The 57451-nt window shown below is 70.6% G+C and carries 49 protein-coding genes, 1 tRNA gene and 2 pseudogenes (1 of these 52 running past the window's edge); 36 read left to right on the top strand and 16 right to left on the bottom strand.

Annotated features, from left to right (window positions below):
• Positions 1 to 63, top strand: the 3' portion of a protein-coding gene (locus tag AC1DPN_RS14215) for a TerC family protein (RefSeq protein ID WP_477085413.1). 942 nt of this gene lie to the left of the window's left edge; 63 of the gene's 1005 nt are visible here — the last part of the coding sequence; its start codon lies off the left edge, out of view; the stop codon is at positions 61 to 63.
• Between the two features lie 9 nt (positions 64 to 72).
• Positions 73 to 1221 carry a TerC family protein gene (locus AC1DPN_RS14220; protein WP_477085414.1) on the top strand — a complete coding sequence of 383 codons (1149 nt, stop codon included), beginning with the start codon at positions 73 to 75 and terminating at the stop codon, positions 1219 to 1221.
• Here AC1DPN_RS14220 and AC1DPN_RS14225 read toward each other — a convergent pair.
• Positions 1144 to 1422: pseudogene (locus AC1DPN_RS14225) on the bottom strand (YciI family protein); the annotation flags it as partial. The gene AC1DPN_RS14220 and the pseudogene AC1DPN_RS14225 sit on opposite strands and share 78 nt — an antisense overlap.
• Between AC1DPN_RS14225 and AC1DPN_RS14230 the strand changes: the two are divergent.
• Genes AC1DPN_RS14230 through AC1DPN_RS14240 form a run of 3 tightly spaced genes read left to right on the top strand, consistent with a single transcriptional unit; the run spans position 1373 to position 4717 of the window.
• Complete coding sequence (locus AC1DPN_RS14230) at positions 1373 to 2536, top strand: acyl-CoA dehydrogenase family protein (RefSeq protein WP_477085415.1); 1164 nt, start codon at positions 1373 to 1375, stop codon at positions 2534 to 2536. The pseudogene AC1DPN_RS14225 and the gene AC1DPN_RS14230 overlap by 50 nt on opposite strands.
• A gap of 7 nt (positions 2537 to 2543) precedes the next feature.
• Positions 2544 to 3035, top strand: coding sequence for a GNAT family N-acetyltransferase (locus AC1DPN_RS14235; protein WP_477085473.1), 492 nt, complete (start codon positions 2544 to 2546; stop codon positions 3033 to 3035).
• 29 nt (positions 3036 to 3064) lie between these two features.
• Positions 3065 to 4717 carry an AMP-binding protein gene (locus AC1DPN_RS14240; protein ID WP_477085416.1) on the top strand — a complete coding sequence of 551 codons (1653 nt, stop codon included), beginning with the start codon at positions 3065 to 3067 and terminating at the stop codon, positions 4715 to 4717.
• Between the two features lies 1 nt (position 4718).
• Here AC1DPN_RS14240 and AC1DPN_RS14245 read toward each other — a convergent pair whose 3' ends face one another.
• Positions 4719 to 5354 carry an MBL fold metallo-hydrolase gene (locus AC1DPN_RS14245; protein WP_477085417.1) on the bottom strand — a complete coding sequence of 212 codons (636 nt, stop codon included), beginning with the start codon at positions 5352 to 5354 and terminating at the stop codon, positions 4719 to 4721.
• Positions 5351 to 7171: a glycoside hydrolase family 15 protein gene (locus tag AC1DPN_RS14250; protein ID WP_477085418.1), complete on the bottom strand. Its 1821-nt coding sequence runs from the start codon at positions 7169 to 7171 to the stop codon at positions 5351 to 5353. Before AC1DPN_RS14250 ends, AC1DPN_RS14245 begins: the two co-directional genes overlap by 4 nt.
• A 109-nt stretch (positions 7172 to 7280) precedes the next feature.
• Between AC1DPN_RS14250 and uvrA the strand changes: the two genes are divergently transcribed.
• Positions 7281 to 10142 (top strand): excinuclease ABC subunit UvrA, encoded by a 2862-nt coding sequence (uvrA, locus tag AC1DPN_RS14255; RefSeq protein WP_477085419.1) that lies wholly within the window; start codon positions 7281 to 7283, stop codon positions 10140 to 10142.
• Positions 10143 to 10218: 76 nt separating this feature from the next.
• Here uvrA and AC1DPN_RS14260 read toward each other — a convergent pair whose 3' ends face one another.
• Entirely contained in the window at positions 10219 to 10725 is a 507-nt protein-coding gene (locus tag AC1DPN_RS14260) for an OsmC family protein (RefSeq protein ID WP_477085420.1), read from the bottom strand.
• Between the two features lie 73 nt (positions 10726 to 10798).
• Here AC1DPN_RS14260 and uvrC point away from each other — a divergent pair, with 73 nt between their 5' ends.
• The 9 genes from uvrC (at position 10799) to AC1DPN_RS14305 (ending at position 19949) form a co-directional block, all read left to right on the top strand.
• Positions 10799 to 12859 (top strand): excinuclease ABC subunit UvrC, encoded by a 2061-nt coding sequence (gene uvrC / locus AC1DPN_RS14265; protein ID WP_477085421.1) that lies wholly within the window; start codon positions 10799 to 10801, stop codon positions 12857 to 12859.
• Positions 12856 to 13800, top strand: coding sequence for an RNase adapter RapZ (rapZ, locus tag AC1DPN_RS14270; protein WP_477085422.1), 945 nt, complete (start codon positions 12856 to 12858; stop codon positions 13798 to 13800). Before uvrC ends, rapZ begins: the two co-directional genes overlap by 4 nt.
• A complete protein-coding gene (locus AC1DPN_RS14275) occupies positions 13797 to 14777 on the top strand; it encodes a gluconeogenesis factor YvcK family protein (protein ID WP_477085423.1) in 981 nt (326 codons plus the stop codon). The genes rapZ and AC1DPN_RS14275 overlap by 4 nt, the downstream gene beginning before the upstream one ends.
• 48 nt (positions 14778 to 14825) lie before the next feature.
• The gene (gene whiA, locus AC1DPN_RS14280) at positions 14826 to 15806 is read left to right on the top strand and encodes a DNA-binding protein WhiA (protein WP_477039003.1); all 981 of its coding nucleotides are present in this window, start codon (positions 14826 to 14828) and stop codon (positions 15804 to 15806) included.
• A gap of 227 nt (positions 15807 to 16033) precedes the next feature.
• Positions 16034 to 17038, top strand: coding sequence for a type I glyceraldehyde-3-phosphate dehydrogenase (gap, locus tag AC1DPN_RS14285; protein ID WP_477085424.1), 1005 nt, complete (start codon positions 16034 to 16036; stop codon positions 17036 to 17038).
• A gap of 130 nt (positions 17039 to 17168) precedes the next feature.
• The gene (locus AC1DPN_RS14290; RefSeq protein ID WP_477085425.1) at positions 17169 to 18368 is read left to right on the top strand and encodes a phosphoglycerate kinase; all 1200 of its coding nucleotides are present in this window, start codon (positions 17169 to 17171) and stop codon (positions 18366 to 18368) included.
• A 3-nt stretch (positions 18369 to 18371) separates the two neighbouring features.
• The gene (tpiA, locus tag AC1DPN_RS14295) at positions 18372 to 19166 is read left to right on the top strand and encodes a triose-phosphate isomerase (RefSeq protein ID WP_477085426.1); all 795 of its coding nucleotides are present in this window, start codon (positions 18372 to 18374) and stop codon (positions 19164 to 19166) included.
• 182 nt (positions 19167 to 19348) lie between these two features.
• On the top strand, positions 19349 to 19591 hold the full coding sequence (gene secG, locus AC1DPN_RS14300; RefSeq protein WP_477085427.1) for a preprotein translocase subunit SecG: 243 nt from the start codon (positions 19349 to 19351) through the stop codon (positions 19589 to 19591).
• A 10-nt stretch (positions 19592 to 19601) separates the two neighbouring features.
• Positions 19602 to 19949, top strand: coding sequence for an RNA polymerase-binding protein RbpA (locus AC1DPN_RS14305; protein ID WP_034608687.1), 348 nt, complete (start codon positions 19602 to 19604; stop codon positions 19947 to 19949).
• Between the two features lie 57 nt (positions 19950 to 20006).
• On the opposite strand, the gene AC1DPN_RS14310 is transcribed toward AC1DPN_RS14305, so the two are convergent.
• From AC1DPN_RS14310 to tkt, 6 genes are all read right to left on the bottom strand, one after another.
• Positions 20007 to 20771 (bottom strand): DUF899 family protein, encoded by a 765-nt coding sequence (locus tag AC1DPN_RS14310; RefSeq protein ID WP_477085428.1) that lies wholly within the window; start codon positions 20769 to 20771, stop codon positions 20007 to 20009.
• A 105-nt stretch (positions 20772 to 20876) separates the two neighbouring features.
• Entirely contained in the window at positions 20877 to 22322 is a 1446-nt protein-coding gene (gene pgl / locus AC1DPN_RS14315) for a 6-phosphogluconolactonase (RefSeq protein WP_477085429.1), read from the bottom strand.
• Positions 22319 to 23236 (bottom strand): glucose-6-phosphate dehydrogenase assembly protein OpcA, encoded by a 918-nt coding sequence (locus AC1DPN_RS14320; RefSeq protein WP_477085430.1) that lies wholly within the window; start codon positions 23234 to 23236, stop codon positions 22319 to 22321. Before AC1DPN_RS14320 ends, pgl begins: the two co-directional genes overlap by 4 nt.
• Positions 23233 to 24774, bottom strand: a complete 1542-nt coding sequence (zwf, locus tag AC1DPN_RS14325; protein ID WP_477085431.1) for a glucose-6-phosphate dehydrogenase — start codon at positions 24772 to 24774, stop codon at positions 23233 to 23235. The genes AC1DPN_RS14320 and zwf overlap by 4 nt, the downstream gene beginning before the upstream one ends.
• Positions 24771 to 25907: a transaldolase gene (tal, locus tag AC1DPN_RS14330; RefSeq protein WP_477085432.1), complete on the bottom strand. Its 1137-nt coding sequence runs from the start codon at positions 25905 to 25907 to the stop codon at positions 24771 to 24773. The genes zwf and tal overlap by 4 nt, the downstream gene beginning before the upstream one ends.
• Before the next feature lie 66 nt (positions 25908 to 25973).
• Positions 25974 to 28139, bottom strand: coding sequence for a transketolase (gene tkt, locus AC1DPN_RS14335; RefSeq protein WP_477085433.1), 2166 nt, complete (start codon positions 28137 to 28139; stop codon positions 25974 to 25976).
• A 392-nt stretch (positions 28140 to 28531) separates the two neighbouring features.
• Between tkt and AC1DPN_RS14340 the strand changes: the two genes are divergently transcribed.
• The 14 genes from AC1DPN_RS14340 (at position 28532) to AC1DPN_RS14405 (ending at position 40694) form a co-directional block, all read left to right on the top strand.
• Positions 28532 to 29458: a heme o synthase gene (locus AC1DPN_RS14340; protein ID WP_477085474.1), complete on the top strand. Its 927-nt coding sequence runs from the start codon at positions 28532 to 28534 to the stop codon at positions 29456 to 29458.
• A 5-nt stretch (positions 29459 to 29463) separates the two neighbouring features.
• Positions 29464 to 30402 carry a site-specific tyrosine recombinase XerD gene (locus AC1DPN_RS14345; RefSeq protein ID WP_477085434.1) on the top strand — a complete coding sequence of 313 codons (939 nt, stop codon included), beginning with the start codon at positions 29464 to 29466 and terminating at the stop codon, positions 30400 to 30402.
• A gap of 115 nt (positions 30403 to 30517) precedes the next feature.
• A complete protein-coding gene (locus AC1DPN_RS14350; protein ID WP_477085475.1) occupies positions 30518 to 31333 on the top strand; it encodes a ParA family protein in 816 nt (271 codons plus the stop codon).
• Positions 31317 to 32219, top strand: coding sequence for a segregation and condensation protein A (locus tag AC1DPN_RS14355; protein WP_477085476.1), 903 nt, complete (start codon positions 31317 to 31319; stop codon positions 32217 to 32219). The genes AC1DPN_RS14350 and AC1DPN_RS14355 overlap by 17 nt, the downstream gene beginning before the upstream one ends.
• Complete coding sequence (gene scpB, locus AC1DPN_RS14360) at positions 32216 to 32869, top strand: SMC-Scp complex subunit ScpB (RefSeq protein ID WP_477085435.1); 654 nt, start codon at positions 32216 to 32218, stop codon at positions 32867 to 32869. The genes AC1DPN_RS14355 and scpB overlap by 4 nt, the downstream gene beginning before the upstream one ends.
• Entirely contained in the window at positions 32866 to 34170 is a 1305-nt protein-coding gene (locus AC1DPN_RS14365) for a pseudouridine synthase (RefSeq protein ID WP_477085436.1), read from the top strand. Before scpB ends, AC1DPN_RS14365 begins: the two co-directional genes overlap by 4 nt.
• Positions 34167 to 35276, top strand: coding sequence for a prephenate dehydrogenase (locus tag AC1DPN_RS14370; RefSeq protein ID WP_477085437.1), 1110 nt, complete (start codon positions 34167 to 34169; stop codon positions 35274 to 35276). Before AC1DPN_RS14365 ends, AC1DPN_RS14370 begins: the two co-directional genes overlap by 4 nt.
• Positions 35258 to 35983: a (d)CMP kinase gene (cmk, locus tag AC1DPN_RS14375; RefSeq protein ID WP_477085438.1), complete on the top strand. Its 726-nt coding sequence runs from the start codon at positions 35258 to 35260 to the stop codon at positions 35981 to 35983. Before AC1DPN_RS14370 ends, cmk begins: the two co-directional genes overlap by 19 nt.
• On the top strand, positions 35980 to 36669 hold the full coding sequence (locus tag AC1DPN_RS14380) for a lysophospholipid acyltransferase family protein (protein ID WP_477085439.1): 690 nt from the start codon (positions 35980 to 35982) through the stop codon (positions 36667 to 36669). Before cmk ends, AC1DPN_RS14380 begins: the two co-directional genes overlap by 4 nt.
• A gap of 9 nt (positions 36670 to 36678) precedes the next feature.
• Positions 36679 to 37482, top strand: coding sequence for a class I SAM-dependent methyltransferase (locus tag AC1DPN_RS14385; RefSeq protein ID WP_477085440.1), 804 nt, complete (start codon positions 36679 to 36681; stop codon positions 37480 to 37482).
• Between the two features lie 43 nt (positions 37483 to 37525).
• Entirely contained in the window at positions 37526 to 39001 is a 1476-nt protein-coding gene (gene der, locus AC1DPN_RS14390; protein WP_477085441.1) for a ribosome biogenesis GTPase Der, read from the top strand.
• Positions 38998 to 40041 carry a hypothetical protein gene (locus AC1DPN_RS14395; protein WP_477085442.1) on the top strand — a complete coding sequence of 348 codons (1044 nt, stop codon included), beginning with the start codon at positions 38998 to 39000 and terminating at the stop codon, positions 40039 to 40041. The genes der and AC1DPN_RS14395 overlap by 4 nt, the downstream gene beginning before the upstream one ends.
• 27 nt (positions 40042 to 40068) lie before the next feature.
• Positions 40069 to 40142 (top strand) — tRNA-Pro (locus tag AC1DPN_RS14400).
• Positions 40143 to 40520: 378 nt separating this feature from the next.
• The gene (locus AC1DPN_RS14405) at positions 40521 to 40694 is read left to right on the top strand and encodes a hypothetical protein (protein ID WP_477085443.1); all 174 of its coding nucleotides are present in this window, start codon (positions 40521 to 40523) and stop codon (positions 40692 to 40694) included.
• Between the two features lie 287 nt (positions 40695 to 40981).
• Here AC1DPN_RS14405 and AC1DPN_RS14410 read toward each other — a convergent pair whose 3' ends face one another.
• A complete protein-coding gene (locus AC1DPN_RS14410; protein WP_477085444.1) occupies positions 40982 to 42040 on the bottom strand; it encodes a LacI family DNA-binding transcriptional regulator in 1059 nt (352 codons plus the stop codon).
• 199 nt (positions 42041 to 42239) lie between these two features.
• On the opposite strand from AC1DPN_RS14410, the gene AC1DPN_RS14415 reads away from it, so the two are divergent.
• From AC1DPN_RS14415 to AC1DPN_RS14430, 4 genes are all read left to right on the top strand, one after another.
• The gene (locus tag AC1DPN_RS14415) at positions 42240 to 48053 is read left to right on the top strand and encodes an Ig-like domain-containing protein (protein WP_477085445.1); all 5814 of its coding nucleotides are present in this window, start codon (positions 42240 to 42242) and stop codon (positions 48051 to 48053) included.
• A 732-nt stretch (positions 48054 to 48785) separates the two neighbouring features.
• Positions 48786 to 49088 (top strand): sensor histidine kinase, encoded by a 303-nt coding sequence (locus AC1DPN_RS14420; protein ID WP_477085446.1) that lies wholly within the window; start codon positions 48786 to 48788, stop codon positions 49086 to 49088.
• 162 nt (positions 49089 to 49250) lie between these two features.
• Positions 49251 to 49424 (top strand): hypothetical protein, encoded by a 174-nt coding sequence (locus tag AC1DPN_RS14425; RefSeq protein ID WP_477085447.1) that lies wholly within the window; start codon positions 49251 to 49253, stop codon positions 49422 to 49424.
• Positions 49425 to 49437: 13 nt separating this feature from the next.
• The gene (locus AC1DPN_RS14430; RefSeq protein ID WP_477085448.1) at positions 49438 to 50208 is read left to right on the top strand and encodes a hypothetical protein; all 771 of its coding nucleotides are present in this window, start codon (positions 49438 to 49440) and stop codon (positions 50206 to 50208) included.
• A 514-nt stretch (positions 50209 to 50722) separates the two neighbouring features.
• Here the strand turns inward: AC1DPN_RS14430 and AC1DPN_RS14435 are convergent.
• Positions 50723 to 51463, bottom strand: a complete 741-nt coding sequence (locus tag AC1DPN_RS14435; RefSeq protein ID WP_477085449.1) for a LuxR C-terminal-related transcriptional regulator — start codon at positions 51461 to 51463, stop codon at positions 50723 to 50725.
• On the bottom strand, positions 51460 to 53298 hold the full coding sequence (locus AC1DPN_RS14440) for a sensor histidine kinase (protein ID WP_477085450.1): 1839 nt from the start codon (positions 53296 to 53298) through the stop codon (positions 51460 to 51462). The genes AC1DPN_RS14435 and AC1DPN_RS14440 overlap by 4 nt, the downstream gene beginning before the upstream one ends.
• 97 nt (positions 53299 to 53395) lie before the next feature.
• Between AC1DPN_RS14440 and AC1DPN_RS14445 the strand changes: the two genes are divergently transcribed.
• Positions 53396 to 53692 (top strand): hypothetical protein, encoded by a 297-nt coding sequence (locus AC1DPN_RS14445; protein ID WP_477085451.1) that lies wholly within the window; start codon positions 53396 to 53398, stop codon positions 53690 to 53692.
• A gap of 197 nt (positions 53693 to 53889) precedes the next feature.
• Positions 53890 to 54156 (top strand): annotated as a pseudogene (locus AC1DPN_RS14450) (PIG-L family deacetylase); the annotation flags it as partial.
• Positions 54157 to 54243: 87 nt separating this feature from the next.
• On the opposite strand, the gene AC1DPN_RS14455 reads toward AC1DPN_RS14450, so the two are convergent.
• The gene (locus AC1DPN_RS14455) at positions 54244 to 54846 is read right to left on the bottom strand and encodes a TetR/AcrR family transcriptional regulator (protein ID WP_477085452.1); all 603 of its coding nucleotides are present in this window, start codon (positions 54844 to 54846) and stop codon (positions 54244 to 54246) included.
• 95 nt (positions 54847 to 54941) lie between these two features.
• Between AC1DPN_RS14455 and AC1DPN_RS14460 the strand changes: the two genes are divergently transcribed.
• Positions 54942 to 56105 carry an epoxide hydrolase family protein gene (locus tag AC1DPN_RS14460; RefSeq protein WP_477085453.1) on the top strand — a complete coding sequence of 388 codons (1164 nt, stop codon included), beginning with the start codon at positions 54942 to 54944 and terminating at the stop codon, positions 56103 to 56105.
• 146 nt (positions 56106 to 56251) lie between these two features.
• Here AC1DPN_RS14460 and AC1DPN_RS14465 read toward each other — a convergent pair whose 3' ends face one another.
• Positions 56252 to 56575, bottom strand: a complete 324-nt coding sequence (locus tag AC1DPN_RS14465; RefSeq protein ID WP_477085454.1) for a hypothetical protein — start codon at positions 56573 to 56575, stop codon at positions 56252 to 56254.
• Positions 56576 to 56777: 202 nt separating this feature from the next.
• Positions 56778 to 57056 (bottom strand): GlsB/YeaQ/YmgE family stress response membrane protein, encoded by a 279-nt coding sequence (locus AC1DPN_RS14470; protein ID WP_477085455.1) that lies wholly within the window; start codon positions 57054 to 57056, stop codon positions 56778 to 56780.
• Between the last annotated feature and the right edge of the window lie 395 nt (positions 57057 to 57451).

Raw genomic sequence — 57451 nt, forward strand, 5'->3', positions numbered from 1 at the left:
ACTGTCGCGAGCCTGATCAAGACCCGGAACGACGTGCGCGCCGTTCCCTCGAACGAGAGCTGACAGCAACACGTGGACGTCACACCCCTGATCTGGGCGGTCTCGCTCGGCCTCGTCGGCGCGCTGCTCGTCGTCGACGTCGCCGTCGTCGCCCGGCGACCGCACATCCCGACCGCCGCCGAGTGCGTCCGGTACCTCGCGTTCTACATCGGCCTCGCGCTGGCCTTCGGGCTGTTTGTGTGGGCCTGGTCGGGCGCCGACTACGCCGGTCAGTTCTACGCCGGGTGGCTCACCGAGTACTCCCTGTCGGTGGACAACCTGTTCGTGTTCCTGCTGATCATGGGCAAGTTCGCGGTGCCCCGGCAGTACCAGCAGACCGCTCTGCTCGTCGGCATCATCCTGGCGCTGATCTTCCGCGGCGTCTTCATCTGGGCCGGCGGCGCGGTCATCGAGGCGTTCAGCTGGGTCTTCTACCTGTTCGGCGCGTTCCTCGTGTACACGGCCGTGAAGGTGGGGAGCGAGGGTGCGTCGGGCGACGACGAGTTCAAGCCGCCGCTCCTGCTTCGCCTGGTCCAGCGCTGGCTGCCGGCCACCGACCAGTACCACGGCGTGAAGCTGACCATCGTGGAGAACGGTCGCCGTCTGGTGACCCCGATGCTCATCGTCCTCGTCGCGCTGGGCGCCACGGACCTGCTGTTCGCGTTCGACTCCATCCCCGCGATCTTCGGGCTGACCAGCGAGCCGTACCTCGTGCTCATGGCCAACCTGTTCGCACTCATGGGCCTGCGGCAGCTCTACTTCCTGCTGGGCGACCTGCTCAAGCGGCTCGTGTACCTGAACATCGGCCTCGCGTTCCTGCTCGGCTTCATCGGCTTCAAGCTGATCTTCCACGCACTGGCGGAGAACGAGCTGCCCTTCATCAACGGCGGCGAACCGGTGCCGTGGGCCCCCGAGATCCCGACCTGGATGTCCCTGGCGGCGATCGTGATCATCCTGGGCGTGACCACGATCGCGAGCCTGTGGAAGTCCCGTCGGGACGCGGCGAGAGAGACGTCAGGCGCTCCAGGGTCCGAGGACGACGTCCCACTCGCGGACGTCCGTCTCGGCGATGACGCCCTCCACGGCGAAGGGGTCGGCGGCGAGGAGCGCGTCGAGCTCGGCCCGATCGTCGGTGCTGAAGACGAGCAGCGCACCGGCCACCCCGTCGACGAACGGCCCTGAGCCGAGCAACGAGCTCTGCCCGACGAGGTAGGCACGGTGCGAGGGGCGGACCGCGTCGCGGACGTCGTCCTTGGCCAGGTCGTAGGTGTAGCGGACGGCATAGGTAGGCATGGTCGACATCCTGCCCGACACGGGTGGCACAGTGTCGTTCATGGCACGAACGCTGCAGACCCTCCTGTCCGACGACCTGCTCGAGCGCATCCACGAACGCGCGCCCGGGCACGACCGGGACAACACGTTCCCGCACGACGACCTCGCCGACCTGGTCGCCGTCGGGTACCTGAAGGCCTTCGTGCCCGAGCGGCTGGGCGGCGCCGGACTGTCTCTCGAGGAGGTGGCGCGCGAGCAGGTGCGGCTCGCCGCTGCGGCGCCGGCCACCGCTCTCGCCGTGAACATGCACCTCGTCGTCACGGGACTCGCGGCGCTCCTGGTGGGCAGGGGTGACGATTCCGTGGAGTTCATCCTGCGGGATGCGGCGGCGGGGGAGATCTTCGCGTTCGGCAACTCGGAGGCGGGCAACGACCTCGTGATGTTCGGGTCGCGGACGCGGGCCGAGCGGCAGGACGACGGCGGCTACCGCTACTACGGGACCAAGATCTTCACGTCCCTCTCGCCCGTGTGGACCAGGCTCGCCACCTTCGGCCTCGACGAGTCCGACCTGCAGAACCCACGGCTCGTGCACGGTGTCGTCTCGCGCGCCGACGGGGGAGTCGAGTCGCGCGACGACTGGGACACGATCGGCATGCGGGCGACCCAGTCGGCGACGACCGTGCTGGACGGGGCGTTCGCGCCCGCCGACCAGGTCTACCGCTCGCTTCCGCCAGGCCCGAGCGCGGACCCGTTCGTCTTCGCTCTGTTCGCGGTGTTCGAGATCCTGCTCGGCGCCGTCTACACCGGGATCGGCCGACGGGCGATCGAGCTCGGTGTCGCCGCAGCCCGGCGGCGCACCTCCCTGAAGTACGAAGGGCGGGCGTACGCGCAGGACCCCGACATCAGGTGGCGGATCGCGGACGCGGTGCTCGCGCAGGACGGTGCCGAGCTGCAGGTGTTCGCGCTCGCGCGGGACGTCGACGAGCAGGTCGACCACGGCGCACGCTGGTTCGCTCAGCTGGTCGGGCTCAAGGTCCGGGCGACCGAGTCGGCCCGGGTGGTCGTCGACCACGCGATCCGGGTCTCGGGTGGCGGCACGTACTTCAGCGGCAACGAGCTGGGCCGGCTGTACCGCGACGTGCTGGCGGGAATCTTCCACCCATCCGACGACGAGTCGGCGCACGCGACCGTGGCGACGTCGGTGCTCGGAGCGCCGGAGGTCTGACGTGGAGATGCCCGACTCGCTCGACCTACCGGTCGGGCGCCTGCGCGCACTGGAGCCGTCGGACTGGCGGTTGGACCACGCCTTGTCGCGCGTTCCTGACGTGCCGAGGTGGACGTACTACCCGGCTGACGTCAGCGAGCGTGAGGCTCGGGAGCGCGTCGCGCGGAGCATCGCGCTGTGCACGGACGGACGCGGTGGGCGGTTCGTCGTCGAGGTGGGCGGTCGGATGGTGGGGACGATCGGGTTCTCGCTCCGGGTGGACGGCCCGTACCTGTACTACGCGTTCCTCCCGGAGGGACGCGGCCAGGGCGTGGCGACGGCGGCGGTCGCGGCGCTCACGGGCTGGGCGTTCGCGCACCGCGCCGCGGAGGTGCACGCTCTGACGATGGTGGGCAACGACGCGAGCGAACGGGTCCTGGAACGGGCCGCGTTCGTCCGCGTCGGCATGGACGTCGAGCCCGGCGGTGCCACCGTGAACCGCTGGGTTACGCGTCCGTAACTTACGGATCCGTAGGTTAGGGTGGGCCAGTGACAACCGGGCAGCCTCCGCACGACGTGACCATCCCCGACGAGGCCCTCGGAGCAGCGCTGGACCGAGCCGCCGTCCGATGCCCCGACCGGGTTGCCGTCGACTTCCTCGGCGAGCAGACGACGTACTCCGAGCTGGCGGACGCGGTGGCCCGAGGATCTCAGGTGCTGCTCGACCTGGGCGTCCAGCCGGGGGACCGGGTCGCATTGGCCATCCCGAACTGCACGGCCCACGTCGTCGCGTTCTATGCGGTCCTGCGCATCGGCGGCGTCGTGGTCGAGCACAACCCGACGTACACGCCAGGCGAGCTCGCGCACCAGCTGGCCGACTCCGGTGCGGTCGTCGCGCTCGTCTGGGACAAGACCGTTCCAGCCGTCCTCTCGTCGCTCACGAAGACCAGGCTCCGGGCGGTCATCGCGGTCGATCTCACGTCCGACCTGCCGCGCTCGAGCCGGTGGAAGCTGCGGCTGCCGGTCCAGCGCGCGCGCAAGCTCCGTGCCGCCATGCGGGGTCCGCTCCCGCCGGCGTTCCCGGTGTGGCACCGCCTCGTCGCCAAGGCGGACCCGATCGACCCGTCGCACCCCGCGCCCGCGTCGACCGACCTCGCGCTCCTGCAGTACACGGGCGGGACCACGGGCACCCCGAAGGGCGCGATGCTCACGCACCGCAACCTCGTCGCCAATGCCCTGCAGGGCCAGGCCTGGACCGCGGCCGAGCTCGACACCGAGGTCGTCTACGGGATTCTTCCGTTCTTCCACGCGTTCGGGCTGACGCTCTGCCTGAGCTACGCGATGCGCGTCGGCGCGACGCTCGTCGCGTTCCCGTCGTTCGACCCGGCACTCGTCCTCGCGGCCCAGAAGCGACTGCCCGGCACATTCCTCCCGGCCGTGCCGCCCATGCTCGACCGGCTGGCCGCAGCAGCCAAGCCCGGTGAGCTCGGGTCGTTCCGCTACGCGATCTCCGGTGCGATGGCGTTGCCCCCGGCGACCGCCCAGCGGTGGGAGGACGCGACCGGAGGGCTGGTGATCGAGGGGTACGGGATGACGGAGACGTCGCCGGTCGCGCTCGGCAACCCGCTCACCGACGACCGCCGCCCGGGCACGCTCGGGCTCCCCTTCCCGAGCACGCAGATCCGCGTGGTCGACCCGGCCGACCCGTCGGTCGACGTGCCGCAGGGCGAACGGGGCGAGCTGCTGATCCGCGGGCCCCAGGTGTTCGCCGGCTACTGGCAGCGTCCGGAGGAGACGGCGGAGCAGCTTCTCGACGGCGGCTGGCTGCGCACGGGGGACGTCGTGACGGTCGACGACACGGGGTGGGTCGTGCTCGTGGACCGGCTCAAGGAGCTCATCGTCAGCGGCGGCTTCAAGGTGTACCCGTCGCAGGTCGAGGACGGGCTCCGGTTGATGCCCGGGATCGCTGACGTCGCGGTGGTCGGGGTCCCCGGCGGCGACCTGGGCGAGACGGTCGTCGCGGCCGTCGTGCTGGAACCGGGTGCGACCGGCGTCGACGTCGAGTCGGTGCGGACGTGGTGCGAGCAGTGGGTCGCGCGGTACGCGCTGCCGCGCAGGCTCGTCGTGCTCGACGCGCTCCCGCGTTCACAGGTGGGCAAGGTCCTGCGGCGGCAGGTGCGCGACGTGGTGCTCGCGCTCTAGGTCACCAGCCGCGGGCGCGCCACTCGTCCAGGTGCGGACGCTCGGCGCCGAGCGTGGTCGCACGTCCGTGGCCCGGGTACACCGCGGTGTCGTCGTCGAACCGGTCGAACACGCGGTCCGTGAGGTCCGTCATCAAGGACGCGAACGCGTCGGGCGACCGCGTCGCGCCAGGTCCGCCGGGGAAGAGCGAGTCGCCCGTGAACAGGTGCACCGGGCCCTCTGGTTCGCGGTACGCGATCGCGATGGAGCCTGGCGTGTGCCCCCGCAGCGCGACGACCTCGAGGTTCACGTGCCCGAAGGTGACGACGTCGCCGTGGTGCAGCCTCCGGCTGACGGGTATGTCCGTCGCCTCACGGATGGCGTCGGCATCGTCGGCTCCGGCGAGCGAGGGTGCTCCCGTGACGGCGACGACCGAGGCGAGCGCCCGGTGGTGGTCGGCGTGCCGGTGGGTCGTCACGACGGCGTCGAGGCGTGCCGACCCTGACCCTTCCTGCAGCAGGGCGACCAGGCGCTCGGGCTCGTCGGCGGCGTCGACGAGAAGCTGAGCGCCACCTCGGCGCTCCGTCAGCAGGTAGGCGTTGTTGTCCATCGGCCCCACCGCGAGGGTCCGGATCACCAGCTCGTCGAGCGTGATCACGAGCCGGCCGCCCGTCGTGCGACGGCCAGGTCGTGGCTGTGAACCGCTCGGACGAGTGCGAGGTGGGACAGCGCCTGCGGCATGTTGCCGGCCATCCGGCGGCCGACCGGGTCGTACTGCTCCGCGAGGAGGCCGACGTCGTTCGCGAGGCCCGTCAGGATGTCGAGCACCTCGGTCGACCCGTCGACGTCGCCCACGCGGGCGAGAGCGTCCGCGAGCCAGAACGAGCAGGCCAGGAACGCGTGCTCGTCGCCGGCGACGCCGTCGTCGGTCCTGGCGACCGGATACCGACGAAGGAGGCCCGGGGAGACCTCGAGATCGGCGCGGATCGCGGCGACCGTGCTCCGGATGCGGGGGTCGTCCGAGGGCAGGAACCCGACCTGGGCCATCTGCAGGAGCGCGGCGTCGGTGTGCGTGGCCCCGTACGACTGCACGAACGTCTCCCGGCCGGCGTCCCACGCATGGGCCAGCACGTCGGCGTGGATCGCGTCGCGCTCGGCCCGCCATCGGTCCAGCGGCGCGCTGAGCCCGTAGTTCTCGGCTGCACGGACACCGCGGTCCACGGCGGCCCAGGCCATGACCTTCGAGTGGGTGAAGTGCTGCGGATCGCCGCGGACCTCCCAGATGCCGCGGTCCGGCTCGCGCCAGTGCTCCAGCAGGTTGTCGACGAGCTGTCGTTGCAGGGACCACGAGTCGTCGTCCTCGGCCAGACCGGCATCCCGCGCCAGCTCGAGCGCGCACATCACCTCGCCCAGGACGTCGTTCTGCATCTGCTCGACCGCCGCGTTGCCGACTCTCACCGGCGTGCTGCCGGCGTACCCGGGCAGGTGGTCGAGCACCCGCTCCGGCAACCTTCGACCACCATCGACCCGGTACATGATCTGCAGGTCGTCCGCGTTCCCGGCGACCGCGCGAAGCAGCCACCCGCGCCAGTCCGTGGCCTCCTCGTCGTACCCGTGCTCGAGGAGGGCCTCGAGCGTCATCGCCGCGTCTCGCAGCCAGCAGTAGCGGTAGTCCCAGTTGCGTTCGCCCCCGAAGTCCTCGGGCAAGGACGTGGTCGCGGCCGCCACGATGCCTCCGGTCTGCTGGTCCGTGAGCAGGCGCAGGACCAGCAGCGAACGCACGACGGCTTCCCGGTAGGAGCCCTTGTAGTGGGAGCTGCGTGCCCACAGCCCCCAGGCGATACGCGTCCGGTCCAGACGGTCGGGGATGGACAGCCGAGGTGGCACAGGCAACCAGGAGCGGATCCAGGTGAGGGCGAGCTCGACGTGCTCGCCCTCGTGCAGGGTGAACCTGTCGGCGTGCCGGTGGTCGTGAGCCGCGGGCAGCCGGTTCCCACGCAGCAGGAGCGAGTCAGGTCCGGCGATCGCCCGGATCGTGTCCGCGCCGTCCGGGTCGGTCACGTGGTGCACCCACGGCTCGACCGCTCCGTACCCGAACCGCACGATCCACTCGTGCTCTACCTCGACGCTGCCGCGCGTGCACTCGAGCCGACGGACGATGTCGGAGCGGCCGTCGTTGAGCGGCATGGTCTCGAGCGCGACGGCGGTGCCCATGGGTGTCTCGTACGTCGTCTCCAGCACGAACGAGTCGTCGAGGTAGCGGCGGGTGACGCGCTCGGCGCCCCGGACGGTGAGAAGCCACCGCCCGTTGTCCGGGGTGCCGAGGAGCCGGGCGAAGCACGCGTCCGAGTCGTACGACGGCAGGCACATCCAGTCGATCGATCCGCGCCTGCTCACGAGGACCGCGGTCGAGCCGTCCCCGAGCACCGCGTACTCCTCGATGGGCACGAGCGCAGGGTCGTCGATGACCGTCATGGCGTGAGCATGGCAACCCAGCGGCGGCACGTCGAGCGGTGCACGCATGTGTGTCGGCTCACGTCGAACAGATGTGCGATTGTCAGTGGTCCGACGTAGACTCCCGGGCGTGAACGAACGTCTGGTGGTGCAGGGCGCCCGCGAGCACAACCTCCGCAACGTCGACCTCGATCTCCCGCGCGACAAGCTCATCGTGTTCACCGGGCTGTCGGGGTCGGGCAAGTCGTCGTTGGCGTTCGACACCATCTTCGCGGAGGGTCAGCGGCGCTACGTCGAGTCGCTGTCCGCCTACGCGCGCCAGTTCCTCGGGCAGATGGACAAGCCCGACGTCGACTTCATCGAGGGCCTCTCGCCCGCGGTGTCGATCGACCAGAAGTCGACCAACCGGAACCCGCGGTCGACGGTCGGCACGATCACCGAGGTCTACGACTACCTGCGCCTGCTCTTCGCTCGCGCGGGCACCCAGTACTGCCCGGTGTGCGGCGAGCGCGTGACCGCGCAGACGCCCCAGCAGATCGTCGACCGGCTGCTTGAGCTGCCCGAGGGCACGCGCTACCAGGTGCTCGCGCCGGTCGTCCGCGGTCGTAAGGGTGAGTACGCCGACCTGTTCAAGGAGCTGCAGAGCAAGGGCTTCGCCCGCGCCCGTGTCGACGGCGAGGTCATCCAGCTCACGGAGCCGCCGACGCTCGAGAAGAAGCTCAAGCACGACATCGAGGTGGTCATCGACCGTCTCGTCTCGCGCGAGGGTGTGCAGCGTCGCCTCACCGACTCGGTCGAGACCGCGCTCGGACTCGCAGGTGGCCTGCTCGTCGTCGAGCTCGTCGACGCCGACATCGACGACCTGTCCCGCGAGCGGCGGTTCTCCGAGCACCGCGCGTGCCCGAACGACCACGTGCTCGCGCTCGACGAGATCGAGCCGCGCACGTTCTCCTTCAACGCGCCCTACGGCGCCTGCCCGGAGTGCACCGGCCTCGGCTCCAAGCTCGAGGTGGACCCCGACCTGGTGGTCCCCGACGAGGACCTGTCGCTGGACGACGGCGCGATCGCCCCCTGGGCGCAGATCTCGAGCGAGTACTTCGGCCGGGTGCTGACCGCGCTGGCGTCGGACATGGGCTTCTCGACGTCCGTGCCGTGGCGGGCGCTCCCGCAGCGTGCCCGGGACGCGGTGCTGCACGGCCAGAACCACGAGGTGAAGGTCCGCTACAAGAACCGGTGGGGCCGCGAGCGGCAGTACTCGACCGGGTTCGAGGGCGTGATCACGTTCCTGGAGCGTCGGCACAACGAGACCGACTCGGAGTGGAGCAAGGAGAAGTACGAGGCCTACATGCGCGAGGTCCCGTGCCCCGTGTGCGGCGGCGCCCGTCTCAAGCCCGAGGTGCTCGCGGTCCGCGTCGGCGGTCGGTCGATCGCCGAGGTCTGCGCCCTGCCCATCCGCGAGGCGCGCGCGTTCCTCGACACCCTCGAGCTCGGTGAGCGCGAGCGTGCGATCGCGACGCAGGTGCTCAAGGAGATCCAGGCGCGGCTCGGCTTCCTGCTCGACGTGGGACTCGACTACCTCTCGCTCATGCGCCCGGCCGGCACGCTGTCCGGCGGCGAGGCGCAGCGCATCCGGCTCGCGACGCAGATCGGCTCGGGCCTGGTCGGCGTGCTGTACGTCCTCGACGAGCCGTCGATCGGGCTGCACCAGCGGGACAACCGGCGGCTCATCGAGACGCTCACGCGTCTGCGCGACCTGGGGAACACCCTGATCGTGGTCGAACACGACGAGGACACCATCCGGACCGCCGACTGGATCGTCGACATCGGCCCGGGCGCCGGCGAGCACGGCGGTCGCGTCGTGCACTCCGGCGACCTGGAGGGTCTTCTCGCCTCACCGGAGTCGGTCACGGGTGCGTACCTCTCCGGCCGCCGCACGATCCCGATGCCTCAGGTCCGTCGGCCGATCGACAAGAAGCGCCAGGTCACGGTCGTCGGGGCTCGTGAGCACAACCTGCAGGGGATCGACGTGTCGTTCCCGCTCGGGACGCTGACCGCGGTCACCGGGGTGTCTGGCTCGGGCAAGTCGACGCTCGTGAACCACATCCTCTACACGGTCATGGCGAACGAGCTCAACGGTGCGCGCCAGGTCGCCGGCCGGCACAAGCGGGTGACCGGTCTGGAGCACCTGGACAAGGTCGTGCACGTCGACCAGGGCCCGATCGGACGTACGCCGCGGTCCAACCCGGCGACGTACACGGGCGTCTGGGACCACGTGCGCCGGCTGTTCGCCGAGACCACCGAGGCCAAGGTCCGCGGCTACACGCCCGGCCGGTTCTCGTTCAACGTCAAGGGCGGTCGCTGCGAGGCGTGCTCGGGCGACGGCACGCTCAAGATCGAGATGAACTTCCTGCCGGACGTCTACGTCCCGTGCGAGGTGTGCCACGGCGACCGCTACAACCGCGAGACGCTCGAGGTCCACTTCAAGGGCAAGACCGTGGCGGACGTCCTGGCGATGCCTATCGAGGAGGCGGCAGAGTTCTTCGCGGCGGTGCCCGCGATCTCGCGGCACCTGCGGACCCTCGTCGACGTCGGTCTCGGTTACGTGCGTCTGGGCCAGCCCGCACCGACGCTCTCCGGCGGCGAGGCCCAGCGCGTGAAGCTGGCCGCCGAGCTGCAGCGCCGGTCGACGGGTCGGACCATCTACGTGCTCGACGAGCCGACGACGGGTCTGCACTTCGAGGACATCCGCAAGCTGCTCGGGGTGCTGCAGTCGCTGGTCGACAAGGGCAACTCGGTCATCGTGATCGAGCACAACCTCGACGTCATCAAGAACGCGGACTGGGTCATCGACATGGGCCCCGAGGGTGGCAGCGGTGGCGGTCTGGTGATCGCCGAGGGGACGCCGGAGCAGATCGCCCTGTCGCCGGACTCGCACACGGGCCGCTTCCTCGCCGAGGTGCTCGAGCCGGTCGCGGAGCGCGTCTCAGCCTGAGCCAGTTCGGGTTCGACTCCGGTCCAGATCCCCACAGGGGAACTGTCGCCTCCTCGAGGCCGGGTGGACCTGACGGTCAGGTTCCGACTGTCGTGCGCAGGGGCACGGGTTCGTGGCGTACAGGGAAGTTGACCGAGCGCGAGATGAAGCAGTGCTCGTGCGCCTTGCGGTGCACGTCGGCGAGCAGAGCGTCGGTCACGGGCGACTCGTCGGCAAGAAGTCCGTGCCGCCCGACGACCACCCGCGGACGCAGCACGACCTCCCGGAACTGCCCGGCGCCCGCCGCCTCGATCCGCATGGTCCCGACTGCCTGGTCCTCGTAGCCGACGACGACGACGCCCGCCGCGGACGCCAGGTGCAGGAACCAGAGCATGTGGCACTGCGCCAACGCGCTGACCAGCAGCTCCTCGGGGTTGAACCGCGTGGGGTCCCCGCGGAACGCGGGGTCCGACGAGCCGAGCAGCGGCGGCTTGGACCCGATCTTCACCTCGTGGTCGCGGCTGTACGACGTGTAGCTCGCGGTGCCACTGGCGCCGGCGCCTGTCCAGGTGAGGTCGACCGAGTACGTGTGCAGGGGGCCCATCGCCCCACGGTAGCCGCGCCGAACCCGCCGCGTCCGGTCGGCGGCGTCAGTGGCGCGAACTAGGCTCGAACGCATGGCCGATCCCGCCACCTATCGTCCCGCGCCGGGGGAGATCCCTGACGAGCCCGGGGTCTACCGATTCCGAGACGAGCACGGCCGCGTCATCTACGTCGGCAAGGCCAAGAGCCTGCGCCAGCGGCTGTCGAGCTACTTCCAGGACCTGTCGGGGCTGCACTCGCGCACCCAGACGATGGTCACGACGGCGGCCTCCGTGCAGTGGACCGTCGTCGGCACCGAGGTCGAGGCGCTCGCCCTCGAGTACTCGTGGATCAAGGAGTTCGACCCGCGGTTCAACGTCAAGTACCGCGACGACAAGTCGTACCCGTACCTGGCCGTCACGATGGCCGACGAGTTTCCGCGCGTCCAGGTGATGCGCGGCGCGAAGCGCAAGGGCACCCGCTACTTCGGTCCGTACGCGCACGCGTGGGCGATCCGGGAGACGGTCGACCTGCTGCTACGAGTCTTCCCGGTCAGGACGTGCTCGGCGGGGGTCTTCAAGCGCGCGAAGCAGCAGGGCAGGCCGTGCCTTCTGGGCTACATCGACAAGTGCTCAGCGCCGTGCGTCGGCCGGATTTCGCCGGACGACCACCACGCGCTGGCCCAGGACTTCTGCGACTTCATGGCGGGCGACACCGCCAAGTTCACGCGTCGCCTGACCCAGCGCATGAAGGAGGCGGCGAACGAGCTCGACTACGAGCGTGCCGCGCGCCTCCGGGACGACATCCAGACTCTCGAGCGCGCGACCGAGAAGAACGCGGTCGTCCTCGCGGACGGCACGGACGCCGACATCTTCGCCCTCGCGGGTGACGAGCTCGAGGCTGCGGTGCAGGTGTTCCACGTGCGCGACGGCCGCATCCGTGGCCAGCGCGGCTGGGTCGTCGAGAAGGTCGAGGACGTGACGGATGCGGAGCTCGTCGAGCACCTGCTGCAGCAGATCTACGGCAGCGAGGCCTCGGGCGACGGCGGAGCGGGTTCGTCAGCCGTCCCGCGCGAGGTGCTGGTGCCGGTGCTGCCGCCCGACGTCGAGCAGGTGCAGGCGTGGCTCGGCGGCCTGCGGGGGAGCAAGGTCTCGGTCCGGATCCCGCAGCGCGGCGACAAGCGTGAGCTCGCCGCGACGGTCCTGCGCAACGCTGAGCACTCCCTGGTGCTGCACCGGACCCGACGAGCCGGTGACCTGACCACGCGCAGCCAGGCGCTGCAGGAGATCCAGGAGGCTCTCGACCTCGCCTCGGCACCGCTGCGCATCGAGTGCTACGACGTCTCGCACAACCAGGGCACGTACCAGTCGGCGTCGATGGTGGTGTTCGAGGACGGCCTGGCCCGCAAGAGCGAGTACCGGATGTTCAACATCCGCGGCCCGGAGGGTCAGGGCGCCCGTGACGACACGGCGGCGATGCACGAGGTGATCACGCGGAGGTTCCGGCGGTACCTCGCGGACCGCGCGGACTCCCGCGACCTCGAGCTGGACACGGGCGACGACGAGGACGGCGTGGTGCGGTCGGGGCCGATCGACGAGGCCACGGGCAAGCCCGTGCGGTTCGCGTACCCGCCCAACCTTGTCGTGGTCGACGGCGGTCCGCCCCAGGTGGCCGCGGCCGCTGCCGCGATGGCCGAGCTGGGGATCGACGACGTCGCCCTGTGCGGGCTGGCCAAGCGGCTCGAGGAGGTGTGGCTGCCCGGCGAGGCGTACCCCGTCATCCTGCAGCGCTCCTCGGAGGGGCTCTACCTGCTGCAGCGGGTGCGTGACGAGGCGCACCGGTTCGCGATCACCGCGCACCGCAAGCGGCGCAGCAAGGGCATGACGACGTCGGTGCTCGACGACGTGCCGGGGCTCGGGCCGGCACGCCAGGCGGCGTTGCTGCGGCAGTTCGGCTCGGTCAAGCGGCTGCGGGCGGCCTCGGTCGAGGAGATCGCGTCGGTGCAGGGCATGGGGGAGCGGACGGCGGCAATGGTCGTGGCCGCGTTGAACCCGGCGGGCGAGCAGCCGGCCGGCGAACAGCCGGCGGTCGAGAGACCCGCCGGGCCGGCGGCGTCGGACCAGGTGAGCGCATCGGCTGGCATGCTGGAGACATGAGCGACGAACCTTCGCCGATCACGGTGCCGTCAGGAATTCCCGCCCTCGAGGCCGCGACCGAGGCGCCGCACCTCGTCCAGCCCCAGGTCCTCATCATCACGGGGATGTCCGGCGCGGGGCGTTCCCGCGCCGCGGCGGTGCTGGAGGACCTCGACTGGTACGTGATCGACAACCTGCCGGCGCAGATGCTCACGCACCTCGTCGGCATGCTCACCAGCGGCGCCGCTGGTGCTCGCGCACAGCGGCTCGCCGCGGTCATCGACGTCCGTGGTCGGGAGTTCTTCCGGGACCTGGCGCCCGTGCTCGAGGGTCTGCGCGAGTCGGGCGTCGACAACCGCATCCTGTTCCTCGACGCGTCCGACGAGGTCCTCGTCCGGCGCTTCGAGCAGGTCCGCCGCCCGCACCCGCTTCAGGGTGCCGGCCGGATCCTCGACGGCATCGCGGCAGAGCGCGCCGCGCTGGTCGATCTCCGGGAGCGGGCGGACACGCTCATCGACACCTCGGAGCTCAACGTGCACGACCTGGCGCGGGAGGTCCGTGCGGTCGTCTCCACGGCGGGCGAGGACTTCCTGCAGGTCTCCGTGCTGTCGTTCGGCTTCAAGTACGGGCTGCCGCTCGACGCCGACCACGTCGTCGACGTCCGGTTCCTGGCCAACCCGTACTGGATCACGGAGCTGCGGCACCTGACCGGCCGCGACGCCCCGGTCCGCGACTACGTGCTCGGTCTGCCGGGCGCCGTGACGTTCATCGATCGGTACGTCGACGCGCTGCAGCCCGTGCTCGCGGGGTACCTGAACGAGGAGAAGCGGTACGTGACGATCGCCGTCGGTTGTACAGGCGGGAAGCACCGGTCGGTCGCCATCAGCGAGGCGATCGGCGCCCGTCTGCGGGACCAGGGCCACCACGTGTCCGTCTCCGCACGCGACCTCGGCAAGGAATGAAGGGGTCGCTCGCGTCGAGGAACCCGGCGGTCGTGGCGCTCGGGGGTGGCCACGGCCTGTCGGCCTCGCTGTCCGCGTTGCGCCTGATGACGGACCGGATCACCGCGGTGGTCACGGTGGCCGACGACGGTGGCTCGTCGGGCCGGCTGCGCGAGGAGCTCGGTGTCCTGCCGCCGGGGGACCTGCGGATGGCGTTGGCGGCGCTGTGCGACGACTCCGAGTGGGGCCGGACGTGGCGTGACCTGCTGCAGCACCGGTTCAGCTCGTCGGGGGACCTGGACCAGCACGCCGTCGGCAACCTGCTGATCGTCGCGCTGTGGGAGCAGCTGGGGGACACCGTCCAGGGCCTCGACTGGGTGGGCAGGCTGCTCGGCGCCCGCGGTCGTGTGCTGCCGATGGCCTCCGTCCCGTTGCGGATCGAGGCCGACGTCGTCGACGCCCTCGGCCACCGCTCGCACGTGGTCGGGCAGAGCCAGGTCGCGGTGACCTCGGGCACGATCGAGCAGCTGCGGCTAGACCCCGCGGACCCACCTGCGTGCCCCGAGGCGGTCGAGGCGATCGAGGCCGCCGACTGGATCGTCCTCGGCCCCGGGTCCTGGTACACCTCGGTGCTGCCGCACCTCCTGGTGCCGGGCCTCCGTGAAGCGCTCGGCCGGACCAGGGCGCGCACGATCCTCACGCTCAACCTCGCGTCGGGTGAATCCGGGGAGACGGCCGGGATGCGGGCGGAGCACTATCTCGAGGTCCTGCGCGCGCTCGCGCCCGAGCTGACGGTCGACGCGGTCATCGCGGACCCGACCGCGGTCGAGGACGTCTCTGCGCTGGCCGCGCGTGCCGCCGACCTGGGTGCCCGTCTGCTGCTGCGTCAGGTCAGCCGGGGCGACGGGACGGCACGGCACGACCCGCTCCGGCTGGCCGGTGCGTACTCCGACGTCGTCGAGGGGTACCTCGGTGACGTCGGAACCCGGTCGGTCTAGCTGGCCGGAGCGGTCCCGGACGGCTGTCCCGGATGGCAGGATGCAGCCATGGCGTTGACGGCACAGGTGAAGGACGAGCTCGCGCGTCTGAAGGTGGACAAGACGTCCTCGCGGAAGGCAGAGGTCTCGGCCACCCTGAGGTTCGCCGGAGGCCTGCACATCATCTCGGGTCGGATCGTGATCGAGGCAGAGCTGGACACGGGCATCGCGGCCCGCCGGCTCCGGCAGGCGATCTCCGAGGTCTACGGGCACGAGAGCGAGATCATCGTCGTGTCCGGCGGCGGTCTGCGGCGGGGCAGCCGCTACGTCGTCCGGGTGGTGAAGGACGGCGAGTCGCTGGCACGACAGACGGGCCTGCTGGACAACCGAGGACGGCCCGTGCGCGGTCTGCCGCCCCAGGTCGTCTCGGCCGGCGTCGCCGAGGCCGAGTCGGCCTGGCGGGGCGCGTTCCTCGCGCACGGCTCGCTGACCGAGCCCGGCCGTTCGTCGGCCCTCGAGGTCACCTGCCCCGGCCCGGAGGCCGCGCTCGCGCTCGTCGGCGCCGCCCGTCGGCTCGGCATCGCCGCCAAGGCGCGCGAGGTGCGCGGCGTCGACCGCGTGGTCATCCGTGACGGCGACGCGATCAGCGCGATGCTCGCTCGCCTCGGCGCCCACGAGACCATGCTGCTGTGGGAGGAGCGCCGGGTCCGGCGCGAGGTCCGCGGCACCGCGAACCGGCTGGCCAACTTCGACGACGCGAACCTGCGCCGCTCGGCCCGGGCCGCCGTGGCCGCCGGTGCCCGCGTGGAACGTGCCTTCGAGATCCTGGGCGACGAGCTGCCCGAGCACCTGCGGGAGGCCGGCGAGCTCCGTCTCGCGCACAAGGAGGCGTCGCTCGAGGAGCTAGGCAAGCTCGCGGTCCCGCCGCTGACCAAGGACGCCGTCGCCGGACGGATCCGGCGACTGCTCGCCACCGCGGACAAGAGGGCGTCTGACCTGGGCATCCCCGACACGGAGGCCGGCCTGAGCCCGGATCTGCTCGACCTCTGAGGACCCCAGAAAGGGTCTTTGGTCCCGGTGGACGGTGTCATCGTGACCCTCGTCACGGGTATAGGCTTGGGTTATCCGATCGCCACGCGTTCTACCGAGTTGTGCCAAGGCGAGTTGAGCCAAGGCACGGGCCGGCGGAAAAGTGACGAGCGGAACGCACACCGGCGTGCAGAACCCATCAAAACATGTGTGCGCCGATCTCCTGTCGGCGCTGCCGAGGAGGGCAAGTGACCATCAAGGTCGGCATCAACGGCTTCGGCCGTATCGGGCGCAACTTCTACCGGGCCATCGTGGCGTCCGGGGCGGACATCGAGATCGTCGGGGTCAACGACCTGACGGACAACAAGACCCTCGCGCACCTGCTCAAGTACGACACGGTTCTCGGTCGCTTCCCGCTGAGCGTGAGCTACGACGACGACAACATCATCGTCGACGGCAAGAAGATCCGTGCCCTTGAGGAGCGCGACCCCGCGAACCTGCCGTGGGCCGAGCTGGGCGCCGACATCGTCATCGAGTCGACCGGCTTCTTCACCGACGCCACGAAGGCCAAGGCTCACCTCGCCGCTGGCGCCAAGAAGGTCATCATCTCCGCCCCCGCGAAGAACGAGGACGGCACGTTCGTCGTCGGTGTGAACCACACGGACTACGACGCGGCGACGCAGCACATCATCTCCAACGCGTCCTGCACGACGAACTGCCTGGCCCCGGTGGCCAAGGCGCTGAACGACTCGATCGGCATCGAGCGTGGCCTCATGACCACGATCCACGCCTACACGGGTGACCAGAACCTCCAGGACGGTCCCCACAAGGACCTGCGTCGTGCCCGTGCGGCCGCGCAGAACATCGTCCCGACGTCGACCGGTGCGGCCAAGGCCGTGGCGCTCGTCCTCCCGGAGTTGAAGGGCAAGCTCGACGGCTTCGCGCTGCGCGTCCCGACGATCACCGGCTCGGCCACCGACCTGACCTTCACCGCCTCGCGCGAGGTCACGGTCGAGGAGGTCAACGCCGCGGTCAAGGCCGCCGCCGAGGGCCCGCTCAAGGGCATCCTCGAGTACGTCGAGGACGAGATCGTCTCGAGCGACATCGTCACCAACCCGCACCAGAGCATCTTCGACTCGAAGCTCACCAAGGTGAGCGGCGACCTGGTCAAGATCATCGCCTGGTACGACAACGAGTGGGGCTACTCCAACAGCCTCGTGGCCCTCACCACGTACGTCGGCGAGCGTCTCTGACCTCGTCCATGCGTCACGACGAGCATCACGACTGATCGCCCAGCGTCCGCGTGCGCCCCGGCCCACCGGCCCCGGCGCACGCGGACGCTGTTGTGTCTGAGCCGCCCCACCGCTCGAGCTAGGAGAACAGATGAAGACCATCGAGGACCTCGGAGACCTGCGCGGCAAGCGCGTACTGGTCCGATCCGACTTCAACGTGCCGCTCGACGGCACGACGATCACCGACGACGGCCGCGTCCGCGCCGCCCTCCCGACGCTGACGGCTCTGCTGTCCGCCGGTGCGCGCGTCGTCGTGACGGCCCACCTCGGCCGCCCGAAGGGCGCGCCCGAGGAGAAGTACTCCCTCAAGCCCGTCGCGGAGCGCCTGTCCGAGCTGCTGGGCCAGCCGGTCGCGCTGGCCGACGACGTCGTCGGCGAGTCCGCCAAGGCGACCGTCGCCGCGCTTCAGGACGGCGAGATCGCCCTGCTGGAGAACATCCGCTTCGACGCCCGTGAGACGTCCAAGGTCGACGAGGAGCGCGCCGAGCTGGCGGGCGAGCTCGCCGCGCTGGCCGACGCCTACGTGTCGGACGGCTTCGGCGTCGTGCACCGCAAGCAGGCGTCGGTCTACGACGTCGCGCTCGTGCTCCCGCACGCCGTCGGCAAGCTCGTGCTCAAGGAGGTCGCGTCGCTGCGCAAGGCGACCGACGACCCGGCTCGGCCGTACGTGGTCGTGCTCGGCGGCTCGAAGGTGTCCGACAAGCTCGGCGTCATCGCGAACCTGCTGACCAAGGCGGACCGCTTGCTCATCGGCGGCGGCATGCTCTTCACGTTCCTCGCGGCCAAGGGCTACTCGGTGGGCAACTCGCTCCTCGAGCAGGACCAGATCGAGACGGTCAAGGGCTACCTGGCGCAGGCCGAGGCGGCCGGCGTGGAGATCGTCCTGCCCACGGACATCGTCGTCGCCGACGAGTTCAAGGCCGACTCCCCGGCGCTCGTCGTCGCGGCGGACGCCATCCCGGACGGCAAGATCGGCCTGGACATCGGTCCCGAGTCGAGCGCGCTGTTCGCGAGCAAGATCGTGGACGCCAAGACGGTCGTCTGGAACGGCCCCGCCGGCGTGTTCGAGTTCGAGGCGTTCTCGAGCGGCACCCGTGCGGTCGCACAGGCCCTGGTCGACGCCGGCACCAACGGCGGCTTCACCATCGTCGGCGGTGGCGACTCCGCCGCGGCCGTGCGCACGCTCGGCTTCGACGAGGCCGGGTTCGGACACATCTCGACCGGTGGTGGCGCGAGCCTCGAGTTCCTCGAGGGCAAGACGCTCCCCGGCATCGCGGTTCTGGAGGACTGATTCATGGCGACTCGCATCCCGCTCATGGCGGGCAACTGGAAGATGAACCTGGACCACCACCAGGCCACGCACACCGTGCAGAAGCTCGCCTGGGCGCTGCGCGACGGCAAGCACGACTTCTCCAAGGTCGAGGTGGCCGTCCTGCCGCCGTACACCGACCTGCGCAGCGTGCAGACCCTGGTCGACGCCGACAAGCTCGAGCTCGTCTACGGCGCGCAGGACTGCTCGGCCTACCAGTCGGGCGCCTACACCGGTGAGATCTCGCCGGCCTTCCTGGCCAAGCTCGGCGTCACGTACGTCGCGGTCGGCCACTCGGAGCGTCGTCAGTACCACAACGAGTCGGACGAGCTCATCAACAAGAAGGTGCTCAACGCACTGACCTCGGGCATCGTCCCGATCCTGTGCGTCGGTGAGGTGCTCGAGGTCCGCAAGGCCGGCGAGCACGTGCCGCACACGCTCGCGCAGCTCGACGGCGCCCTGGCCGGCCTGACGGCCGAGCAGGTCAAGACGATCGTCGTCGCCTATGAGCCCGTGTGGGCCATCGGCACCGGCGAGACCGCCACGCCCGAGGACGCGCAGGAGCTGTGCGAGGCCATCCGGTCCCGCATCGCGGAGCTGTACGACGCCGAGACGGCCGACGCGGTCCGCGTCCTGTACGGCGGGTCCGTGAAGTCGTCGAACGTGGCGTCGATCATGGCGAAGCCCGACGTCGACGGTGCACTGGTCGGCGGCGCGAGCCTGGACCCCGACGAGTTCGCCGCGATCGCCCGCTACCAGTCCCACACGGTCGGTCTCTGACGATCTGACGGCTCGTGGCCCCCGCCGGTCCGGACTTCTGGTCCGATTCGTCCGGACGGGGGCCACGGCCCGGGCATGGTGGCTTTGCGGCCGCTCGTCGCCTACCCTGTACCGCGGTCAACCGCAGCGTCGCCGGTCATTTCGCCCGTGACGTGCCCTCCCAGTAAGGAACCGACACCGACGTGGACGCCTTGCGTATCGCACTCGAGGTGCTGCTGGTCCTCACCAGCCTCCTCCTCATCCCGCTCGTCCTGCTGCACAAGGGCAAGGGCGGCGGACTGTCCGACATGTTCGGTGGCGGCATCTCCAGCAGCGCCGGCAGCTCCGGGGTCGCCGAGCGCAACCTGAACCGCATCACGGTCGGCACGGCGCTCCTCTGGACGGTCATCATCGTCCTCCTCGGTCTTCTCGAGCGCACGGTCTGAGGGGTCGGCGATGGCGAGCGGAAGTGCGATCAGGGGGTCGCGAGTCGGAGCCGGTCCCATGGGCGAGGCGGAGCGTGGCGACACCGCTCCCCGGATCTGGGTGTCCTACTGGTGCGCCAACGGGCACGAGACGCGTCCGAGCTTCGCGGAGGAAGCCGCACTCGAGGCTCCGCTGACGTGGGACTGCCCGCGTTGCGGGTTCCCCGCCGGCCAGGACCAGGCGAACCCGCCGTCGCCGTCCAAGAACGAGCCGTACAAGACGCACCTGGCCTACGTGAAGGAGCGGCGTTCCGACGAGGACGGCGCCGCCATCCTCGACGAGGCGCTTGCCGCACTGCGCGCCAAGCGCGGCGGCTGATAGCACCACGACTGACGACGATGGGCCCGGCAATGGCGCCGGGCCCTTCGTCGTTCGTCAGTGATGGTGCTCGTGCCGCCCGAGGGTCGTCTCCGGGGTCGCGCCGGGGCGGGTCCACTGGGGTGTGGGCCGGCCTGTCCCGCCCCAGGTGCCGTTGCCGTCCACATCGATGCGCCAGTACCAGCAGGCGCCGTGACCCTCGGGCCAGCCGTCGGGGGTGTCCTGCCACGCTTCGCCACGGCCGTACGGCGTCATGTCGAGCAGTGCGAAGGAACCGCTGGCCGGCTCGGTGCCTCGACCGGTCGTCTCGTAGGTGAGGAAGACGCGGTCGTCGACGCGCAGGAAGCAGCTGAACATCCCCATGTCGCCGCCGACCGGTGCGGCCACGTCGCGTACCGAGTACCAGGGCTGGGTGTAGCCCATGAACTCGAGGTACGGGGCGACCTCGTCCCACGGTCCCTCGGTCAGGATGGCGAACGAGACGCCGCGGGCCTCGAGGTACGCGGTGTCCCGCAGGTGCCACGCGGAGACGGTGCAACCCTCGCACTGCCCCTGGTGCGGTGCACCGTCGTGCCACATGTGCTTGTAGACGAGGAGCTCGTCGCGGCCCTGGAACAGGTCGTGGAACGGCACGGGACCGTCAGGACCGATGACCTCGACCGTCCCGTCGATCTCGACCATGGGCATCCGGCGGCGGGCTGCCGCAATCGCGTCGCCCTCGTGGGTGTGGGCCTTCTCGCGGACGAGGAGCTCGTCGCGCGCGGCCTGCCACGTGGCGAGGTCGACGACGGGCGGTCGGCCCGTGGTGGGTGCGGTGGTCATAGGTGTCCTCCGGTGTCGAGTTACGGGTGCCGTCGTATGACGACGGGCACCGGTACCGACTTTCGACAGGGACCGAGAACTCCGCAACCGGACGTGTCCGAAGCGTCAGAGCACCCGCAGAAGGGCGAAGCCGTCATACCCCTTGGCGCCGACCGTCTGGACGACGGTGGAGTCGTAGCGCGGGTGGTCCGTGAGCAGGTCGACCATGGCGCGCACGCCCTGGACGCGCGCGTCGGGATGGTCGGGGTCGAGCACCCCACCGCCGCGGACGACGTTGTCGACGATCACGAGCGAACCCGGGCGCGTGAGCGAGAGCGACTGCTCGAGGTAGCGCGGGATCGACTCCTTGTCCGCGTCGATGAACACCAGGTCGTACGGCTCGGTGCCGTCGGCGATCAGCTGGTCGAGCGTGTCCACAGCCGGCCCGACGAGAACCTCGACGACGTCACCCAGCCCCGCGCGGACCAGGGAGTCGGCTGCGACGGCCGCGTGCGCCGGGGAGATCTCGAGCGTGGTGAGCGTTCCGTCGGCGGGCAGCGCTCGCGCCAGCCAGACGGTGCTGTACCCGCCCAGCGTCCCGACCTCGAGGATCCGCCGCGCACCGAGCGCTTGCGCGACGAGGTGCAGGAGCTTGCCCTGGTTCGGTGCGACGGCGATGTCCGGCAGCCCGCCGGCGACTGCGCTCGCACGCGTGTCCACCAGGGCGACGTCCTCGGGCACGAGCGCACCGAAGTAGTCGTCGACCGCGGTCCACAGGTCCGTCGCCGGAGCCGGCGCGGGTGCGTCGGACGTGGCCAGCGACGCAGTGGCAGCGATGTCGATGAGCCACAGGGTGCGCTCGGTGCCCAGGGCGCCTGCGGCGGGCGTCACCGTCACGGACGCGCCCCCCAGGGCCGAGGCGACGGCGTCGGCCTTCTCGGCGCCGGAGGCGACGACCCAGACCTCCCGGGCGCCACGGATGGCGTCGAAGGTCAGCGACACCCGCAGCGGCGGTGGCTTGGGGGAGCCGTGCACGCCTACCGTCGTCGCGTACTGGGCGCCGAGCGCCTCGTGCCCGGGAAAGAGGGACGCGACATGCCCGTCGGGACCCATGCCGAGCAGCAGGACGTCGAATGCGGGGTTACCCGCGGCCGCCAGCGACTCCGCGTACAGCGAGGCCGAGACCTCGGGCGTCGGCACCTCCTCGCTGAGGGCGGGCATCGGGTGGACGTTCTCGGCGGGCAGTGCGTCGCCCAGCGCATCGATCAGGGCCTCACGGGCCTGCGTCTCGTTGCGGTCGGCGTGCCCGTCGGGGACGAACCGCTCGTCACCCCACCAGAGGTGGACCCCGGACCAGTCGACGGCGTCCCGCACCGGGCTGGCAGCAACCGCGCGCAGGGACGCGATGCCGACCGTGCCGCCCGTGAGCACCACGTGCAGCGGCGACCGGTGCGACTGCAGGTCGATGAGCCGCGTGAGGAGTCGTGCGGCCACCGCCTCCGCCAGGACCTCGGCGGAGGGGTGGACGACGACGTCCCGAGGCCCATGGGCCGGGAAGTGCGAGCCGGTCACGCGCCGAGCCTCGCAAGCCCCTTCTGCAGCACCTCGCCGTACACGTCGTCGGCGTCGAGGCGTCGCAGCTCTTCCGCGAGACACTCCCGCAGCTGGCGGATGGGCAGGGCGATCCGGTGGTCGGGCTGGTCAGGCTGGTGGAGCGCGGCGGTCTTCCCGTCGGGCCGGTCGAGCACTATCGCGCCGGACGTGCGCTCGAGGCGGACCTGCGTGATGGCGAGCGCCTCGGCCACCCGCTCGATCTCGACCGGGCAGCGCAGGGACTGCGCGAGCCAGGCCGCGATCAGGTCCACCGACGGGTGGTTGGCCTGACCGACGATGACCGCCTTGTGCACCGGCTCGTACGGCGGCTGGTCCAGCGTCGCCGCGATGAGGCCGCGCCACAGCGTCGCGCGCGTCCAGGCCAGGTCGGTGTTGCCGCCGACGTGGGTGGCCGCGAGCTTCTTGAGCGCCGCCAAGGGGTGCAGGACCTGGGTCGTGTCGGTGATCCGGCGGGTCGCCATCCGGCCGATCGGGTCCTCGGCCACGTTCTCCGGGATCTCGTACGGCCACCACGCGACGATCGGCGTGTCCGGCAGCAGGAGCGGCATGACGAGCGTGTCGAGGTGGCGCTCCAGCTGTCCCGAGGGACGCAGCACGAGAACCTCGCTCGCCCCGGCGTCCCCGCCGAGCCGGATCTGCACGTCGAGGTTCGACGCCTTGTCGGCCGTGTCGTTGGCGAGGACGATCACGCGGCACGGGTGCTCGCGGCTCGCGTCGTTCGCCGCCTCGATGGCCTCTTCGGGGTCACGGTCGCCGACCGAGACGACGAGCGTCAGGACGCGTCCGAGCGCGATGGCGCCGCCCTCGTCCCTCTCGCGGATCAGCCGCTTGTTGACGTCGCGGGTCGTCGTGTTGGGCATCTCGATGATCATGGCCGTCTCCAGGCTCGTCCGTCGCGCGCCATCATCTTCTCCGCGGACTCGGGTCCCCAGGTTCCCGACCGGTACTGGTCGGGCTTGCCGTGCGCCGCCCAGTAGGCCGTGATCGGGTCGAGCACCTTCCAGGACAGCTCGACCTCCTCGTGCCGCGGGAACAGCGGCGGGTCGCCCAGCAGGACGTCGAGGATCAGGCGCTCGTAGGCCTCGGGGGAGGACTCGGTGAACGCGTGGCCGTAGCCGAAGTCCATCGTGACGTCGCGGACCTCCATGGCCGTTCCGGGCACCTTGGCGCCGAACCGGAGCGTGACGCCCTCGTCGGGCTGCACGCGGATGACCAGGGCGTTCTTGCCGAGCTCCTCGGTCGCGGTGGACTCGAAGGGGAGGTGCGGCGCGCGCTTGAAGACCACGGCGATCTCGGTGACGCGACGCCCCAGGCGCTTGCCCGTGCGCAGGTAGAACGGCACGCCTGCCCAGCGACGGTTGTCGATGTCGACTCGGATCGCGGCGAACGTCTCGGTGGTGGACTCCTTGTCGAAGCCCTCCTCCTCGAGGTAGCCGATCACCTTCTCGCCGCCCTGCCAGCCCGCGGCGTACTGCCCACGGGACGTGTGCTTGCCGATGTCACGGGGCACCCGGACCGCCTGGAGGACCTTGACCTTCTCGGCGCGCAGCCCGTCGGCCTCGAACGACGCCGGCTCCTCCATCGCGGTCAGGGCGAGGAGCTGCATCAGGTGGTTCTGGATGACGTCGCGCGCGGCGCCGATCCCGTCGTAGTACGACGCGCGGCCACCGATGCCGATGTCCTCGGCCATCGTGATCTGGACGTGGTCGACGTAGTTGGCGTTCCAGATCGGCTCGAACAGCTGGTTCGCGAAGCGCAGCGCCAGCAGGTTCTGCACCGTCTCCTTGCCCAGGTAGTGGTCGATCCGGAAGATGTCGTCCGGGTTGAAGACGTCCGAGACGATGTCGTTGAGCTCGCGAGCGCTCGCCAGGTCGTGACCGAACGGCTTCTCGATGACGACGCGTCGCCACATGCCCTCGGCCGGCTGGGACAGGCCCGAGCGGGCAAGCTGCTTGCAGACCACCGGGAAGGAGCTGGGCGGTACCGACAGGTAGAACGCGTGGTTGCCGCCCGTGCCGCGGGTGACGTCGAGCTCCTCGACGGTGTCTCGCAGCCGGTCGAAGGCGTCGTCGTCGTCGAACGTGCCCTGCACGAACCGGATGCCCTCGGACATCTGGCGCCAGGTGGCCTCGCGGAACGGCGTGCGAGCGTGCTCACGCACCGAGTCGTGCACGATCTCCGCGAAGTCCTGCGTCGCCCAGTCACGCCGCGCGAACCCCGTGAGCGCGAAGCCCGGGGGCAGCAGGCCACGGTTGGTCAGGTCGTACACGGCCGGCATGAGCTTCTTGCGCGCGAGGTCACCCGTGACGCCGAAGATGACGAGCCCACAAGGACCGGCGATCCGGGGGAGCCGGCGGTCCCGCGGGTCGCGGAGCGGGTTGCTGTCGGCACTGACCTTGCTGGGGCTCACCTGGCGTCTCCCGAGTCGTTCTGCTTGGCGGCGGCGGCGAGGCCGTCCGAGACCGTGGACAACAGCTGCCCCCAGGCGGTGGTGAACTTCTCGACGCCCTCGACCTCGAGCTGCTGGGTGATCACGTCGATGTCGATGCCGAGCCCAGCGAGCCGGTCGATCACCGACTGTGCGGCGTCCTGCGTCCCCGTGACGGTGTCGCTGCCGTCGCCCCCGTGGTCGGCCACCGCCTCGAGAGTGCCCTCCGGCATCGTGTTGACGACGCCCGCGACGACGAGCTCGTCGACGTAGAGCGTGTCGGGGTACGCCTTGTCCTTGACGCCGGTCGACGCCCACAGGGGTCGCTGGGCGTGCGCGCCGGCGGCGGCGAGAGCCCTCCAGCGGTCCGACGCCACGACCTCTTCGTAGACGCCGTAGGCCAGCCGTGCGTTCGCGATCGCGGCGGTCCCGCGAAGGGCCGCAGCCTGCGGCGTGCCCAGCTCGTCGAGCAGCGGATCGATCGCGGTGTCGACCCGCGACACGAAGAACGACGCGACCGACGCGATCGGCGCCAGGTCGTGGCCTGCCGCGGCCGCCTTCTCGAGTCCCGTCTCGAAGGCGTTGAGGACGGCGCGGTAGCGGTCGAGCGAGAAGATCAGCGTGACGTTGACGCTGATCCCCTCGGCGAGCACGGCCGTGATGGCCGGCAGGCCCTCGACCGTCGCGGGGATCTTGATGAAGATGTTCGGCCGGTCGACGGCCGCCCAGAGGGCCTGTGCCGAGGCGATCGTCCCGTCGGTGTCCTTGGCCAGCCGCGGGTCGACCTCGATCGAGACGCGACCGTCCACGCCGTCTGTGCGGTCGTAGACAGGGCGCAGGACGTCGGCCGCCTGCCGGACGTCGTCCGTCGTGATCGCGAAGACCGCGTCGTCGACGTCCTTGCCGACCAGCTCGCGCAGCTGCTCGTCGTACGCGTCGCCCTTGGACAGCGCGCTGGCGAAGATCGACGGGTTCGTGGTGACACCGACGACGCCGCGCTCCGACACGAGGTCGGCGAGGTTGCCGGTGCGCAGTCGCTCGCGCGACAGGTCGTCCAGCCAGATCGCGACGCCAGCGTCGGCCAGGCGGGTCAGAGGGGTGCTGCTCCGTGCCATGGTTCGATCCCCTTCTTCCGCGCGCCGGCCCCGGTGTGCTCCCGGGGCCGGCGCGTCCGGTCAGACTCAGACCTGCTGGTCGCCCGTGCCACTCGCAAGAGGCAGGCCGGGCGTGTTCGCGGGGCCGCTGCCGGCTGCCGCGATCGACTCGTGCGCGGCTGCGACGACGTGCTCGGCGGTGAAGCCGAACTCCTCGAACAGCTTCTCCGCCGCGGCCGAGGCACCGTAGTGCTCGATCGACACCGAACGGCCGGCGTCGCCGACGATCTTGTGCCACGACAGCGCGATGCCCGCTTCGACCGAGACGCGGGCGCGGACCGAGGACGGCAGCACCGACTCGCGGTAGGCGTTGTCCTGCTCGGCGAACCACTCCAGCGACGGCGCCGACACCACGCGGGTCGCCACACCGTTGGCCTCGAGGGTCGTGCGCGCCTCGACGGCGAGCTGCACCTCCGAGCCCGTCGCGACGAGGATGACGTCCGGGGTGCCGCTGCTCGCCTCGAGCAGCACGTACGCGCCACGCGCGACGCCGTCGGCGGAGGCGAACCCGTCCTCGCCCCGGGGGAACGTCGGGACGTTCTGCCGCGTGAGGATGAGAGCCACGGGACCGCTCGTGTGCTCGAGCGTCGCCTTCCAGGCTGCAGCCGTCTCGTTGGCGTCGGCGGGCCGGACGACGGTCAGGCCGGGGATCGCACGGACGGCGGCGAGGTGCTCGATCGGCTGGTGCGTCGGGCCGTCCTCGCCGAGGCCGATCGAGTCGTGCGTCCACACGTACACGGCCGGCACACCCATGAGCGAGGCGAGCCGGACGGCTCCGCGCATGTAGTCGCTGAACGTGAAGAACGTGCCGCCGTACGGCCGGGTCAGTCCGTGCAGGCGGATGCCCGACAGGATCGATCCCATCGCGTGCTCGCGGATGCCGAAGTGCAGCGTGCGGCCGAACTCGTCGCCCGCGAACTCGCTGGTGGAACGCTTGGCCGGGATGAAGGACGGCTCGCCCTTCATCGTCGTGTTGTTCGAGCCGGCGAGGTCGGCGGAGCCGCCCCAGAGCTCGGGCAGCACGGGCGCGAGGGCCGAGAGGACCTCACCCGACGCGGCGCGCGTGGCCACGGACTTCCCGGCCGGGAACACGGGCAGCGACTCGGTCCAGCCGTCGGGCAGCTCGCCCGCGACGAGCCGGTCGAGCAGGGCCGCCTTCTCGGAGTTCGCCACCCGCCAGTCGTCGTACGACGAGGTCCACTCGGCCTTCGCCGGAGCGGTCCGCGCGCTGAGCCCGCGCGTGTGGGCGATGACCTCGGGGTCGACGTCGAAGGACTTCTCCGGGTCGAACCCGAGGACTTCCTTCAGACCACGGACGGCGTCGCCACCGAGCTTGGAGCCGTGCGCTGAGTGCTCGTTCGTCTTGCCGGGCGTCGGCCACGCGATGAGCGTGCGCAGGCCGATGAACGAGGGGCGGTCGGTGACGGCCTTGGCGGCCTCGATCGCGGCGTGGAGCGCGTCGACGTCCTCGACGTAGCCGTCGGGTCCACGGGTCCAGTCGACGAACTGGGTGTGCCAGCCGTAGGCCGCGTAGCGCGCGACGACGTCCTCGGTGAACGCGATCTCGGTGTCGCCCTCGATCGAGATGTGGTTGTCGTCCCAGAGGACGATCAGGTTCCCGAGCTCCTGCGTGCCCGCGATCGAGGACGCCTCGCTGGTGACGCCCTCCTGCAGGTCGCCGTCGGACGCGATGACGTAGACGAAGTGGTCGAACGGGCTCGTGCCCGGTGCCGCCTCAGGATCGAGGAGTCCGCGCTCACGACGTGCCGCCATGGCGAAGCCGACGGCGGACGCGAGGCCCTGACCGAGCGGGCCGGTCGTGATCTCGACGCCGGTCGTGTGCTTGTACTCGGGGTGCCCGGGCGTCTTGGAGCCCCAGGTGCGCAGGGCCTCGATGTCCGAGAGCTCGAGACCGAAGCCGGCGAGGTACAGCTGGATGTACTGCGTCAGGCTGGAGTGCCCCGCGGAGAGGACGAACCGGTCGCGGCCCAGCCAGTGCGGGTCCGCCGGGTCGTGCCGCAGCACGTTCTGGTAGAGCAGGTAGGCGGCGGGGGCGAGGCTGATCGCCGTCCCCGGGTGACCGTTGCCGACCTTCTCGACCGCGTCGGCGGCCAGGACACGGACCGTGTCCACCGCCTTCAGATCAAGATCGGTCCAACCGACCGTCTTCGCCAGGGGAGCCTTCGCGTTCACCGCACCTCATTCCCACCCGCGCCTGTGGCCGGGTGACGTGTCGGACGAGTTCGGGCAGCCACACGGGGCTGCCGGGCAGGTCGGCGTCGCACCTTGGCGGCGGTCGTCGGACCGTGCCCGTCGAGCCTATAGCGCACCCGCTGGGTGCTGCCGCGCGTGACCAGGACCGCGCACGCGCCGGTGGGGCGAGCGACCGATCTCACACGTCCCGCCGGGGCGTTTCGGGCGTCCCTGTCGCACTGGCGTGAGGTGCAGGCCGTAGCATGGCTGCGCGACATAACCGCGACCTTGCCCCGCCGGATCACGAACGGAAACCGCAGCGCGTGCGCCTCAGCAGCCCTCTGTCAGTCGAAGACGCCGGAGCGTCGGACGACCAGGTCGCTGTCGGGCCGCTGCACGGGGCGTCGACCGGCTCCGCGACCGTGCCGACCAACCGGGTGCGTCGCGTCGTCGGCTCGTACATCGCGCTGACGAAGCCCCGCGTGATCGAGCTTCTGCTCGTCACGACGGTCCCGACCATGATCCTCGCGGCCGACGGCTGGCCGGGCCTCGTGCTGGTCCTGCAGACGCTCGTCGGGGGCGCTGCTGCGGCCGGCTCGGCCAACGTGCTCAACTGCTACCTCGACCGCGACATCGACAAGATCATGAACCGCACCAAGCGGCGTCCGCTGGTGACGGGGGAGGTCTCGCCGCGCGCGGCCCTGATCTTCGGCCTGGCGCTCGGGGTGTTCTCGTTGTCCTGGCTGTGGTTCCTCGTGAACCCCGCGTCGTCGCTGCTGACCGCGGCGGCCATCCTGATCTACGTCGTGGGCTACACGATGATCCTCAAGCGTCGGACGCCGCAGAACATCGTCTGGGGCGGCGCTGCCGGGTGCATGCCGGTGCTCATCGGCTGGTCCGCGGTCACCGGCGGGCTGTCCTGGACCGCGGTGCTGCTGTTCGGCGTCATCTTCTTCTGGACGCCGCCGCACTACTGGCCGCTGTCGATGAAGTTCAAGAAGGACTACGCGGCCGCGGGCGTCCCGATGCTGCCCGTGGTCGCCAAGGACACCAAGGTGGCGCGGGAGATGATCCTGTACACCGTGGCGATGATCGCGTGCTCGCTGCTCATCTGGCCCGTGCAGGACATGACCTGGGTCTACGGCGTCGCCGCGACCGGCCTCGGTGCCTGGTTCCTGTGGACGAACATCAGCCTCCTGCGCCGGGCTGAGGACCCCACCCGCGGCAAGCTCAAGGCGATGTCGGTCTTCCACGCGTCGATCACGTACCTGACGCTGCTCTCCATCGCGCTCTCGGTAGACGTCTTCCTGCCGTTCTGACCGACGTGACCACCGCGATCGAGGACTCGCTCGAGACGTACCTCGCGCACCTCACCGTCGAGCGTGGCCTGTCCACGAACACGTTGCTCGCGTATCGCCGTGACCTCTTGCGCTACGTCGCCTTCCTCGCGCAGCGGGGCTGCGACGACCCGGGCGTGATCCAGGAACGCGACGTCGAGGACTTCCTGCTCGCGGTCCGCACCGGCACCGACGGACGCACGGCGCTCTCGGCGTCGTCGGCGGCGCGGTCGGTCGTGGCGGTGCGGGGCTGGCACAGGTTCCTCCTGCTGGACGGCGTGACGGGCACCGACGCGGCGAGTGCGGTCCGCCCCCCCGCGCAGCCCAAGCGGCTGCCGAAGGCGATCTCCGTCGACGACGTCGAGCGGCTCCTGGACGCCGCCGGGCTGGGAGACGGGCCGGTTCCGCTGCGTGACCGGGCCCTGCTCGAGCTCGTCTACGGGACCGGCGCCCGCATCTCCGAGGCGGTCGGCCTGGATGTCGACGACGTCGACGGGACGCCGGGGTATGCCTCGGTGCGGCTGTTCGGCAAGGGGCGCAAGGAGCGCGTCGTGCCCGTCGGGTCGTTCGCGCTCGAGGCCCTCGACGCGTACCTGGTGCGCGGCCGTCCGACGCTGGCGACCGGGAGCAAGGGGGGATCTCCCGGGCTGTTCCTGAACACCCGCGGCGCGCGCCTGAGCAGGCAGAGCGCGTGGGCTGTGCTGAGGTCGGCAGCCGAGAAGGCCGGTCTCGCAGGCGCGGAGCACGTCTCCCCGCACACGCTGCGGCACTCGTTCGCGACGCACCTGCTGGCCGGCGGCGCCGACGTCCGCGTGGTCCAGGAGCTCCTCGGGCACGCGTCGGTGACGACCACGCAGATCTACACGCTCGTGACGCCGGACACGTTGCGCGAGGTGTACGCCGCGTCGCACCCGCGCGCGCGATGAGTGTTCGGCGCCGGTCGGTCTGTCGCGCGGCGTCGGGGGCTCCTGCTCCGGTAGGTTGTGCGGCGTGGTGAGCCAGCAGACGACCGACCCGCAGCTCGACGCCGTCGGGCGGCCGATGCCTGTGTTCCCTGACCCCGCGCCGTTGGCGTCGCACGGGCCCGCACGCGTGATCGCGCTGTGCAACCAGAAGGGTGGCGTCGGCAAGACGACCACCACGATCAACCTGGGTGCAGCGCTCGCCGAGTACGGCCGTCGAGTGCTCATCGTCGACTTCGACCCGCAGGGCGCCGCGTCCGTGGGTCTCGGCGTCAGCCCGCACGAGCTGGACCGCACGGTCTACAACCTGCTCATGGAGCGGGACGCGGACATCCACTCGCTGATCGTCGAGACGGCCACGCCCGGCCTCGACCTGCTCCCCGCGAACATCGACCTGTCGGCCGCCGAGGTGCAGCTGGTGGGGGAGGTGGCCCGCGAGACGGTCCTCGCACGCGCCCTGCGCCCGATCCTCGACGAGTACGACGTCGTGATGATCGACTGCCAGCCGTCGCTCGGCCTGCTCGCCGTGAACGCGCTGACCGCGGCGCACGGCGTGCTCATCCCGCTGGAGTGCGAGTTCTTCGCCCTGCGCGGTGTCGCGCTCCTCGTCGAGACGATCGACAAGATCCGCGACCGCCTGAACCCGCGCCTCGAGCTCGACGGCATCCTGGCGACGATGTACGACCCTCGCACGCTGCACGCCCGTGAGGTCGTCGCGCGCGTGCACGAGGCCTTCGGCGACGCGCTCCTGCACACCGTCATCAGCCGCACCGTGAAGTTCCCCGACGCGACCGTGGCTGCCGAGCCCATCACGACGTACGCCCCGACGCACTCCGGTGCGACGGCCTACCGGCAGCTGGCCCGTGAGCTCGTCGCCCGTGGCGACGCCGCCTGACAGGCGCGCGGCCTCGCTTCCCGAGTCGACCCCGGGCACAGCCGCGCCTGTGGGCACCCAGGCCTTCGAAGTCCACCTCACGAACTTCAGCGGGCCGTTCGACCTCCTGCTCGGGCTGATCGCCAAGCACAAGCTCGACATCACCGAGGTCGCGCTCGCGCAGGTCACGGACGAGTTCATCGGGTACCTGCGCGCCGCCGAGAAGGAGTGGGACCTCGGGCAGGCCAGCGAGTTCCTGGTCATCGCCGCGACCCTGCTCGACCTCAAGGCAGCCCGCCTGCTCCCGTCCGCAGACGTCGAGGACCAGGAGGACATCGAGCTGCTCGAGGCTCGTGACCTGCTGTTCGCGCGCCTGATGCAGTACCGGGCGTACAAGCTCGTCGCCGCGGACCTCGCCGAACGCTTCTCGACGGAGGGCCGACGGTTCCCCCGCCTCGTGACGCTCGAACCGCACCTCGCGGCCCTGCTGCCCGAGCTGGTCTGGCAGATCGGCCCAGCCGAGCTCGCCGCACTGGCGGCCAAGGCCGAGATGCCGCGCGCCGCGGCGCCGGGCGTGGACATCAGCCACCTGCACGCTCCCGCGGTCAGCGTGCGCGAGCAGGCCGCCGTGCTGGTGGACCGGTTGCGGCACGGCACCGCGATGTCGTTCCGCGCGCTCACCGCCGACGCCGACGCCACGATCGTCGTCGTCGCCCGGTTCCTGGCCCTGCTGGAGCTGTTCCGCGAGGGCGCCGTCGCGTTTGACCAGGTCACGCCGCTCGGCGAGCTGACCGTGCGCTGGACCGGCTCGGCCGAGGGCGACATCGAGGTGTCCGACGACTTCGACCAGCTCGACAACACGATCGAGACGGTGCCGGACCCCGCACCGCAGGAGGACGACGCATGACCGACACGCCCACCGACGAGGCGAACGCCCCGGCTGACGACCCAGCCGCCGCAGACGAGCTCGCCTTCGACGTCGACGACCTGCCCGGCGGCGCGCTGTCCGCGCTCGAGGCCGTCCTCATGGTGGCCGACGAGCCGATCCCGGCCATCCGCCTGGCGACGGTGCTCGCGCTGCCGACCGACCGCGTCGAGGAGCTGCTCGCGACGCTGGCCGCCGAGTACCGCGGCGAGAACGGCGGCCGTCCGCGCGGGTTCGAGGTGCGGCGTGCCGGCGACGGCTGGCGCATCTACTCGGCGCCGGTCTACGCGGACGTCGTCGGGCGCTTCGTGCTCGACGGCCAGACGGCCCGGCTCACGCAGGCTGCGCTCGAGACGCTCGCCGTGATCGCCTACCGCCAGCCGGTCACGCGCGGGCAGGTCTCGGCGGTCCGCGGCGTGAACGTCGACGGCGTCGTGCGGACGCTCACGACCCGCGGTCTCGTGGCCGAGGTCGGGACGGATCCGTCCAGCGGTGCCGTCTTGTACTCGACCACGGGATACTTCTTGGAGCGGATGGGGCTGTCCAGCCTGGACGAGATGCCTCCGCTCGCGCCCTACCTGCCGGACATCGACGCCTTCGAAGGTGTCGACCAGGCGATCGGAGACAGATGATGACCCCGCAGGCACCACGCACGGGAGGTACCGGCTCGTCCGGTGGACGTTCCGGGGGCTCGAGCCAGGGCTCCGGTCAGGGACGCAGCGGCGGGTCCGGCTCAGGTCGTTCGGGCGGCTCGTCCGGGGGCTCGCGTTCCGGCGGGTCCGGCGGCTCCGGTGGGTACCGAGGTTCGGGCGGTGGCGAGGGCTACCGGGGGAGCAGCGGCGGCGGGGACGGGTACCGCAGCAGCGGTGACAGCTACCGCGGTGGCTCGTCCGGCGGCGGGTCGTCGCGCGGCTCGGCCGGTGGCGGCGCGTCGCGCGGCGCGGCGGGGACCGGCGGGTCGTCTCGTGGTTCCGCAGGGACCAGTGGGTCGTCTCGTGGTTCTGCAGGGACCGGTGGGTCGTCCCGCAGCTCCGCAGGGACCGGGGGCTCGTCGCGTAGCGGGGCACCCAGCGCGTCGCGCAGCGGCGCCCCGCGTGCCAAGTCGGGGTACCCGCGCAGCGGTGCGCCCACCGGCGCCAGCAGGTCCCGCACACCCGCGCGCCCGCCTCGTCAGCGCGTCCCCGAGGTCACGATCGATGTCCACGACCCCGACGGCGTCCGCCTGCAGAAGGTGCTCGCCGCGGCCGGTCTGGGCTCGCGCCGCGCGTGCGAGGAGCTCATCTCCGCGGGTCGCGTCACGGTCGACGGCAACCCCGTCCGTGAGCTCGGCGTGCGCGTGGACCCGCTCAAGGCCGTGATCCACGTGGACGGACTCCGCGTCCAGCTGGACACCTCGATCATCACGATCGCGCTGAACAAGCCCAAGGGCGTCGTCTCGACGATGCACGACCCGGAAGGCCGGGAGTCGATCGGGCAGTACGTCCAGGACCGCACCGAGCGGCTGTTCCACGTCGGCCGGCTCGACGCCGAGACCGAGGGCCTGATCCTGCTGACGAACGACGGCGAGCTGGCCAACCGGCTGGCGCACCCGTCGCACGCGGTGCCGAAGGTCTACCTGGTCCAGCTCGAGGGACGCGTGACCAACTCTCTGGGCGGGCGCCTGCTCAAGGGCATCGAGCTCGAGGACGGCCCGGCCAAGGTCGACAAGTTCAACATCGTGCAGACGACCCCGCAGGCGAGCCTGGTCGAGGTCGAGCTGCACGAGGGCCGCAACCGCATCGTCCGGCGCATGTTCGAGGAGTCCGGGTACCCGGTGACAGGCCTGGTCCGCACGCAGATCGGCCCGATCCGTCTCGGTGACCTGAAGACCGGCCGTACGCGCGTCCTGTCGAAGACCGAGGTCGGCTCCCTCATGGTCCGGGTGGGCATGTGACGCTGGCGACCCGTGGACCGGTGCGCATCGTCGGTACCGGGCTGCTCGGCACGTCGGTCGGGCTCGCCCTGACCACGCGGGGTGTCGACGTCGTCCTGCACGACCCGTCCCGCACGGCCCTCGCGCTCGCGCGCGACGTGGGCGCCGGACGTCCCGCGACGAAGGACGATGCCCCTCCGGTGCTCGTCGTCGTCGCCGCGCCCCCTGACGTCACCGCGGACGTGGTCCGCGCGGAGCTCGAGGCGTTCCCCGACGCGATCGTGACCGACGTCGCGAGCGTGAAGGGGTACGTGCTCGCGGAGCTGCGGGCTGCGGGTGCCGACCTCACCCGGTACGTCGGGTCGCACCCGATGGCCGGCCGTGAGCGGTCCGGTCCGAGCGCCGCGGTGCCTGACCTGTTCCTCGGCCGCCCTTGGGTGATCGCGGACTCCGGCTCGTCGCGTCCTGATGCGATCCTCGCGATCCGCGCCCTCGCCGTCGACCTGGGGGCCGTCCCGGTCGCGATGGACGCCGACGCGCACGACGCGGCTGTCGCGGCCGTCTCGCACGTGCCGCAGGTCGCTGCGAGCCTCGTCGCCGCGCGGTTGCGGGACGCCGACGACGAGGCGCTCGGCCTGGCCGGCCAGGGACTTCGCGACGTCACGCGTCTCGCGGCGTCGGACACCGCCCTGTGGACCTCGATCCTGGCCGCCAACGCCGCCGCGGTGCACGAGGTGCTCGTCGGCCTGCGCACGGACCTGGACGCGGTCATCGAGGCCCTGTCGCACGCCGCCAAGGCGGACGGACCCGAGACCGTGGAGCTCGGTGCGCTCGCCGCGATCGCGCACGCGATCAACGAGGGGAACGCGGGCGTCGCCCGGATCCCCGGCAAGCACGGCGGCGCGCAGCGGGTCTACGCGGTGGTGACGGTCCTCGTGCCGGACTCGCCCGGTGAGCTCGCACGGCTGCTCACGGACGTGGGCGAGGCAGGGGTCAACCTCGAGGACCTGCACCTCGAGCATGCTGCCGGACGACCGGTCGGCATGGCGGAGATCTCGGTGCTGCCCGGCAGCGTCGAGCACCTGGAGGCGGAGCTGACTGCCCGCGGATGGAGACTGGTGAGTTGAGCACGACCCTCGTCGTGGCGATCGACGGCCCCTCGGGTTCGGGCAAGTCCAGCGTGTCGAAGGCGGTCGCGAGCGCCCTGCACCTGTCCTACCTGGACACCGGTGCGATGTACCGCGCGGCCACGTGGTGGTGCGTCTCCCAGGAGGTGCCGTTGGACGACCGGGCCGCGGTCGCGGCGGCCGTCGACGGGTTCCCGCTCGTCATGGGCGTCGATCCCGCCAACCCGACGGTGCACGTGGGCGGTGTCGATGTGCACGACGCGATCCGGTCGACCGAGATCACCGCCGTCGTCAGCGCGATCGCGACCAACCTCGAGGTCCGCGCCGAGCTCGGCCGGCTCCAGCGCGCCGCGATCGCCGAGTCGCAGGAGCCGGGCTCGTTCTCGCAGGGCCGCGGAATCGTCGCCGAGGGCAGGGACATCACCACGGTGATCGCGCCCGACGCCGACGTCCGGGTGCTGCTGACCGCGAGCGAGGAGGCCCGCCTGGCGCGGCGTGCGCGCGACGTGCACGGGTCCGACGACGCCGCGGCGGTCGAAGCGACCAAGGACCAGGTCCTGCGGCGCGACCGCGACGACTCGACGGTGGTGCAGTTCCACGTCGCCGCCGACGGCGTCGTGACGATCGACTCGTCGCACCTGAACTTCGCGGAGACGGTCGAGGCGGTGCTGGAGGTCGTCGAGACCGAGGTCGGGCCACGGCAGTGAGCGTCCCCTCGGACCGTGGACCGCGCTGGTCGCGCTGGATCGGCCGGTTCCTCGCGCGCGTGGTCTGGAACACGAAGGTCACGGGCCAGGCGAACGTTCCGACGACCGGGCCCGTGCTGCTCGCCGCCAACCACACGGGCATCCTCGACGGTCCGCTGCTGCACGGCGTCGTGCCGCGTCCGTCGCACGTGCTGGTCAAGGAAGAGATGTTCTGGGGACCGATCGGCTGGATCCTTCGAGCGGCCGGGCAGATCTCTGTCGACCGGGACGACGGCGGGCGCACAGCGCTCACCGCCGCGCTCGGCGTGCTGAAGCGCGGCGGCGTGGTCGGTGTGTTCCCCGAGGGCAACCGCGGGCGTGGTGACGCGACGAACGCGCGAGCGGGGATCGCGTGGCTCGCCCTGAACGGGCGCGCGCCCGTGGTGCCGGTCGCGGTGCTCGGCACGCGGCGCACGGGGGAGTCCGTGAACAAGGTGCCGTGGCCGCGTCGCAGGCTCGCGATCGAGTTCGGCGAGCCCCTCGTGATCGAGCGAGCACTGGGCATGTCGGGGAAGGTCGCCATCGAGGCGGCCAACGAGGCGATCCGTGTCGCCCTCTCCCAGCTCGTCGACGCCGCGGCGGCACGCACCGGCCTGACCCTCCCGACCGACGACCCGCAGCGCGAGCGGAGCAGCACGCCCGAGTAGCGTGCCCGCATGGACGACTCCCTGTACGCCGGGAGCGCGGCGTTCTATCCGACGGGTCGGTTGCCCTACCCTCCCGTGCTCGCCGACGTGCTGCGCGACGAGCTCGGCCTGGACGGGACCGGACGGCTCCTCGACGTGGGGTGCGGGCCCGGGTCGCTGACCTTGCTGCTCGCGCCACTGGTCGGGCAAGCGGTCGGGGTCGACGCGGACGCCGACATGCTGCACGAGGCTCGCGAGGCCGCCGACCGCGGTGGCATCTCGAACATCTCGTGGCGGCACCTGCGGGCCGAGGAGCTGTCTGCCGAGCTCGGGACGTTCCGGCTGGCGACGTTCGCGCAGTCGTTCCACTGGATGGATCGTCGGCTCGTCGCCGATCGGGTCCGAGGGCTCCTGGAACTCGGGGGAGCATGGGTCCACGTCTCCGCGAGAACCGACCGCGGGGCTCCGGGTGGTGAGGGCGAGCCACCATGGGACCGCGTCGACGAGCTCGTCGCCCGCTACCTCGGACCCGTGCGTCGTGCCGGCCGGACGTTCCTGCCCGACGGCACGGCGGGGGGCGAGCAGGACGTCATGCGTGCCGCCGGATACGTCGGCCCGCGGATCGTCGAGATCCCGCGTGGCGAGCGCTTCGAGCGGACTGCAGACGACATCGTCGCCTCGGTGTTCTCGCTCTCGAGCGCCGCACCGCACCTCTTCGGCGACCGCCTCACGACGTTCGAGGCGGACCTGCGCACCCTGCTGGCGGACGCCGCGCCGAACGGCCGGTTCACCGAGCGCGCCCAGGACATCGAGCTCGCGATCTGGTGCCCGTGACCCCGGGTCGTCCTCTGGTCCCCACACCTGGGACAATGGCGTCATGACCGAGACTGATCCTGCCCTGGCGCTGCCCGATGAAGCCGGCGACGCCGCACGTGAGCAGGCTCTGCGCGCGGGCCTGACCGACTACGAGCTCGAGGACGAGGACCTTGCCCTCCTGCACGGTGCGGACGGGGATTCCGACGAGGACGAGCGCGTCGTCGTCTACCCCGTGCTCGCCGTCGTCGGCCGCCCGAACGTCGGCAAGTCGACCCTCGTCAACCGCATCCTCGGCCGCCGCGAGGCCGTCGTCGAGGACAAGCCGGGTGTCACCCGCGACCGCGTGAGCTACCCGGCCGACTGGTCGGGCCGCCGGTTCACCCTGGTGGACACGGGCGGCTGGGAGGTCGACGTCGCCGGCATCGAGGCGCGCGTGGCCCAGCAGGCCGAGGTCGCGATCTCGCTCGCCGACGCGGTGATCTTCGTCGTCGACGCCACGGTCGGCGTGACCGAGACCGACACCCAGGTCGTGCGCCTCCTGCGCCGCTCCGGCAAGCCCGTCGTGCTCTGCGCCAACAAGGTCGACGGCCCTGCGGGCGAGGCTGACGCCGCGAACCTGTGGGCCCTGGGTCTGGGGGAGCCCTTCCCGGTGTCCGCCCTGCACGGCCGCGGCACGGGGGACCTGCTCGACGCCGCGATCGACGTGCTGCCCGAGGTCTCCGCGCACGGCACGCCGCTGCCTGACGGACCGCGCCGCGTCGCCCTGATCGGCCGCCCGAACGTCGGCAAGTCGTCGCTGCTCAACAAGGTGCTCGGCTCCGAGCGCGTCGTCGTCGACGAGGTCGCAGGCACCACGCGCGACCCGGTCGACGAGCTCGTCGCGCTCAAGGGCAAGCCGTGGGTGTTCGTCGACACCGCCGGCATCCGGCGCCGCGTGCACCAGACCTCCGGCGCCGACTTCTACGCGTCGCTGCGTACCCAGGCGGCGATCGAGAAGGCCGAGGTCGCCGTCGTGCTGGTCGACGCCTCGGTGAAGATGACCGAACAGGACACGCGCGTGATCTCGCAGGTCATCGAGGCGGGCCGCGCCATCGTCATCGCATACAACAAGTGGGACCTCATGGACGAGGACCGCCGTCCGTTCCTCGAGCGTGAGATCGAGCAGGACCTCGTCCAGGTGGCCTGGGCGCCGCGCGTCAACATCTCCGCGAAGACCGGCTGGCACACCGACCGCCTGGTCCCGGCCCTCGAGCGGTCCCTCGAGTCGTGGGACACCCGCATCTCGACCGGACGCCTCAACGCGTTCCTCGGCGAGCTCGTGGCCGCGCACCCGCACCCCCTGCGTGGCGGCAAGCAGCCGCGCATCCTGTTCGCGACGCAGGCGTCCACACGTCCGCCGCGGTTCGTCATCTTCGCGACGGGCTTCCTCGACCCCGGCTACCGCCGGTACATCGAGCGTCGTCTGCGCGAGACGTTCGGGTTCGAGGGCACGCCCATCTCGATCTCGGTCCGTGTCCGGGAGAAGCGCAAGCGGTGACCGACGCCGCCTCCGTGCGGCAACGGAGGCGGCTCCTGCGGCTCGGGCTGCCTCGGGACCCGGCCGCGAACAGCCACATCGCCGCGTTCTTGGTGACCACGTTGGCCACCGTGATCCTCGTGCGCCTGCTGCTGCTCGCGACGGGGTTTCCGCAGGTGGGCGGCGGGGGAGCGCACGTCTCGCACGTCCTGTGGGGAGGCCTGCTGATGGCCGTCGCCCTGCTCCTGCAGATCGTCTTCATGGGGCCCGTGATCCGCAGCGGGGTGGTGCTCGTCGGCGGCGTCGGCTTCGGGCTGTTCGTCGACGAGATCGGCAAGTTCGTCACCGCCGACTACGACTACTTCTGGCGACCGACCGCGGCGGTCATCTACGCCGTGGTCGTCGGCCTCGCGATCGGCGCCGAGGCCCTGCAACGTCGCCACCCGCGCGACCGGGCCGAGCTGCTTGCGGCCGCCGCGGACCACACCGTCGCCGGCCTCGTCGGCGGACTCAGCGAACGCGACCGGGAGACCGCGTACCGCTATCTGGAGAAGGCAGGCGACGCCTCGGGAGCCGACGAGGTCCGCGCGCTGCTCGACTCCCTCCAGCACGACTCCGACGTCCTGCCCAACCCGTTCGGCGCGATCTCCCACGCGGTCGTCTCGACGACCAGGCGCGTGGTCCGCGAGCGCTGGGCACCGTGGTTCACGGTCGGGCTGCTGCTGCTCACCTCGGCGGTCACACTCGCTCGAGGCATCTACGGCTGGAGCGGCAGCGACGACGAGCCTTCCTGGATCGTGGTCGGGATCGTGGTCAGCGCCCTCGTGTCGACGACGTTCGCCGTGATCGGCCTGACCCGTGTCGGTACCGACCGCGAATCGGGCTACCGATGGTTCCGGAGAGCCGTCCTCGTCTCGCTGCTAGTGACCCAGATCTTCCTGTTCCAGCTCTCGCCGTGGGACGCGGGAATCGGCCTGCTGCTCGACCTCGTGGTGCTCGGACTCGTCGCCGCCGAGCTCGACGTGCTGAACGGTGCAGAGGGGACCTCGCCCGTGAGGTAGAGTTTCCGAGGCTTCTGCGGGAGCCAACGGGCTGTAGCGCAGCTTGGTAGCGCACTTGACTGGGGGTCAAGGGGTCGCAGGTTCAAATCCTGTCAGCCCGACGTATCAGGCCTGGTGAGACGGTGTCTCACCAGGCCTGAGATTTGATCGGCGGGCCAAAACCCCACACAAACCCCACGCTTTCGATGGGTTCGCGTGGCGTCAGCCAAGGGCGCAGAGGCACGTCGTGCCTGGTGGGAGCGGTAGAGCCGGGAGCAGCGGATCGCCCGTGCGGCGCCGGGTCGCAGGTTCAAATGCCGTGAGGCCGATCCTGTGAGGTCGCTCTGTCTGGCCCGGTGAGGCGCATACGCCTTCTCAGACTTGATCGGCGGGGCACCCGGGGCAGCTTCGTACGCGCCTTGGCCCGGGGCTTCGTGCGGATCGTGACGATGGCGAGTCGATGCCCGTCGGTGTTCTTGTGTGACCAATCTCGCGACCAAGTGGATGCCTGCCCTTGCTGCTCCGACGTCTTCGACGACGCCGGAGCCGAGGGCCTCACCGCGATGGAGCGGGCCGTCCTGGCGGACGGGCACACCTTGGTCCACGGCTGGACGGCTGTGGTGGCCGGCAGGCTCGCGGCGTGGGCGGTGCCGCCGAGGACGCTGGTCAACTAGACGCCATGCGGGGGCCCGCGGCTCGACGCTCTGGCTGACCGGACAATCGCGCTCGAGGGCGCGTCGACCGTGGACCTCGGTGTCCCGCCGTCCAAGGCGCAGCTGCTGCGCGACCCGCAGCACGAGCGGACCCAGCAGTTCCTGCGCCGGCTGGTGCACCCGTTCTGACCGCCGCACGCCGACGCCTGCCTTCGCTCAGGCCTGCCGCAACGGGCGTGCGCGGCGCGACGGTTTCGTGAATTTCGGGAGCCGGTCGTGCAACCCCTGGTCGCGTGAGGCGAGGTCGGTCAGTGTCGCGGCTGAGTGGTGCCGCGCTCGATGAGCGCGGAGGTCCGGCGGAACGTCCGCGCAGGCTCGGTCGAGCCGTTGATCCGGGCGATCAGCCGGACGACCGCCGTCTCGGCGATCCACCCGATGTTCGAGTCCACGGACGTCAGCGGGGGGGAGAGGTAGGCGGACTCGTCGATGTTGTCGAAGCCGACCACCTGGACATCCCCGGGCACGTCCAGGCCGTGTGTGCGCAGGGCCGAGATCGCCCCGATGGCCAGCGAGTCGTTGAGCCCCACGACGGCGTCGAACGTGCGTCCCTGCGCGAGGAGCGCCTCCATGGACCTGAACCCGGTTCCGATCGTCCAGTCGAAGCCCGTGATGCCCACCAGTTCCGGGTCCAGGGCGATGCCATGTGCCTTGCACGCCTGCTCGATCCCGCGGAGCCGGAGTTCCGCGTTGCCCTCGAGGGCCGCCGCGGCCGGTCGGAACTGGCGGTGGGCGCCGATCACAGCGAGCCGGGTCGCGCCGGTCCCCAACAGCAGCTCCGTGGCGGCTGCGGAGTTGGCGACGTCGTCTGTGGTCACGCGGTCGACCAGGCCCCACGTGGTTCGCGAACCCAGGCAGACCAGCGGGTGCGAGACGGCCAGGTCCGCTGGGACGAGGTCGTGGTGCTCGGACATCGACAGCAGTGTCCCGTCGTAGACGCGGGGGTCCACTGCGGCGAGGTGGGCGCGGGAGCCGTCCTCATCGTCCGGGTAGGTGGTGACCTGCAAGGCGTAGCCGTGCGCACGGGCGGCCTCGATCAGTGCTTCGGCGAGCTGCGAGAGGTAGGGGGAGCGCAGCGTCGGAACCGCCAGGGACAGGACATGGGTCATGCCGGAGGCGAGGCTGCGGGCCGAGCTGTTCACCGTGTAGCCGAGCACCTCGATGGCGTCTTGCACGCGCCGTCGGGTCTGCGGTGTCATTCGTCCGCTGTCGTTGAGGACGTTGGAGGCCGTCTTCAGGGAGACGCCCGCGGTCCGCGCGACGTCCCGGAGAGTGGCGCGCCGCGGGGCGGACCCTGGATGGACCGTCATTGCCCTCTGTGCCTCCCACCTGCTGCTGGACGCGCCGAGCCTAGACCACGGTGGTCACTAGCTGGGACGGAGGTTGACGGCCTCGATCGGCGTCCGGTACACCGGTGTACCACGCGACTCGCCAAGAGACGCCGACCGTCGCAACCCGACCCTCTCCGGTCGCTCACGACGGCGCTGGTACCGCCACGAAGGAGTGGACATGGTTCGCACGGGTCTGCACAGGCTCATGGCAGCGGTCGTCGCGGCCGTCCTGCCGGCCGCGGCGTTGAGCGGCACGCTGGCCGCGCCGGCGGCCGCCGTCGAGGCGAGGGCCGCCGTGGCGAGCGCAGCTGTGGCACTCCCTGCGTCCAACCTGGACTTCGAGTCCGGCCTGACCGGCTGGTCGACCACCGGCACGGTGTCCTCGGGCACGGCGGGAGCCCAGCACGGGGACGGCTTCGCGACGCTGAGCGCTGGAGCGTCGGCCTTCGTCACGATCACGGGCCTCGCCCAGGGCAGCTACTCCCTGACAGGGTGGTTCCGCGGCCTTGCCAGCAACAATGCGGCCGCCATGCGGGTGACCGGGACCGGGGGACCCGACGCCGTCGCCTTGCTCGACACGAACCTTGCGGGGGGCAGCACGTGGCAGCAGACGGCGCACCGCAACGTGCTGGTCTACAACGGAGCCCTGACCCTGACAGTGACGGCGGGCAGCGCCGCCCTGGCAGTCGACCACCTGGAGCTCGCGCTGGACTCCGCGGACCAGTCCGTGCCCAACTGGGGCTTCGAGAACGGCCTGACCGGTTGGACCACGAGCGGCGCCGCATCGCTCGTGACCACGGGTACGGATGCCGGCGGCGGCGCCGTGCGCCTCGCTGATGGTGCGCAGGTCGCGCAGACGGTCGCCGTGCGGCCGGGCACCCGGTACACCGTCACGGTGCGGGCGCGGGTCGACCGGCAGGACACCTTCACGACCACCGGGCACTCGAACTGGCGGGGCCGGGACGGGGAGCTGGTGTCCCGGGTCAGCACCGGTGACCGGGTGAACCTCGGGGTTCGAGGGCTGGATGGCACCGTCCTGCGCCAGGCGCCGTCGGGCACCAGCGGCTGGTCACTCACCTCGGTGACCTTCACGACCCGCCCGACGGACCACCAGGTCGTGCTCTACGCGAACACGATCAAGGACGCGGCGTACACGGCCTCGGTGACGCTGCATAGCTCGTCAGGCACGTACGTCGAGGACCCGTGGACCGGCAACGGGGCCGACAGCGCGTACGTCGACAACGCCGACCTCTTCGAGCTCCCCGACGATCAGGTGCGCGGCGCAGACGTGTCCTTTCTCCCGGCCGTCGAGGACAACGGCGGGAAGTACTTCGCCAACGGCGTTCAGCAGGACGCCCTTGCGGTCCTGTCGAACCACGGCGTCAGCTCCGTAACCAGCATGATCTTCGTGCAGGCCGGGACCGGCCTCTACGCGTGGGACACCCTCAAGCAGGTGTTCCAGGGGTGGAACGGGCCGGACGGCCAGCCCATGCCGTCACGCATGATCCCGGGAGGCTACTTCGACAAGGTCCACTCAGCCGACATCGGCGTCCGGGCCACCGCCCTGGGTATGAGCTACCTGCCGAGCTTCCACTACTCCGACTCCTGGATCAGCGCCGCCAAGGCCTACACACCGGCTGCGTGGATGAACGTCGACTATGCCGGCACTCGCACCAACACCGACGTCGCCCACATGAAGGGCATCGTCTACGACTACGTGTACGACTTCATGTCCGACCTCGCGGCGCGGCAGGTGCACCTGGCGGGCGTGAAGATGGGAAACGAGCAGAACGGCGGCATCGTCTGGCCCGTTGGCCAGGGCGCGACGTCGGCCGGCCACGCCGCCCTCGTCGCCGCGTCCTACGACGCCATTGAGGCCGCCGTCCCGGGCGTCTCGCGATTCGTGCACACCAATAACGGCTACGACCCGGCAGCGGCGACCAGCTTCTTCGGCGGCCTCACGACCAGCGGCGCAACGTTCGACGGCGAGGCGTACTCGCTGTACGGCGGACGTTCCAGCGGCAACATCCTGAAGATGGCGACGTCCATCATGAAGGACCCGGCTCGCCGGTACCGGGACTACGTGAACGTGGAGACCGGTTTCAGCTTCACGCGGTACGCGCCGACCTTCGACCAGCAGACCGCCCAGATGGGTCAGTCCGCGTTCTACCAGAACACCGCGAACGGCCAGTACAACTGGCTGCTCGACTACCTTCAGGGGCCGCTCGACGTCCCCAACCCTTACGGCCAGACGCGCGGCGTCTACCACTGGGAGACGGACTGGACGCCCACGCCCGGTGCGGGCAGCAGTGAGGGGGGCACGGCCGACGTCAACAACCGGATCATGTTCAACAACGGCGACGTCAACATCCACGAGATGGGCAGCGTTCAGCCGGGCCGGTCGGGCGACATGATGGACTCGATGTACGCGTACCTGATGCGCGGCGTCCCGAAGGCCAAGGCCGCCACGGCCCGGACGCCGCTAGGGACGGACAACGGTTTCACGGACGGCACCTACTCCGTCGATCCCACCGCCCCGACCGGCATCTCACTGATGCAGGCGTCCCTCACCTTGTCCACCGGGCAGAGCCGGCGTCTGCAGCCGGTGCTCCAGCCCACCGACCAGGTCCTCACCGACAGCCACATCGCGTACGCCAGCTCTGACGCCGGCGTCGCGACAGTGACCAACGACGGCTTCGTCCGTGCGCAGAGCACAGGTTCGACCACCGTCACCGCAACCGACGCGGCTGGCCACAGCGCGACCGTTGCAGTCAGCGTGAACGCCCCGACGACAGCAGCTCCCGGGGACCTCGCCGTCACCGCCAACGGCAACACCGTCGCGAACGGGGCGACGCTCTCGGCCGCGGCCCTCACCCGGCTGGACCTCGTGGCGACCGTGGCCCGCGCCAGCGGCAAGGCCGTCGTGGCCACGTCTTCGGACCCGGCGGTCGCGTCCTTCCTTGGCGAGACCTGGCAGACGCCTCCCGGTCGGCTCGTCCTGCGGGCCGATGCGACGACCAAGGCGCAGCTCGACGTCCACCGAGCCGGCACGACCACGGTCACCGTGGCGACCCTCGACGGCGGGACCAGTGTGCAGTTCACCCTCGTAGCTACGAAGGTCGCGGTGCTGTCCGTGACGTCGAGCAAGGCCGAGAGCACACTCAGCAGCGGCCGCACCCTGCAGCTCACCGCGACGGTCGCCCCGGCCAACGCGACGTTCTACAAAGTGGCATGGCACTCGTCCGACCCGGCGATCGCCACGGTCGACGCGAAGGGCCTCGTCACCGCGGTGGGCGTCGGGGATGTCACGATCCGGGCGGTGTCGGACGACGACCCGACCAAGGTCGGCGTCACGCTCGTGCACGTCCTGCCCGTTCAGGTGGAGGGCATCGTCCTCGACCGGTCGGCGATGACTGTCCAGGTCGGGACGACGAAGACTCTCGGCGCACTGGTGCTGCCGCAGGACGCCAACGACCCGCGAGTGACCTGGAGCTCTTCGGACACCGGCATCGCGCGCGTCGACGCCAACGGCGCGGTGACGGGGGTCGCCCTCGGCACCGCCACGGTCATCGCCACCACGGCACAGGGCGGGTTCACTGCCCAGGCGACGATCACCGTGCAGAACGACGCCGTCGCGGTCACCGCGATCACGATCGACCGCGAGCGCTACGCGTTCGTCTCGAACTGGTTCTCGAGCGTCAACCCCCCGCAGGACCCGCCCACGGTGACGCTGCACGCCGCCGTCGCACCCGCGGACGCCACGAACGACTCCGTGACGTGGACCTCGGACACTCCGGAGGTCGCGACCGTCAACGCGTTCGGCATCGTCACGGCGGTCTCGCCCGGCGTCGCGGTGATCACGGCAACGAGCCAGGACGGTCGAGCTCTCGACACGGCTACGGTTCTCGTGCCGACGCTGAGCGACGACTTCGAGAACAGGGCCGTCGGGGACACCTGGGGCACGGGCAGGGCCGTCAACTACGTCGGCACCATGTCCGCCGCGGTCGCCGCGGACCCGGGGGACAACGTGCTGACTGTCGTCGGGAGCGGCACCGGCGGCCGCGCGGTGCAGAAGACGTTCTCGCCCGTCTTGCGCAACGACCTCGTCGTGCTCGACTTCGACTGGAACGTCGGGCAGCCCGCGGCCTCGAAGGGCGCCTTCTTCACACTCAACGACAGCAGCGAGAACCGCTACCTGAGCATCCAGACGAACGCGGGCGCCGAGCTCCTCTACAGCACCGGGGGGAAGTCGTCGTCGACGACGACGAACGACCCGTTGGCCAACGCCGTGCCCGTCGGGACAGGGTTCAACGTCGGGAACGTCTGGTACGCGGTTCATGTCGAGATCGACATGCCTGCACGGCAGGTCACGTTCTCCCTGACCCGCAAGGACGTCCCGGCGATCACGGCCACCCGCACGGTGCCGTTCGCCGCCGGGCAGACGTTCACCGGCGACGTCGCCTCGCTCCAGCTGTGGTCGACGCGAGGATCCGGCACCATGGCGTGGACCACGCGTCTCGACGACGTCCGCGCCTACCAGGCCGCGCCCGTGGCGAAGCGGGTCACCGCCTCCGCCTCGTCGATCAAGCTGATCCCGATCGCGGGGACGCTCGGGGCGCAGTACTCGCTCACAGGGACGGTCGCTCCAGCCTCCGTCTCCCCGGACCTCCTCTTCAGTTCGGCCGACACCGGGGTGGCCGTCGTCAGCCCGGCCGGCGTGGTGACACCCAAACACCTCTACGACAACCTTGCCGACGTGGTGAGCGGCACGACCACCATCCGGGTGGCGTCCAAGGCGACCCCGTCGGTGTTCGTCGACGTCCCGGTGCGCATCACGTCCGAGATCAACGCCTCCGAGTTCTTCTGGGTAGAGGATCAGGCCGGAACGCGGATATTCGAGGAGGGCCAGCCGTCCGAACCGGTCGCGGTGGCGGTCGGGGCGCAGGGGCAGCTCATTCCCCGGCTGACCGGCGGCGACGGCAGTACCGACGTCGCCGGGATCCGGTGGAGCTCGTCCGACCCGAGCGTGCTCACGATCGACCCCGCTACCGGGCGCCTCACCGCCGTCGACGACGGACGGGCGACGATCACACTGACCGTCACGCTCTACGCCGGGGAGCCCAAGACCGCCACGATCGCGTACGAGGTCGGGGATGTCATCGCCCCCGTCACCAACGTCACCCTCGACCCGGGCACCCCGTCCGGAACCCAGGGCTGGTGGACCTCACCCGTCACCGTGACCCTGAAGGCGATCGACGGCGGCACCGGCGTGGCGACGACCCGCTACGCGATCGGCACCGGTCCCTGGCAGGACTACACCCAGCCCTTCCAGGTGTCGGACGACGGCAGCACCACCGTCCGCTACGCCTCCACCGACGAGGCAGGCAACGTCGAGGCGGAAGCTTCGATCGACGTCCGACTCGACCGGACCGCTCCGGCGGTCGGGCTCGTCGGCGGACCCAGTGGCACGGTGCTGTTCGGGATCGTCCCGGAGGCCCCCACGTGCGGCGCGTCGGACGAGACCAGCGGCCTGCTCAGCTGCGTGATCAGCGGCTACAGCACGGCGGTCGGCACCCACGAGCTCGTCGCGACGGCCACCGACCAGGCCGGGAACGTGGCCCGTGCGACCCGGAGCTACACCGTGGCGCCGTATACGCTCCTCGGCTTCTACCAGCCGGTCGACATGGACGTAGTGAACACAGCGAAGGCGGGGAGCACCATCCCGCTGAGGTTCGAGGTGCTGCGCGGCATCACCGAGCTGACCGATACCGCGGAGATCACCTCGATCACCGTCACCGCCATCCCAGATGAACCTACGGCCCCGACAGACGAGATCGAGACCCTCGCCACCGGCGGCACCGCCCTCCGGTACGACACCACGGCCGGGTCGTACGCGTACAACTGGAAGACCCCCCTGACCAAGGGCAGCGTCCGGGTACGGGTCACCACGCGCGACGGAGGAAGCCTCTCCGCGGTGTTCCGCCTCCGCTGATCGCCGGCGACGAATCGAGGGGGCCAAATCACTGCGCCGACCCACTCGGCGGGGTGCCCGATCTCACCGTCTTCGTCGCGCGAGCGCCCCGCCACCAATGAAACCGACGGAGACGGGTTCCGTGTTCTCGCGGCGCACGATGTTCACCGCCGCTCATCGCGTAAATTCGCAGATCACAGACGGTTCCCCAAATGGTGCGAGATGTTGGGGGACAGGCTGTCGGCCCCGGGATCCTTCAAGGGGTCGCAGGTTCAAATCCTGTCAGCCCGACAGTGAAAGCGCAGGTCAGGGGCTTCTAGGGGAAATCTTAGCAAGCCCCTGACCTTCAACTTTTTGGCCCGACGGGAAACATCTCGTCGCGTACACGGGTGGACGGAGCAGTCCTCGGACGGCCGACGGCGCACGTACTTCAGCCGGAAGCTGCCGGACGGGGGCTTCTGTGGATCACGGCACGGCGCCCGAGTCGCGAACGAGGAACCCGCGCGGCTCGCCTGAGCAAGCCCTTGCGCACGGTGAGAGCAAGTCGGCATGAACAGGGCAGCGCGAGCGTCGATGCCAGCGCTACGGTGGTCGGGGTCTCGCGATCTCGCGGATCGGGCGTGGGTCCCATCGTGAAGCTGGACGACGCACTTCGCATCGGTGTCGATGCTGCATGGCAGGTCGTCCGAGGGCGGTTTGAACCCGCGCTCAAGGCGCTCGCCCGGCGCTCGGCCGCCCCCGGCCGAGGTGCGCGTGCGGACCCACCGGCTGCCGGAGCGGCTGGAGGTGGCCATCTGCTACCTCGTGTCCGAGGCGCTCACGAACGCTGCCAAGCACTCTCAGGCCTCCGTGGTCCAGGTCGACGTCGAGCGAGCCCGTGGCCCCGTGCGGATCTCGATCAGCAACGACGGTGTCGGGGGAGCCGACCCCGGGAGGTGGTCGGGTCTGGTCGGCCTGGCAGACGGCGTCGACGCCCTCGGCGGCAGGATCGAGATCACGAGTCCACCCGGGAACGCCACGCTCCTCGTCGTCACGCTTCCGATGGATGACCACTGACAGTGCCGACGGACTCCTCGCCAGCGCGCAGGCCGGTTGCCGTCTCGGCTCGAGCTCGGCCGGTGGGATGCCGAGATCCTCGTCCTTTGCGTCAGCCTGCGTTCAGGGACGCGCGCGCACCATCGAGGTGACCGCACGACCCACGCAGACCGGAGGTGTCCCATGCACAGGTTTACGGGAAGGGGCAGCGAGGTCGGCGACGAGGAGAGTTACTACGAGATCGAGGTCACGCTGCGCGGTGGGCGTCAGGTCGACGTCCAGCTCGACGAGTCGTTCACCGTCGTCGCCACGATGGCGGACCTTGAGGGGGCCGGCCGTGAGCCGGGCGACGGGTGAACGCTCGGGGCGCATGCTCGCCCGCAGCCTAGGCGTGCTGCTGCTGTGCGGCGCCGTGAGCTCGTGCTCCTCGGGCCCACCGCCGAGCGCTTCCGCCTCGGGCAGCACGGCGGCCCCACGTTCGGAGCAGCTACCTCAGGGCTCGGACCCCGTCCAGCTGGACCCGGCCGCCTTCTCCGTCACGATCTCCAACCCGTACTGGCCTATGGAGGCCGGCGACCGATGGGTCTATCGGGAGACTGACGACGACGGCCGCGAGCTCCGGGTCGAGGTCACAGTGCTCGACCAGACGTCGACCGTTGCCCTCGGCGTCGAGGCCCGAGTCGTGCACGACCTCGTGACCGAGGACGGGGCCACGGTGGAGGACACGTTCGACCTGTACGCCCAGGACGTCAAGGGCAACCTCTGGTACTTCGGGGAGGACACCAAGGAGTACGAGAACGGGGAGGTGGTCTCCACCGCGGGATCGTGGGAGGCAGGCATCGACGGTGCTCTCCCGGGGATCCTGGTCCCCGCGCAGCCCCACCCTGGCGCGGCCTACCGCCAGGAGTACCTCGCAGGCGAAGCGGAGGACGCGGCAGTCGTGCTATCGGTCAGCGAGAAGGCAGAGACTCCCGCTGGCGCGTACAGCGACGTGATGCTGACGCGTGAGACCACACCGCTAGAACCGGACGTCTCCGAGCTGAAGCTCTACGCCCCGGGAGTCGGTCCCGTGAGCACGGTGCAGATCTCGGGCGGTACCAGTCGCGAGGTCCTCGTCGAGACGACTCGCGTCCACGCGTGAGCGGAGGAGCCATGGCGGCACACGCGCCCCCACGGCGCGACATCTGGACCTCGGGCGGTCAAGAGCCTTCGCGCTCAGTCGGGCCCGGCTCGGCGCGCGAGAGCCCGAGCTCATCGGGGTCGAGTCGCGCCTGCACCTGGCATGACGACGTCGTCGATGCTCCGCTCGTCCCGCACACTCGCGATCGCGAGGTCAGCCGCGGTGCCGTCGGAACGCCGTCGTGCATCGAGTGAATATGCAGGTCGTCGATCTCCCGATCGCTGGACAGTCACGCGGCGCCGTTGCCCAAGCGACCCAAGGCGAGTCGACGACCGTTGCCCTCGCCCTGGATCAGGACGGCACGTTGATCGGCTCTCAGGTTCCGGCCGACACCTACGACGGTGGGCAGTGGCTCAGCGCCCCGACCGTCGTCGGACGCTGGACCGGCACGGAGTTCTACGTGTGCGGCTCAGGTGTGACCCGGAACGTCGGCCGGGTCGGCCGGGGCGGCCGGAGCCTGCTGGCTCCGTCGCCCCTACGCGTGGGCCTGGGCGCCAAGGTAGGCGAGCGCCGCCTTGACTCGACGGTTGTCGCTCGGTGCCGCGTCGAGGTCCAGAGCACGAAAGACCGCGGCCACGTGAGTCTCCACGGTTTTCGTCGAGACGAACAGCTCTTGGGCGATTCCTGAGTTCGAGCGGCCCTGCGCTACGAGCGCGAGCACCTTGAGCTCGCGTTCGGTGAGGCGGTCGAGGGGTGAGGCGTGCCGCCCGCGGGCCACGAGGGCCCCGATCACCTCCGAATCGAGCGCGACGCCGCCGGCGGCGACGCGTCGCAAGGCGTCGAGGAGCGTCTCGACGTCGCCGACATGGTCCTTGAGCAGGTAACCCACGCCGTCGGGCACGGCGGCCATGAGGGAGACCGCCCAGGGAGGGTCGACCGAGGCAGACAGGACGAGGATGCCCGTTGCAGGGGAGAGGCGGTGCAGGTCGACCGCCGCGCGGATCCCCTCGTCAGTGTGCGTCGGGGGCATGCGGACGTCGAGGACGGCCACATCAGGAGCCGAGTCCTGGACGGCCTCGAAGAGTGCTGGCACGTCGCCGACGGAGGCCGTCACGGTGACGCCGACCGCCTCCAGCAGCAGGCGCAGTCCCTCGCGGAAGATGCTGGAGTCGTCGCAGAGCACGACACGGAGCTCGTGACCCTTCGCGCGCGTCTCGCCTGGCGTGCCGCCCTCCGCTCTCGCGCGGTCCGGGCCCGTGGACGCCTGCCCGGTCATGCGCCACGCCCTGCGAGAGGCAGCACCACGGTGACGCACGTCCCGGAGGCCGACGCGCTGCGCAGCGCGAACGTACCCCCGAGCGCGCGAACACGATCCTGCAGGCCGGCCAGCCCGCCGCCGCGCTCCACCTGCGCACCGCCGGGACCGTCGTCGGCGATCGTCATGGCGACTGCGTTGGCGTCCGCGCCGACGGTCACGAGCACGGGTGCGCCGTCCGCGTGCTTCAGCGCGTTGGTGACCGCCTCGGCGACGACGTAGTACGCGGTGGTCTCGACGGCGGCCGGGAACCGCCGACCGCCGGCGACGGCGTCGTCCAGCTCGACGCGCACACGATCTGTACCGTCCGCGATGGACTGGAGGCCCGACCCGAGGCCGCCCTGGCTCACTGCTGCCGGATGCACCCCCCGTGCCAGCCGGCGCACCTCCGCGAGAGCCTCGGCGAGCTGGGACTGTGCGTCGCCCACGGCGGCACGCATGCCCTCCGCGCCGGGTGTCACGGCCGCGCGAGACAGCGTCGCGGCGACTGCCAACAGCGTTTGCTGGGCGCCGTCGTGGAGGTCGCGCTCGAGCGCCCGTCGCTGCGCCACGCCGGCCTCGACGATCCGTGCACGCGAGGCGCTGACCTCCTCGAGGTGCGCCGCACGTTCCACGCTCAGCCGTGTGTTGGCGAGCACCATCGAGGCCGCCGCCAACGTGACTCGCAGAGAAGCGGGTGCATGCTCGACCTCCTCGTCGGCGTCTACCTCCACCACCGGCAGGCCGTCCTCTTCCAGCAGGACGCGCCGACAACGCCGTGGGCTTCTCTCGAATCGATCGTCCGACGTCTCGCCTTCCGCCCGCTCCGAAGGTCCGCCCGCGGCCGACCCCTGGCTCTCGTCGGCATCCATCGGCTCGCCGTCGATCCCTACCCAGGCATCGCCCACCGCGAACCGAAGCTGAAGTGTGGGGTCGGCGAGGACGCGCCGAAGCACCTGCTGGACGGCGTCAGGGTCGCCGCCGGCGGCGAGAAGCTGCTCCACGACGGCGCCTCGGTGTGTAGCAGCACGCAACGCGGCCACGACGAGCACGAGCGCAACCGCCGCTCCACCGGCAGTGTGCAGTCCGGCCGTCCACTGCTCCAGCCTCGGCGGCGCCCATCCTGCGCCGACGGCACGCGCAGCGGACTCGCGGGCGAGCAGGCCGACGCCGAGCAGCACGCCCGCGACCACGACCTGGCGCACGGGTGACCGGGTCGGCCCACGCGCCGACCGCCACCGCCGCGCCATGACGACGACCCACCACAACATCAGTCCGGACAGGAGAGCGATGCTCCAGTCCTCGAGCAGCCGTGCCGCGCTGTTCGCCGGGTAGACCGTCCACCACCGTTGGGGCCCGCTGTAGCCGGCGGCGGCCGGGTCCCAGAGCAGCGATCCGACCACGCGCAGCCCGACCGCCCACGTCGCGAGCAGCGCGAGGAGAGCTCGATCTGACCGATGAGCCAGCCGGTCGCCCGGGTAGGCGAGCAGCACGGCGGCGAGCGGCACGACGGAGGCCCACTGGAAAGTCCAGCCGACCTGGGTCCCGTAGGTCGCCGTCTCGTCGTACCTGCCGTTCATCAGGTTGCTGACGCCGATGAGAAGCCCGGCCAGGAGCAGGAGAGTTGCCGTTCGGCGCGAGTCCTGGTGCGGCCACAGCAGCACGCCAGCGAACGTGAGCATGACCTGGAAGGCCAGGAAGCCGACGTTGGGCATCCACCCGTCCGCGGCCACGGCCACGACCGTCGGCACCAGGCCGAGCGCCAGTAGCACGCCGGCCGCGACGAGGGCGATGACGCGTCCGGGCCGCAGTGGCACCCCACCAGTCTCCCCTCCCGGTCACCCGGAGTCTGTAGGGAAAACCCTGACGGTCTGCCCTGAGGTGCGCAGGAGCTGTCCGGACGACAGTCGTTCCATGACCGCACATGCCTCGACCAGCGCGCTGGTCGATACCCGAGCGGGCTTCTCCGGGCCGTCGCAGCGCTCTGCTACCGGCCGCCCCGCACTCCCGCCGGGGTCGCTGCGAGGCCGGCCGGCGCCGGCGCTCGGCTCGATTCGCGGAACCCGCAACGCCGGCGTCGTGGGCCTGCTCGCGTCGTTCACCATTCTGCTCGGGGTGGTCGCCGGTATCACCTCTGCCGGGCTGAGCGACGACCCTGTGGATCGCGTGCCGGCGCCTGCGCCCGGGCCCGCCCCGGTTCCGTTGCCATGACCCAGAGGCTGTGGGCAGCATGACCGCACGGCGGCTGGCGGTCTGCGTCGCCCACCCTGATGACGAGACGTACGCGACGTTCGGCTCGGTGGCCCTGCATGCCGCGGAGCCTGGCTTCCGGCTGTCGGTACTGCATGCCACGGACGGCGGCGCGGGCGAGATCGCGCCCGGCGTGAAGGTGCCCCGAGGATCTCGGGTCGCTGCGCCGCCTCGAGGACGAGCTCGGCTGGGCCGCCGTCGGCCACGCGCCGGACCGGCACCAGTGGCTCGACCTCCCCGACGGCCAGGTGAGCGAGGCGCCGCAGGCGGAGCTGGTGAACCGCATCGCCGCCTTCTTGGACGAAGAGCAGCCCGACGTGGTCGTCACTTTCGGACCAGACGGTGTGACCGGACACCCCGACCACATCGCCATGAGTGCGGCCAGCGGCGAGGCGTTCCAAGCTGGAGAACTCGGCCCCTATTGAGTGCGGCTCAGCAGCTCGTGCCTTGTCGGGCGGCCTGTGCGACGGCTCGCGCAGCACCAGGGGCTCGGTCGAGCACACGTCCGCCGCTCAGGCCCGACCGGACCGCGTGGCCAGAACCTTTGCGCGTGATTCTGGAACTCCCAGCATGAGCAGGCTCGTCAGGATCACTGCGGAGTCGTCGAGCTCCGTCCGGGACAGGTCGTCGTCGGCGATGGTGAACACCGCCGACCAGGCCGCCTGGCTGAGGACGCCCGCGGGTAGGTGCCGCCCGAACGCCCCACTGTCCTGGCCCCGTTCGACCAGGTCAGCTAGTGACTGCTCGACCTCTCCGAGAAGGGCGTGGATGCCCTCTCCGAACTCGCCGCGCCGCAAGACCACGAGCACCCGGTAGCGGTGCGTCAACGGCCAGAGGCGGGCCATGAAGTCAGCCCACGCCACGTCGGCCGCCTTGTCGACTGGGGCAGCTTCGGCGAGGACCGTCGCGATCTCGCTCACGGCGCGTCGCGCGAGTGCCAACAGGAGGTCGGACCGGGACGGGAAGTAGCCGTAGACGGTCCGTCTGACCACCCCAGCGGCCGAGGCGACCTCGCCCATGCTCGCGTCCGGGGTCGTCCCGAGGACCTCGATCGCCACGTCGAGGAGTCGCTCCCGGGTGTCACCGCCACGAAGGCCTGGGGGCTCGTTCTGCACGGCCTCATGATTGCACACCGGTGTGCAATGAGGCTACGTTGCACACCAGTGTGCAATGCCGCTGCGCGTGCACCAGAGTCGAGGGGAAACACACGATGACCGCATTCAGCTCGGCACCCGCTGACGTTCGCCCGTTCCACGTCGCCATCCCGAACGTCGAGCTCGATGACCTCAAGGAACGGCTTGCCCGGACGCGGTGGCCAGATCGGGAGACCGTCCGCGACTGGTCGCAGGGTGTCCCCGTGGAGAGCGCCAGATCGCTCGTCTCGTACTGGGAGCGCGAGTACGACTGGCGCCGCTTCGAGTCCGAGCTCAACTCGTTCCCTCAGTTCCTGACCACGATCGACGGGCTCGACATCCATTTCCTCCACGTCAGGTCCGCGAACCCCGGCGCGCTGCCTCTGGTCCTGACGCACGGGTGGCCGACGTCGGTCGCCGACTTCCTGAGGTTGATCGGGCCGCTCACGGATCCCGTCGCGTTCGGAGGGGATGCCGCCGACTCCTTCGATGTCGTCATCCCGTCTCTCCCGGGATTCGGGTTCTCCGGCAAGCCGACCGACGCAGGATGGGACGTCACCCGCATCGCCGGAGCGTGGACGGAGCTCATGCGCCGACTCGGCTACCGCTCCTGGTCGGCCCATGGCAACGACTGGGGGGCGGCCATCACCACGGTCCTCGGCGCGATGGAACCTCAGGGTCTCCTCGGAGTTCACCTGAGCACGCCGTACGCATTCCCGGAGCACGTTCCCGAGACGCTGACGCCCGAAGAGCGCCAGGCGGTGGACGGCCTGGCCCTCTACGCCGGCCCGCTCGGCGGGTCCAATCACGTGCAGAGCACGAAGCCGCAGTCCGTCGGGTTCGCACTGGCAGACTCGCCGGCCGGTCAGGCGGCCTGGATCTACGAGAAGTTCCAGTCGAAGACGGACAACTGCGGGCTCGCCGAGGACGCCCTCAGCATCGACACCATGCTGGATGCGATATCGCTGTCCTGGTTCACCAACAGTGCTGCGTCGTCCGCCCGGATCTACTGGGAGAACCGATCGGCGAGCATGGCCGGCCCGAAGCTCACGCTGCCGGTGGCCGTGACCGTCTTCCCGCGAGACATCCCCCGGTTGCCGAGAAGCTGGATCGAGGCCGCCTACAGCAACCTGATCCACGTCGGTGTCGCCGACAGGGGCGGACACTTCGCTGCTCTCGAGCAGCCCGAGATCCTCGTCAGCGAACTACGCACCGGCCTGAGAGGCCTCCGCCGCCCATGAGCACGTGCACGGGCCGGCGCGTACACGCCCAGGACGAACACGCTGCCTTGCTTGCGGCATGATCCATCAGCTTGAGGTGGCCCGGTGACGACGGCGTAGACCGGGATGACCAGGAACGGCACCCGTAGGCGTCGCACCACAGTCCGTCACCCATCGCTGGCTCGGTTGGTGGTGACCGCGTGGATCTCCTCCACTTTCTCCAGCACGTCCGACACGTTGGCGTCGTCGTTCTGGATGACCTCGATCCGAGAGGCTTGCCACGCTGCCAGGTGACCGGCCACGTTGGCGTAGATGGACACCAGGGCCAGGTAGAGGATCGACGCCTGCTTCCAGGCGTCCGGTGCCCAGATGTAGACCGCGATCACGGGTGGGAAGTTCAGTAGCCAGAAGATCGTGAGCCAGCCGTTGATCTTCCTCATAAAGACCGGGTCCTCCTGGATGGAGGCCCAGAGTGTCTGTGCCACGCTCATGGCTTCTCCTCTTCCTCGACGTAGAGCTGTCACCTCTAGCTTCTGCATCTCGTCCTGGCGGCGGGCCCAAGCTCCAAGAGCAGGCCCGCGATCACTAGCTTCGGCAGGACGATGGCACTGCCGGACGGCGGCGGCGCGCCGGGCGCCCACGGTTCATCCTTGTGGGTGACCGTCGTGGCGACCGGGACCCGCGGTCGGCGGGTCAGTTGGTGATCGAGCGGCGACCGCCGACGCGGATCCAGATCAGCAGCACGATGATCGCGCCGATGATCGACCCGATGAGGCCGGCGGGCTGCAGGAAGCCGTCGTCGGCGTCCTTGTGGAACAGCAGGTAGCCGAGGAACCCGCCGACGAACGATCCGATGATCCCGATGACGATGGTCATGGGGATCGAGAGGTTCTGCTTGCCGGGGACGAGCAGGCGCGCGAGCAGCCCGGCGATGAGCCCGACGATGATGATGGTGATGATGAGTCCCAGCATGGTGGTGCCTTTCTGAGGGGGTACGTCCCTCGACCTCACCACCCCTAAGGCTGGTGCAGTACACCCCTAGGGGGGTCTACGGTCGAGCAGTGCGCGGTAGGGCCGCCCCCGAACGGAATTCGGAGCGCTCCGTCGCGGCCTTCCACGCCGGCCAGCGTGTCTCCGCGGAGACGTCGGGCACGTGGACGTTGTCGATGGACGGGCACGTCATGCAGGCGGCGCAGGCACCGGCCGCGGCCCACTGCCCACGATGCCGCGGGCCGGGCAGCCCATCAACGGCGCCCGCGTCGCGACCGTCACAGTCAGTCACGTCGGTCCGCGTTCGACGTGCTCGACATGGACACCGTCCAAGCCGAGCAGCAGATCGCAACGCGAGCAGGGATCAGTCGTGGGCG

The sequence above is a fragment of the Cellulomonas sp. P4_H4 genome (assembly GCF_056400865.1).

Excerpts from the sequence above, each read along its gene's own strand:
- AC1DPN_RS14470 (WP_477085455.1), bottom strand. The coding sequence starts at position 57,056 with ATGCTGGGACTCATCATCACCATCATCATCGTCGGGCTCATCGCCGGG.
- AC1DPN_RS14235 (WP_477085473.1), top strand. The coding sequence starts at position 2,544 with ATGCCCGACTCGCTCGACCTACCGGTCGGGCGCCTGCGCGCACTGGAG.
- AC1DPN_RS14415 (WP_477085445.1), top strand. The coding sequence starts at position 42,240 with ATGGTTCGCACGGGTCTGCACAGGCTCATGGCAGCGGTCGTCGCGGCC.
- AC1DPN_RS14250 (WP_477085418.1), bottom strand. The coding sequence starts at position 7,171 with ATGACGGTCATCGACGACCCTGCGCTCGTGCCCATCGAGGAGTACGCG.
- AC1DPN_RS14365 (WP_477085436.1), top strand. The coding sequence starts at position 32,866 with ATGATGACCCCGCAGGCACCACGCACGGGAGGTACCGGCTCGTCCGGT.
- AC1DPN_RS14350 (WP_477085475.1), top strand. The coding sequence starts at position 30,518 with ATGCCTGTGTTCCCTGACCCCGCGCCGTTGGCGTCGCACGGGCCCGCA.
- whiA (WP_477039003.1), top strand. The coding sequence starts at position 14,826 with ATGGCGTTGACGGCACAGGTGAAGGACGAGCTCGCGCGTCTGAAGGTG.
- AC1DPN_RS14305 (WP_034608687.1), top strand. The coding sequence starts at position 19,602 with ATGGCGAGCGGAAGTGCGATCAGGGGGTCGCGAGTCGGAGCCGGTCCC.
- AC1DPN_RS14290 (WP_477085425.1), top strand. The coding sequence starts at position 17,169 with ATGAAGACCATCGAGGACCTCGGAGACCTGCGCGGCAAGCGCGTACTG.
- AC1DPN_RS14435 (WP_477085449.1), bottom strand. The coding sequence starts at position 51,463 with ATGACCGGGCAGGCGTCCACGGGCCCGGACCGCGCGAGAGCGGAGGGC.
- AC1DPN_RS14320 (WP_477085430.1), bottom strand. The coding sequence starts at position 23,236 with ATGATCATCGAGATGCCCAACACGACGACCCGCGACGTCAACAAGCGG.
- tal (WP_477085432.1), bottom strand. The coding sequence starts at position 25,907 with ATGGCACGGAGCAGCACCCCTCTGACCCGCCTGGCCGACGCTGGCGTC.
- AC1DPN_RS14385 (WP_477085440.1), top strand. The coding sequence starts at position 36,679 with ATGGACGACTCCCTGTACGCCGGGAGCGCGGCGTTCTATCCGACGGGT.
- AC1DPN_RS14310 (WP_477085428.1), bottom strand. The coding sequence starts at position 20,771 with ATGACCACCGCACCCACCACGGGCCGACCGCCCGTCGTCGACCTCGCC.
- AC1DPN_RS14465 (WP_477085454.1), bottom strand. The coding sequence starts at position 56,575 with ATGAGCGTGGCACAGACACTCTGGGCCTCCATCCAGGAGGACCCGGTC.
- scpB (WP_477085435.1), top strand. The coding sequence starts at position 32,216 with ATGACCGACACGCCCACCGACGAGGCGAACGCCCCGGCTGACGACCCA.
- der (WP_477085441.1), top strand. The coding sequence starts at position 37,526 with ATGACCGAGACTGATCCTGCCCTGGCGCTGCCCGATGAAGCCGGCGAC.
- AC1DPN_RS14425 (WP_477085447.1), top strand. The coding sequence starts at position 49,251 with ATGCACAGGTTTACGGGAAGGGGCAGCGAGGTCGGCGACGAGGAGAGT.
- AC1DPN_RS14460 (WP_477085453.1), top strand. The coding sequence starts at position 54,942 with ATGACCGCATTCAGCTCGGCACCCGCTGACGTTCGCCCGTTCCACGTC.
- AC1DPN_RS14430 (WP_477085448.1), top strand. The coding sequence starts at position 49,438 with ATGCTCGCCCGCAGCCTAGGCGTGCTGCTGCTGTGCGGCGCCGTGAGC.
- rapZ (WP_477085422.1), top strand. The coding sequence starts at position 12,856 with ATGAGCGACGAACCTTCGCCGATCACGGTGCCGTCAGGAATTCCCGCC.
- uvrC (WP_477085421.1), top strand. The coding sequence starts at position 10,799 with ATGGCCGATCCCGCCACCTATCGTCCCGCGCCGGGGGAGATCCCTGAC.
- AC1DPN_RS14445 (WP_477085451.1), top strand. The coding sequence starts at position 53,396 with ATGACCGCACATGCCTCGACCAGCGCGCTGGTCGATACCCGAGCGGGC.
- tpiA (WP_477085426.1), top strand. The coding sequence starts at position 18,372 with ATGGCGACTCGCATCCCGCTCATGGCGGGCAACTGGAAGATGAACCTG.
- cmk (WP_477085438.1), top strand. The coding sequence starts at position 35,258 with ATGGAGACTGGTGAGTTGAGCACGACCCTCGTCGTGGCGATCGACGGC.
- AC1DPN_RS14230 (WP_477085415.1), top strand. The coding sequence starts at position 1,373 with ATGGCACGAACGCTGCAGACCCTCCTGTCCGACGACCTGCTCGAGCGC.
- AC1DPN_RS14275 (WP_477085423.1), top strand. The coding sequence starts at position 13,797 with ATGAAGGGGTCGCTCGCGTCGAGGAACCCGGCGGTCGTGGCGCTCGGG.
- AC1DPN_RS14260 (WP_477085420.1), bottom strand. The coding sequence starts at position 10,725 with ATGGGCCCCCTGCACACGTACTCGGTCGACCTCACCTGGACAGGCGCC.
- AC1DPN_RS14410 (WP_477085444.1), bottom strand. The coding sequence starts at position 42,040 with ATGACGGTCCATCCAGGGTCCGCCCCGCGGCGCGCCACTCTCCGGGAC.